This window comes from Streptomyces sp. NPDC088733 (genome assembly GCF_044751185.1).
GTDB lineage: Bacteria > Actinomycetota > Actinomycetes > Streptomycetales > Streptomycetaceae > Actinacidiphila.
Genome location: NZ_JBIVLH010000005.1, coordinates 339391 through 393876 on the forward strand (window position 1 = coordinate 339391; position 54486 = coordinate 393876).

Below are 54486 nucleotides of genomic sequence, written 5' to 3' on the forward strand. Positions count from 1 at the left end.
CAGTCCAGGAGCGACAGGTACGAGCGCCGGGGCGCCGCCGGGTTCTCCGCGAAACGCCGCCACGCCCGCTCGCCGACCGAGACCGCGGACACGCCGGCGGGACCGCCCATCGCCTTCTGCGCGCCGATCACGCACAGGTCCACACCCCACGCGTCGACCTCCAGCGGTTCGGCGGCCACCGAGGCCACCGCGTCCACCATGAACAGCGCGCCGTGCGCCCGGACGGCCTCGCCGATCTCCGCGACGGGGTTGGTGTTGCCGGTCGCCGCCTCCGCGTGCACCAGGGAGACGAAATCGATCTCCGGGTGCTCGGCCAGCGCCCGCGCGACATCCTCGGCGCCGGCCGCGGCGTGGAAGGGCACCTCCAGGTCGACCACCTCGGCGCCCGCGTCGCGCAGCCAGTTGCCGAAGGTCTGCCCGTACGGCCCGGTCACCACGTTGAGCGCGGTCGAGCCGGGGCGGGCGCCGGAGCGGATGCAGCCCTCCAGCGGCAGCAGCGCCTCGCCCTGCGTGATCACCACGTCGTTCCCGGTCCGCAGCAGCGCCGCGACCCGGCGCTCGATGGAGGCGAAGCGCCCGGCGGTCAGCGGGGGCAGGTCGAGGAAGGGGTGGGACACGGCGGCGCTGCTTCCTTTGTCGGTGCTGCTGGGTGCTGGTCGGTCCTGGTGGAGGGGTGTACGGCCCCGAGCGTACTCGCGGCCTCGTAGAGTGCTGGCATGGCTGATCACCAGGCGCCGCCGGCGCTCCGCATCAAGGGCCGGATCCTGACCGGGCCCACGGACGTCCGGGACGAACTGTGGGTGATCGGCGGCCGGGTGACCTACGAGCGCCCCGCCGGGATCCGCGACGTCACCACCGTGGAGGGCTGGGCGCTGCCCGGCCTGGTCGACGCGCACTGCCACGTCGGCCTGGACCAGCACGGCCCCGTGGAGCCGCACACCTCGGAGAAGCAGGCCCTCACCGACCGCGACGCCGGCACGCTGCTGATCCGCGACGCGGGTTCGCCCTCCGACACCCGCTGGATCGACGACCGCGACGACCTGCCGCGGATCATCCGCGCGGGCCGGCACATCGCGCGCACCCGGCGCTACATCCGCAACTTCGCCTGGGAGGTCGAGCCCGAGGACCTGGTCGCCCTCGTCCGCCAGGAGGCGCGGCGCGGCGACGGCTGGGTGAAGCTCGTCGGCGACTGGATCGACCGCGAGACCGGCGACCTGTCCGCCTGCTGGCCGCGCGGCGCCGTCGAGGCCGCCATCGCGGCCGCGCACGAGGAGGGGGCCCGCGTCACCGCCCACTGCTTCGCCGAGGACTCGCTGCGCGACCTGGTCGAGGCGGGCATCGACTGCGTCGAGCACGCCACCGGCCTGACCGAGGAGACCGTCCCGCTCTTCGCCGAGCACGGGGTGGCCATCGTCCCCACCCTGGTGAACATCGCGACGTTCCCGCAGCTCGCGGACGGCGGGCAGGCCAAGTTCCCGCGCTGGGCGGACCACATGCGGCGCCTGCACGCCCGTCGGTACGACACCGTCCGGGCCGCCCATGACGCCGGCATCCGGATCTTCGCCGGCACCGACGCCGGCGGCTCGCTCGCGCACGGCCTCGTCGGCGGCGAGGTCGCCGAACTGGTCGCCGCGGGGATCCCCGTGATCGACGCCCTCTCGGCCGCGACCTGGTCCGCCCGCGAGTGGCTCGGCCGCGACGGCCTCACCGAGGGCGCCTCCGCCGACCTCGTCGTCTACGACACGGACCCCCGCGCGGACGTGCGCGTCCTTGCCGCGCCCCGGCGTGTGGTGCTGCGCGGGCGCGTGGTCGGCTGATCCCGGTCGGGGGTTTACCACACTCCACCCCGTTTTGGGTGATTCTGCCCGGATCGGCGTGCCCGGCCCCCCGCGGCGTGCTGCGATCGGTTCAACCGGCCGAATCCGCACGACGGGACGGGGAGCACCATGACCAGGCAGGGACCGCAGAAATATCCGGGGGCATCGCGCAGGTACTGGTACCAGGACGACTACGGCGGGGACCTGATGGAGGTCAACGCCGTTGTGCTGCACACCACCGAGGGCAGGTCGGTGCCCTCCTACGACGAGGGCTCCAGCGCCCCCAACCTGACCGCCCAGCCGGACTTCGCCAACCAGAAGCTGGTCTGGTACCAGCACTTCGACATCGACATCTCCTCCCGCGCCCTGGTCAACCGGCCCGGCGGCGTGGAGACCAACACCCTCAACGTGTGCCAGGTGGAGCTCGTCGGCACCTGCGACCCCGAGACCCACGACGACTGGGGCAGCACGCCCGCCCATGTGTACTGGCCCAAGGCGCCGCAGTGGGCGCTGCGTGACCTCGCGCGCTTCCTCGCCTGGATGAACACCGAGCACGACGTGCCCCTGAGCGGTCCGAAGATGTGGCTGCCCTACCCCAGGTCCTACGGCAGCGCCGGCGGCCAGCGGATGACGGCACGCCAGTGGAACGCCTTCAACGGGATCTGCGGGCACCAGCACGTGCCGGAGAACTGCGTGCACCCCGACACCCCGGTGCTGCGCGCCGACGGGGGCCTGACGCGCGCGGCGGACCTGCGCGTGGGGGACCAGGTCGCCTCCTTCGACGAGGAGGGCGAGCCCAGGCTGCTGCGGCGCGGGGTGGTCACCCGCAACGTCCCCGCCAGGAAGGAGTGCTGGCGGATCACCACCTCCGCCGGCGCGGTGGTCGCGACCGCCGACCATCCCTGGCTGGTCCGGCAGCCGCACGGCGACACCTGGGCGGCGAGCCGCGAACTCACCCCGGGCAAGCACCGGATCGTCCGTGCCGGGCCGGTCGTGCCGTCCGGCTGGGAGGGCGCCGCCGTGGCCGGGGCGACCGGCGAGGCGGAGGTACTGGGCGCGGAACCGGTGGGCGAGCAGCCGATCGCCTCCCTGTCGACGTCGACCCGCACGTATGTGGCGGCGGGGCTGCTCTGCCACAACACCCACGGCGACCCCGGGGCGTTGGACTTCGCGAAGCTGCTCGAATACGCGAGGGCGCAGGTGTGACACACGGGAACGTACGTGCCTGAAGGTTCGAATACGAGGACGAAAACCACCCTTTGGAGTGAACCGACGTCAGGACGGCGCCGGTTCACTCTCTGTACGTAAATCATTACGGGGTCGAGGTCGCCCGGCGAGCGCGCTGTCCCCTTCAGCGGCGCCGTGGCGACTCCATGACCAGTTGGGGGTTTTCCACCTTGTACAGCTCTCCCTTCAGCATGCCCGCACGCCGCTCGGCTGCCTCGCTGGGGGCCGCCGTCGCGCTGGCGGCGGGCGCCATAGCGCTCGGGCCGGCGTCCCCGGCCGCGGCCACCGGGGGGTCGCACGGCGGACCCGGCAAGGCCGGTGCCGTCGTCCTGCGGACCGGCCTGGACGTGTCCCTGCTCAACAAGACCGTCGACGTACCGCTGAACCTCACGCTCAACGAGGTCCAGGCGCCCGCGAGCGCCGACAAGACCGCGCTCACCGCGACCCTCGACGGCGTCGACCACGGACGCCCGTTCAGCGTCCTGCGGGCCGATGTCGCCACCGCCCGGGCCACCGTCGACCGCCGCAAGGCGGAGGGGTACGCCAATCTCGTCAACGCGCGCGTCCATGTCCCCGGACTGCCGCTCATCGGGCTCGTCAAGGCCGACGCCATCACCTCCCGTGCCACCTGCGAGACCGGCGAACGTCCCGTCGCCGATGTCGAGATGCCGGGCTGGGTCACCGTGCTCGGCAAGCGCGTCCGGGTCTCCGCGGTCGGTCCCACCGACGTGAAGGTGGGCGGCGTCGGCGAGGTCCGGCTCGACCTCGCCGAGAAGACCGTCACCTCGCGCACGGCCGCGGCCACCGCCCTGGAACTCACCGTCTCCATCAACCCGCTCAAGCTGAACGTCGCCGACGTCAAGGGCACGGTCACGCTGGTGCAGGCCACCTGCGAGACGCCGGGCCGGGGCGGCGGCGGCCACGACGGGGAGCACGACGGCGGTCACCACGGCGGCGGTCACGGCGGCGGCAAGCCCGGTGACGATGGCGGCGACGACGGCGACGGCGACGCAAGCGCGACGCCCACGCCGCAGACCAGTGACGCGTCCGGCAAGCCCGGCACGTCGGCGCAGCCGAGCGCGACCGCCGAGCCGGTGAACGCGGCCGTGTCGCCCGGCGCCGCCCCGTCCGCCCAGGCCGCGGCCGGGGACCTCGCCGAGACCGGCAGCAGCAGCACGACGCCCTGGCTCGCGGGTGGTTCGGTGCTGCTCTTCGTCGCCGGATTCGCCGTCATCCGCATGACCCGCCGCAGGACGGCGGCCCAGAACACCCGGGACTGACGGGTCCGGGTGACCCCGGGGGCGGTTCGGGGGTCGAGGGGGGAGAGGTCCGCGGAGGGCGGCGACGGGCGGCTTGTGCCGAGTGCCCGCAGCCGCCCTCCGCGGCCGTTGTCCACAGGGGTGTACGTCCGGCGTCCCACAAAGGGTGTTGCCACTACCCTGATGAGGAGTGTCCGCGCGCCCGCCGCGGACGGGGCCGGGGGGTCTCATGTTCGGGGGACGGTACGAGATCCGGGCGCTGCTCGGGTCCGGAGGGATGGCCCGGGTCCATCTCGCGTACGACACACGCCTGGGCCGCACCGTCGCCCTCAAGACGCTGCTGCCGGAACTGGCGCGCGACCCCGAGGCCCGCCGCCGCTTCGCCCGCGAGGCGAGGGCCGCCGCCGGCCTCAACCACCCCGGCATCGTGACCGTCCACGACCAGGACGAGATCACCACGGAGGACGCGGTCGTCCCCTTCCTCGTCATGGAGCACATCGAGGGCCGGACCCTGTCCGAACTCGTCCGCGCCCAGGCCCCGATGGAGATCGAGCGGGCCGTCCGCATCACCTGCGACATCCTCGACGCCCTCGCGCACGCCCACGACCGCGGCCTGGTGCACCGGGACGTGAAGCCCTCCAACGTGCTGATCACCACCGGGGGAGCGGTCAAGGTCGCCGACTTCGGCATCGCGCGCGTCGTGCACTCCCTCACCGGCCTCACCGGCACCGGCTCCGCGATCGGCACCCCCGGCTACATGGCCCCCGAGCAGTGCGCGGGCGACGCCGTCGACGCCCGCAGCGACCTGTACGCGGTCGGCTGCATGCTCACCGAACTCCTCACCGGCGCCGTGCCGTTCGGGGGCGCCACCCCGCTCGGCGTGATGTACGCCCACGTCCACCGGACACCGCTGCCGCCCTCCGCGCGCAACCCGGCGGTGCCGCCCGCCCTGGACGCGATCGTGCTGTCCGCGCTGTCCAAGAACCCGGCGCTGCGCCCGCAGAGCGCCCGCCAGATGAAGGACCGGCTGAGCGGCTGGCTCGCCTCCCGCACCCCGCCGACCGCACCGCTCGCGCTGCCTCCGCCGCCGCGGCCGGCCCCCGTGCCGCAGCACCCCGCCTACAACCCCCCGTCGTACGGCCCCTGGGCCGCCGCCCCCGCGCCGCGCCCCGCCTGGGACTCCGGGTCGACGACGCCCCTGTCCGCTCCGCGGGTGCGGCGCCGCCGCTTCGGCGTCGTCGCCGCGGCCGGCGCCGCCGTCCTCGCCGTGCTGATCACCGTGGCCGTCGTCGTGAACCCGTTCGGCGACGACAAGAAGAAGGACCCCGACCCACCCGTCGCCCAGGACCTGATCGCCGCCCGGAAGTCCGCCAGCGGCTACAACGGGGCGCTCACCGGCGCCGTCAGCCCCTCGTCGGCCAGGGGCGGCACCCTGCGGCTGGTCTCCGCCTACGCCCCGGACTCCCTCGACCCGGCCCGCACCTACTCGCCGCTGGTGTGGAACCTGGGCCGGCTCTACCTGCGCAAGCTCGTGGACTTCGCCCCGCAGCCCGGCGCCGCGGGCACCGGCCTCGCCCCGGACCTCGCCACCTCCACCGGGCGGATCTCGGACGGCGGCCGCACGTACACGTACACCCTCAAGGAGGGCATCGCCTTCGAGGACGGCACGCCCATCACCTCCGAGGACGTCAAGTACGGCATCGAGCGCACCTTCGCGACCGACCTGTACACCAGCGGCCCCACGCACCTGCGCGACCTGCTCGACCAGGGCCAGGACTACCCGGGCCCGTACAAGGACACCGACCCGGACCGGCTCGGCCTGAAGAGCGTCGACACCCCCGACGACCGCACCATCGTCTTCCACCTCGACGCGCCCTTCGCCGACTTCCCGTACGTGCTCGCCCTGCCCATGTCGTCGCCCGTGCCCAGGGCGAAGGACACCAAGGCGGACTACGAGAAGCGGCCCGTCGCCAGCGGCCCCTACCGGATCGCCTCCTACGACGCCGCCAAGGGGCTCGAACTCGTCCGCAACGACCGGTGGGACGCGTCGACCGACTCCATACGCACCGCGCTGCCCGACACCGTCGAGCTGACGATCGTCCCCGACGCCGCGGCCGTGGACGCCGCCCTGCTCGACGGCACCGCCGACCTCGACGCCGCCCAGACCGGGGTGCAGGAGGCCGCCCGCACGAAGATCCTGGCCGACAACACCCTGAAGTCCCGCGCCGACCTCGTCACGACCGGCGCCGTGCGCTACTTCTCGCTGCAGACCGCCGTCCCGCCCTTCGACGACTACCGCTGCCGCTGGGCCGTGCAGTACGCCACCGACCGGCGCGCCCTGCGCGCCGCCCTCGGCGGCGAGGACTCCGGCGACATCGCGGGCGGCATGCTGCCGCCCACCGTCGGCGGCTACGACCGGCACCTGGACACCTACGGCACCGCGGCCGGCGGCAGCTACCCCGAGCAGGCAAAGCGCTTCCTGGGCGAGTGCGGTCGCGCCAAGGGGTTCAGCACCGTCATCGCCGCCTCCGGCAGCGATCCGCGCGCCCGCAAGGCCGCCGAGTCGCTGCGCGACCAGCTCGCCAAGATCGGCGTCAAGGCCACGGTCGAGACCCCCGACCCCGCCGACTACTACCCCGTGCTCGCCGACCAGAAGCAGCTCAAGGCCAAGGGCTGGGGCATCGCGCTGATCACCTGGCAGTCCGACTGGCCGTCCCCGGCCGGCTTCCTGCGGCCCTTGCTGCTGCCCGGCAGCCCCAGCAACTACGCGGCGCTCGACGACCGCGAGCTCAACAGCCTGATGGACGAGGCCGACGGCACGACCGACCGCAACGCCGCCGACAACCTGTGGCGGACCGTCGACTCCACCGCCCAGGACCGCGGCACCCTGCTGCCCTTCCTCTACGACCGGCGGCTCAACTACCGCTCCGCACGCCTGACCAACGCCTACGTCCACCCGGCGCTGGGCGGCGTCGACCTCCAGGCGCTCGGCGTCAGGAACTGAGCGCGACCGCCATCGCGAGTGCCACCGTGAGGCGGTCGGTGGTCTCGCGGTCGCGCACTGTCAGGCGGGGCCGGTCCCGGTCCGGGCCGGGGAGGGTGGCGCGTGGCGAAGCGCAGTTCGCGCACGCGCGCTCCTGGTGCTCGGCGTGAGTGCGATTCCCTTTCCGCGTGGCGCGCGGCGAAGCCCGGGTCCCGCGGCGGTCCGGGCAGCGGCACCGCAGGTGCTCGGCGTCAGGAATTGAGCGCGACCGCCTTCGCAAGTGCCACCGTGAGGCGGTCGGTGGTCTCGCGGTCGCGCACCGCGAGCCGGAGCCAGTCCCGGCTCAGGCCGGGGAAGGTGTCCGCGCGGCGCACGGCGAAGCCCAGGTCCCGCAGGCGCTCGCGCACCGCGGCCGCCCCCGGCAGCCGCACGAGAACGAAGGGGCCCAGCGCCGGGCCCGCCACCTCGAGGCCCTCGAACTCGGCCAGCCGGGCGAGCAGATGGCCCCGGTCGACGGCGACCGCCCGCGCGGCCCGCTCCGCCTCGGAGAGCGCGGCGGGCGCGCAGCACGCCTCGATCGCCGCCAGGCCGGGCGAGGACACCGGCCACAGCGGCTGGGCCCGCTCCAGGGCCGCGACACGCTCCCGGTCGCCCAGGACGTAGCCCACCCGCAGTCCCGCCAGCCCCCACGTCTTGGTGAGGCTGCGCAGCACCAGCAGCCCCGGCACGTCGCGGCGGCCGGCCAGTGACTCGTACTCGCCGGGCACCGCGTCCATGAACGCCTCGTCCACCACCAGGGTGCGGCCGGGACGCGCCAGGCGCGCGATCTCCTCGGCGGGGTGCAGGACCGAGGTGGGGTTCGTGGGATTGCCGAGCACCACGAGGTCCGCCCGCGCCGGCACGGCGTCCGCGTCCAGCCGGAACCCGTTCCCCTCGGTCAGCAGCACCCGGTGGACGCTGTGCCCGGCGTCCCTCAGCGCCGCCTCCGGCTCGGTGAACTGCGGGTGCACGACGGCAGGATGGCGTGCCCCGAGCGACCGGGCCAGCAGGACGAACGCCTCCGCCGCGCCCGCGGTGAGCAGCACCTCCTCCGGCGGCCTGCCGTGCCGCGCCGCCACGGCCCGGCGCGCGGCCCGCCCGTCGGGGTAGGCGGCCAGGCCGCCCAGTGCGGCGGTCAGGTGTTCGCGCAGCCAGGCGGGCGGCGTGCCGGTACGCACGTTGACGGCCAGGTCGGTGAGCGTGCCGCCGTCGTCGCGCACCTCGGCGTCGCCGTGGTGGCGCAGGTCGTGGCCGTCGTCGGGTTCGGCCGCGGACTCCGCGGGGTGCGCGCCCGCCCAGCGCACGTCGAGCCCGGGGTGCGCCTCCGCCCAGCCGTCCGCCTGCTGGCGCGCGCGCCGGGCCGCGTCCCCGTCGACCGGGACGGCGGGCAGCACGACGACCCGCCGCGCCCCCAGCCGCCGGCACCGGTCCAGTCCGGCCGGCACGTCGGGAACCGCCTCGGACACGAAGGCGGTCTCCACGCCCGCGTAGCCGCGTCCCTCCCACAGCAGGCGGGCCGCCCGTACGGCCTCGGCGTTCTCCACCGGCTCCGGGGACCCGGCGGCGACGAGCAGCACCCAGGTGCCGTCCCGGTCCTGCGGAGCCCGGCGCCCGCCGCCCAGCGCCTGCTCGACGCGCTGCTCCAGTACGTCCTCGGGCGGGATGCTCAAGGTGCTGTCTCCTCGCTGGTGTCTGCCGCGGGGTGACGGCGGCGCGCCACCGCGGCCGTCGCCCGGGCCGTGCCCCCGCCGCCGGGCACGGACTTCGTCTTCGGGACGAGCAGTTCGCCGCCGGGCGCCGCGGCGAGTGCCGCCGCCTCGGCCACGGACGGTGTGCCCACGGCGGCCAGTGCGGCTCCGGAGGGCGTCGGCACATCCACGGCGGCCAGCGTATCGGCGTCGTACACCAGCAGGGGCACGCCCAGCGCCCCGGCGGCCGCCACGATCCCCGGCTCGTGCGCCCGGGTGTCGAGCGTGGCCAGAGCGGCCGGGCGCGCACCCCCGGCGCCCGCCGCGGCCAGCACCCGCGTGACGAGCGCCAGCAGTTCGGCCGCCGGGACACCCCGGGCGGCGCCGACGCCCACGACCAGGGTCACGCGGGCGCGCCGCCCCCGCCGGCGCAGGCCGCGACGAACCGCCGTGCCAGGGACGGCTCGGCGGCCCAGTGCACATGGAGGTACGACGCGTGGACGCCGCCCCGCACGAAGCCCTCGACCTTCCGTTCGGGCCGGGTGAACCCCCAGGCCGGAACGGCGCCCGCGCCGGGTTCGACGACCGTGCGGTGGAACTCGTGCCCCCGCACCCGCGTCCCTGCCGCCGCCAGCACGTTGTCCGCCACCGCAACCGCCTCGCGGTAGCCCAGCGTCAGCCGCTGCGACATCCGGGCCGTAGCGTCCAGGACCCCGCACATGGGACGTCCGTCGAGTTCCCGCGCCAGGTACAGCAACCCCGCGCACTCCGCGGTCAGCGGGCCGGGGAAGGCCGCGACGGCCGCGCGCAGCGGCGCGTTGGCGGACAGCTCCGGCGCGTGCATCTCCGGGAAGCCGCCGCCTATGACCAGCCCCGCCGCGCCGTCCGGCAGCCGCTCGTCGCGCAGCGGGTCGAAGGTGACGACCTCCGCCCCGGCGGCGGTGAGCAGTTCGACGTGCTCGGCGTAGGAGAAGGTGAAGGCGGCCCCGCCGGCGACGGCGACCGTGGGCCGCGGACCCGGTGCCGCGGGTCCGGCCGCCGCTTCGGGGTCCCAGGGCTCGCCGGCGAGCGGCGGCGCGCTGCGGGCCAGCGCCAGCAGCGCGTCCAGGTCGCAGCCCGCGCGCACCCGGGCCGCCAGGGTGCGCACCGCCTCGACGGCGTCCGCGCGCCGTTCGGCGACCGGCACCAGTCCCAGGTGCCGCGAGGGCGTGCCGACCGCGGCGTCCCGGCGCAGCGCGCCCAGCACGGGCACGCCCGCGCCGTCCAGCGCGTCGCGCAGCAGTTCCTCGTGGCGGTCGGAGCCGACCTTGTTGAGGATGACGCCCGCGACCCGGACCTCCGGGTCCCAGGACGCGAAGCCGTGCACCAGCGCGGCCACCGACCGGGACTGCGAGGAGGCGTCCACCACCAGCACCACCGGTGCCCGCAGCAGTTTCGCCACATGCGCGGTGGAGGCCAGCTCGCCCATCCCCGAGGCCCCGTCGAAGAGCCCCATCACGCCCTCCACGACCGCGAGATCGGCCCCGCGCGCGCCGTGCAGGAACAGCGGCGCGATCCGCTCCGGGCCGCACATGTACGCGTCGAGGTTGCGGCCCGGGCGGCCGGTGGCCAGCGCGTGGTAGCCGGGGTCGATGTAGTCCGGGCCCACCTTGTGCGGGGAGACGGCGAGCCCGGCCTCCGCGAAGGCGGCCATCAGCCCGGTGGCGACGGTGGTCTTGCCGCTGCCCGACGCGGGGGCGGCGACGACGAGCCTGGCTACCACTCGATGCCCTTCTGGCCCTTCTGGCCGGCGTCCATCGGGTGCTTGACCTTGCCCATCTCGGTGACCAGGTCCGCGAAGTCCAGCAGCGGCCGCGGAGCGTTGCGGCCGGTGATCACGACGTGCTGGGTGCCGGGACGGTCGCGCAGCACCGACACCACCTCCTCGGTGTCGATCCACCCCCAGTGCAGGGGGTACGCGAACTCGTCCAGCACGTAGAGCCGGTAGGTCTCGGCGGCCAGGTCGCGCTTGATCTGCTCCCAGCCCTCGCGGGCGGCCTCCTCGCTCGCGGTGACGTCGTCGGCGTCCCGCTGCAACCAGCTCCAGCCCTCGCCCATCTTGTGCCAGGCGACGGTGCCGCCCTCGCCGGAGGCGCCGAGCACACGCAGCGCCCGCTCCTCGCCGACCTTCCACTTCGCCGACTTGACGAACTGGAACACTCCCACCGGCCAGCCCTGGTTCCACGCCCGCAGCGCGAGCCCGAAGGCCGCCGTGGACTTCCCCTTGCCGGTGCCGGTGTGCACCATCACCAGCGGCCGGTTGCGGCGCTGGCGCGTGGTCAGCCCGTCCTCCGGCACGACGCTCGGCTGTCCCTGTGGCATTACGCGGCCCTCCGTACGTCCCGCACCAGTGCCGCGACGCTGTCCGCGCGCAGCTCGTCCAACGTCACGGCGGTGCCGTGCAGTTCACGCGCCAGTTCACCCGCCAGGCCCAGCCGCACCGGCCCGGTCTCGCAGTCGACGACGACCGACGCGACGCCGCCGGCGGCCAGCAGGCGGGCGGCCCGCGCGGCCAGGGGCAGCGGCTCGGGGCCGCCGGTGGCCCGGCCGTCGGTGACGACGACCAGCAGCGGGCGGCGCGCGGCGTCCCGCAGCCGTTCCACGCGCAGCACCTCGTGCGCCTTGAGGAGCCCGGCCGCCAGCGGGGTGCGGCCGCCGGTGGGCAGCTTCTCCAGGCGCGCCGCGCCCGCGTCCACCGACGAGGTGGGCGGCAGGGCCAGTTCGGCCCCCGTGCCGCGGAAGGTGATCAGCCCGACCTTGTCGCGCCGCTGGTACGCGTCCAGCAGCAGCGAGAGCACCGCGCCCTTCACCGCGCCCATGCGCCGCCGGGCCGCCATCGAGCCGGACGCGTCCACCACGAACAGCACGAGATTGCCCTCGCGGCCCTCGCGCACCGCCTCGCGCAGGTCGTCCCGGCGGATCACCAGCCCCGGTCCGCCGCGGCCGCGGGCCCGCTGGTGCGGGGCGGCGGCCTGCACGGTCGCGGCCAGGTGCAGCTTGGTCAGCGTGCCCCGCGGCTGCCGGGCGCCGGTGGTCCTGCCGTGCACGCTGCGGGCCCGGGACCGGCGCCCCGCGGCGCCCTCGCCGAGGCCCGGCACGGTGAGCGCGCGGGCCGCGAACGGCTCCGCCGAGGGCACCGCGGCCTGCTCGCCGGGCGCACCGGCGCCGGGCGGGGAACCGGCGGCGCTGTCGGGAGCGGTGTCCGAAGGGGCCTGCGACGGGCCGCCGTTGTCGTCCCGCGGCGGCCGGCCGCCCCCGCCGGGGCCGCCGTTGTCGTCGTTGCCGCCACCGTCGCCGTCCGGATCGGGCTCCGGGTCGGGTTTGGGGTCGTCGTCCCCGCCGCGGTGCTGCTCCAGCGTCTCGTCGAGCTTGTCCTCGTCCATGCCCGGCGCGTCGAAGGGGTTGCGGCGCCTGCGGTGCGGGAGCGCGAGCAGGGCGGCCTGGCGCACGTCCGCGTCGGTCACCTCGGTGCGGCCCGCCCAGGCGGCCAGCGCGGTCGCGGTGCGGGCCATGACGATGTCCGCGCGCATGCCGTCCACTTCGAAGGCGGCGCACGTCGCGGCTATCTGGCGCAGCGAGCCGTCCCCGAGGCGGACCGAGGGCAGCAGTTCCCGTGCCGCGGCGATCCGCGCCCGCAGCGCGCCCTCCTCGGCCTCCCACTTGGCGGCGAACGCCGCCGGGTCCTCGTCGTACGCCAGCCTGCGCCGTACGACCTCCACCCGCTCGTCGGTCTCCCGCGACGCCCGGACCTCCACGGTCAGCCCGAAGCGGTCCAGCAACTGCGGTCGCAGTTCGCCCTCCTCGGGGTTCATCGTGCCCACGAGCAGGAACCGCGCGGCGTGGCGCACCGAGACGCCCTCCCGCTCGACGTAGGACGCGCCCATCGCGGCGGCGTCCAGCAGCAGGTCGACCAGGTGGTCGTGGAGGAGGTTCACCTCGTCCACGTACAGCACCCCGCGGTGCGCGTCGGCCAGCAGACCCGGCTCGAAGGCCTTCACGCCCTCGGCCAGGGCCCGTTCGATGTCCAGCGCCCCGACCAGGCGGTCCTCGGACGCGCCCACCGGCAGCTCCACCATCCGCGCCGGCCGCGACGCAGGCTCCGCCCCCGGCGGGTGCGGTCCGTCGGGGCACGCGGGGTCCGGCGCCGCCGGATCGCAGCTGAAGCGGCAGCCCGCGACCACGTCCACCCGCGGCATGAGCGCCGCCAGCGCCCGCACGGCCGTGGACTTCGCGGTGCCCTTCTCGCCGCGCACCAGCACGCCGCCCACGGCCGGGCTCACCGCGTTCAGCAGCAGCGCCAGCCGCAGGTCCTCCATCCCGACGATCGCGGTGAAGGGGTAGGGGGTGCTCACGCGGCTGCCTCCTCGTTGGCACGGACCGGGTACGGAGCGGGTACGGACGTCACGGCGCACCCGGGGGGACGAAGGGGAGACCGGGCGGGGGCCCGGAGTCGATGAGGCGGAGCAGGGCGTCGGTGTCCGCGTGCTCCTCGATCAGGTCGCCGAGCCGGTCGAGCTGCTCCTCGCGCAGCGCCGCGAACGCCGTGTCCGGCGCCGGGACGAAGCGGCGGCCCGCGGCCTCGGCGACACGGCGCAGGAAGGCGCGGCGGAAGCCGTCGCTCTCCAGGGAGCCGTGCCAGTGGGTGCCCCAGACGGCGCCGGTGCGGCAGCCGTCGAGGAACGGTTCGTCGCCGCCGCGGACGTCGGCGACGCCGTGGTGGATCTCGTACCCCTCGACGGCCTCCCCCCAGGCCGTGCCGGACGGCCGGGCCAGGGTCTTGCCGGGCGCGAAGCGCACCCGTACCGGCAGCAGGCCGAGCCCCGGCACGAGACCGGCCCGCGACTCGACGGGGTCGTCGATCGTCTCGGCCAGCATCTGGAAGCCGCCGCAGATCCCGAGGACCGGGCGGCCCTCCGCCGCGCGCCGCACGACCGCGTCGGCCAGCCCGCGCCGGCGCAGCCACTCCAGCGCCTTGACCGTTCCCCGGGTGCCGGGCAGGACGACCAGGTCGGCGTCCGCGAGTTCCTCGGGCCGGTCGACGAAGCGCACGACGACGCCGGGTTCGGCCGCCAGGGCGTCGACGTCGGTGAAGTTGGACATCAGGGGGACCGCGGCGACGGCGACCCGCAGCACGTCCTCGCCGTGCGGCGGCGCCGAGTCCGACTCCCGCACGGTGCCGCGCAGCGACACCCGCAGTCCGTCCTCCTCGTCGATCCCCAGGCCGTGCCGGTACGGCAGAACACCGTAGAAGCGGCGTCCGGTCAGCCCGCGCAGCATCTCCAGCCCGGGTTCCAGCAGCGAGACGTCGCCGCGGAACTTGTTGACGAGGTAGCCGCAGACCAGCTCCTGGTCCTCGGGGCTCAGCAGCGCGGTCGTGCCGAAGAAGGACGCGAGGACCCCGCCGCGGTCGATGTCGCCGACGACGACCACCGGCAGCCGTGCCGCCCTGGCCAGGCCCATGTTGACGATGTCGCCGTGCCGCAGGTTGATCTCGGCGGGGCTGCCCGCGCCCTCGCAGATGACGGCGTCGTGGCGGGAGCGCAACTCCTCCAGGCAGCCGGTGACGGTCTCCAGCAGTTCGGCGCGGCTGCCGTTGTGGTAGCCGCGCGCGCTCATCTCGCCCACCGGGCGGCCCATCAGCACGACCTGGCTCGTGCGGTCGCCGCCCGGTTTGAGCAGCACGGGGTTCATCAGCGCGGACGGCTCCACCCGCGCGGCCTGCGCCTGCATGGCCTGCGCGCGGCCGATCTCGGCGCCCTCGCGCGTCACGTACGAGTTCAGCGACATGTTCTGCGCCTTGAACGGGGCCACGGACACGCCCCGGCGGGCCAGCCAGCGGCAGATGCCGGCCGTCACGACGCTCTTGCCCGCGTCCGAGGTGGTGCCCGCGACCAGCAGCGCGCCGCCGTTCATGCGTTCCCCCTCCGTCCCCCGCGGGCGAACCGGTGCCAGGCCAGCCGGCCGCCGGCCGTGGCCAGCAGGGCCAGCGCGCCCACCCGCCGCGACAACCGCACCGCCCGCTCGATGTCCGCCACCTCCACCGCCCGGTTGCCGGCGCCGAGCACGGGCCGGTGCTCGACCCGGCCCCCGTACGCCAGCGTCCCCCCGAGCCGTACGCCCAACGCCCCCGCGAACGAGGCCTCCACGGGTCCGGCGTTCGGGCTGGGGTGCCGTCCGCCGTCCGCCTGCCAGACCCGCCACGCGCCGCGCCGGTCGGGGCCCGCCAGGACGGCGAGCGCGGCGGTCAGCCGGGCACCGGGGAAGCCGGCGACGTCGTCGAGGCGGGCCGACGCCCAGCCGAACCGGCGGAACCGCGGCGACCTGTGGCCGACCATGGCGTCGAGGGTGTTGACCGCGCGGAAGCCCACGAGCCCCGGCACGCCGCCCAACGCGCCCCACACCAGGGCGCCCACGACGGCGTCCGAGGTGTTCTCCGCGACCGACTCGACGACGGCCCGGGCCATCTGCCGCTCGTCCAGCGCCTGCGGGTCCCGCCCGCACAGGTGGGGCAGCCGGGCCCGCGCCGCCGCGGTGTCCCCGGCGGCGAGGGCGGCGCCGATCGTCCGTGCCTCACGCCCCAGCGACGTACCGCCGAGCACCGCCCACGTCGCGGCGGCGGTCAGGGCCACGGACGCGGCGGGGGAGCGGCGTACGGCGCGTGCGGTCCCCGCGGCGGCCGCGGCAGCGCCCCCGGCGCACAACACGGTGTAGAGCGCGCCCCGTCCGCGGTGGTCCTGCCACAACGCGCGTTCCAGTGCGCCCGCCACGCGCCCGAAGGCCGCGACGGGATGCCCGCGGCGCGGGTCGGCGAGGGCGAGGTCGGCAAGCCAGCCGAGAGCCGCCCCGGCGGCGAAGACCGACGGCGCGGCAGAGCCGGCGTCGGGTGTACGGCGGCAGCCGTCCATCGCTGGTGTCCTCACTCAGGGTCCGCGCCCTGGCTCGACGTGACCGGCGGTGAGAGTCTCCTGGCTCCCGGATCGGCGGCACCCCCGGCCTTCCAGCCCGTGGTACGGGCCGTGGCCGCTGGTGGAGGCGCGCTCCCCGGTGACAGTGGCGGGACCGCGCCGGATTCGCACCGGACTTCCTCTCCTGCCGCCGTGTGGCGGTTCCGATACCACCACGCGCCGATCCGGCCCGTCAACTCACCCCGTAGCGGCCCGGAAACGCGGAAACCCCAGCTCACGGCCGGAAAGGCCGGGAGCTGAGGCCGAGTTCACACCGCGTGGCGGCGTATCAGGCGACGATCAGGAAGATCCCGTACGCCACGGCCGCCGCGCACAGCGCGAAGCACGCGTACGCGCCCGCGCGCGCCAGGGCGCCCTGACCGCCCCGGACTCCGGCCGGCCGGGACAGGCCGACGATGCCGAGGGTGAAGACGCCGACGAGGCCGACGGTGACGGCGAGGCTGACGCCGAAGACGGAGCCGAGGGCAGCCCAGTCGATGTGCATGCTGCTGTGTCCTTCCGGGACGGGTGGGGGCTGCGGGCCCGCCGTCAGACGGTGGCCTTGGTGTGGCCGGTGCCGGCCGCGGGACCCGCGGGCGGTGGCGCCACGGCGGCGACGGCCGCGGTGACGATGCCCGGCTCCGCGGTGCCGGCGTCGGCGTTGACGTTGGTGTGGTCGACCGGCCTGCGGCGGGCGGCCACCCGGATCGCGGCGCACACGGCGAGCGCCAGCACGGCGACGGCGGTGACGCCCGCGTCGCCCTGGTCGGCCACGAGCGCGGCGCCCGCCGCGACCAGGCCGGCGGCCGGCAGGGTCAGCACCCAGGCGGCGGCCATGCGGCCCGCGGTGCTCCAGCGGACGACACCGCCCTTGCGGCCCACCCCGGCGCCCAGGACGGAACCGGAGCAGACCTGGGTGGTGGACAGGGAGAAGCCGAGGTGCGAGGAGGCCAGGATGACCGCCGCGGCGCCGGTCTGGGCGGCGAAGCCCTGCGGCGGCTGGATGTCGGTGATGCCCTTGCCCATGGTGCGGATGATCCGCCAGCCGCCGATGAACGTGCCGAGCGCGATGGCCAGGCCCGCCGAGCCGATGACCCACAGCGGCGGGTCGGAGTCGGGGGCGACGACGTTGCCGGTGACGAGGGCGAGCGTGATGACGCCCATGGTCTTCTGGGCGTCGTTCGTGCCGTGCGCGAGGGAGACCAGGCCCGCCGAGGCGATCTGGCCCGCCCGGTAGCCCCTGGCGGTCGCGGCCGGGTCGCTGCCGCGGCTGATGCGGTAGGTCAGGCGGGTCGCCAGCAGCGCGGCGACCCCGGCGACGACCGGCGCGCAGACGGCCGGGACGAGCACCTTCATCACGACCGCGTCGCCGTTGACAGCCCCGAACCCGGCGGAGGCGACCGAGGCGCCGATCAGACCGCCGAACAGGGCGTGCGACGAACTGGAGGGGAGCCCCGCCAGCCAGGTCAGCAGATTCCAGACGATCGCGCCGACCAGCCCGGCGAAGATGACCTCGGGCCGGATCCCCGCGGTCTCGTCGAGGATCCCGCCGGAGATCGTCCTGGCGACCTCCACCGACAGGAACGCCCCGACCAGGTTCAGCACCGCGGACATCGCCACCGCTGTCCGGGGGCCCAGTGCGCCAGTGGAGATGGTGGTGGCCATCGCGTTGGCGGTGTCGTGGAAACCGTTCGTGAAGTCGAACGCGAGTGCGGTGATAATCACGATTCCGATCAGGAGCGTGATGTGTTCCATGTACCCAGACATTCGTTTGATCCGTCAGTGGCGGTGGCGACCGTACGGAGTCTGGGTGAACGGAAAGTTAACGATGGGAATCCTGGGGGTGCTGCTCTTCGGGGGGCGGGCCGTTAGTGGCGCCCGGAGATCCGGTCGGCCGCCCGGGCCAGTGCGTCCGTCCCGGCGCTGCGGCCGGACTGCTCGCGGCGGTCGGCGGCGCGGTACGCCGCGTACAGGCCGTGCACGCCGATCCAGCGCAGCGGTTCGGGTTCCCAGCGGCGGACGCGGTGGTGCACCCACGGCAGGCCCGTCAGCTCGGTGCCGTGCCCCTGCCCGGAGTCGAGCTGCACCAGGTCCCGCAGGGTGCGCGCCGCCAGGTTCGCCGTGGCCACGCCGCTGCCGACGTAGCCGCCCGCCCAGCCGAGCCCCGTCGAACGGTCCAGTTCCACCGTCGCGCACCAGTCGCGCGGCACGCCCAGCACGCCCGACCACGCGTGGTCGATCGCGGCGCGACCCGCGGCCGGGAAGAAGCGCACCAGGATCTCGCGCAGCGCCTCGACCGTCTCCGGCCGGGTGCGCCCGTCGTTGTCGGTGCGCGAGCCGAAGCGGTACGGCACGCCCCGTCCGCCGAGGGCGATCCGGTCGTCCGCCGTGCGCTGCGCGTACATGTAGGCGTGCGCCATGTCGCCCAGCGTCTCGCGGCCCTCCCAGCCGATGGTGTCCCACACCTCGGCGGGCAGCGGCTCGGTCACGACCATCGAGGAGTTCATCGGCAGCCAGGACCGCTTGTGGCCCTTGATCGCCGCCGTGAAACCCTCCGTGCAGCGCAGCACATAGGGGGCGCGCACGCTCCCGTACGGTGTCAGCGCGTGCTTGGGCCTGATCTCCGTCACCGGCGTCGACTCGTGGATCACCACGCCGAGCGCCTCCACCGCCCGCGCCAGGCCCTGCACCAGCTTCGCCGGATGGACGCGGGCGCCGTGCGGCGTCCATGTGCCGCCCGCCGTGCCCGCGACCCGCACCCGCCGGGCGGACTCGGCGGCGCCCAGCAGCAGCCGGTCCTTCTCCCCGAAGGCCACCTCCGCCTCGTGGAAGGCGTGCAGGCGGGCGAGTTGGGCGGGGGAGTGGGCGACCTCCAGGACGCCGCCCTTGTGGATGTCGGCGTCGATGCCCTCCTCCGCCGCGACCCGGATCACCTCGTCCACGGTCTCGTTCATCGCCCGCTGCAGCGCGATCGCGGAGTCCCGTCCGTGCAGGGCGGCGTAGCGGTCGCGGCCGGCGATGCCGTTGTAGAGCCAGCCGCCGTTGCGGCCGGAGGCGCCGTAGCCGCAGAAGCGCTGCTCCAGGACGACGATCCGCAGGAAGGGCACGGCCTTCTTCAGGTAGTACGCGGTCCACAGGCCGGTGTAGCCGCCGCCGACGACGCACACGTCGGCGGTCGTGTCGCCCGGCAGCGGCTCGCGCGGCAAGGGGAGGCCGGACTTCGCGTACCAGAAGGAGATGCCGCCGTTGACGGTGGTCATGGTGCCCCTGCAATTCGTAAGGGTGATCGGACCGAGGTGTGCCGGGACGCTACTGTGCCCCGGGAACGTGCGGCAACGCCCAACCTGTCAGGATCAGCGCCCGGAGGTGGCACGGATGTCGGTGCAGGACGCGGTGGGCAAGGCCTGGTCGGAGCTCGTGGACACGGCACTGCGCTCGGTCGCCGACGGGCTGGTGGTCGGTACGTCCGGCAATGTGTCGGTCCGGGTGGCCCCCGACCTCGTCCTCGTCACCCCCAGCGGGGTGCCGTACCACCGGCTCGGCCCCGACGACACCGTCGGCGTCGACCTCGCCGGCCGGCAGGTGCTCGGCACGCTGCGGCCGACCAGCGAACTCTCCATGCATCTGGCGATCTACCGGAACACCGACGCCGGCGCCGTCGTCCACACCCATGCCGTGCACGCCACCGCCGTCTCCACCCTGCTGTACGAACTGCCCGCCATCCACTACATGGCCGCCGCGCTCGGCGGGCGCATCCGCGTCGCCGACTACGCCACCTACGGCAGCGAGGAACTGGCCGCCCACGTGCTGCGCGCGCTGCGCGACCGCACCGGCTGCCTGCTGCGCAACCACGGCACCATCGTCTACGGCGACGACCTGGAACAGGCCTACGACCGCACCGCGCAACTGGAGTGGATGTGCCAGGTCTGGCTCGCCGCCCGCTCCGTCGCCGGCTTCTCGCCCTCCCTGCTGTCGAAGAGGGAACTCGCCCGGGTCGCCGAGAAGCTGCGCCAGTACGGGCAGCCCGGCGCCGACGACGAGCCGTCCGGTACCGGGGACGGCCCGGAGTAGCTCCCCGGACGGCGCCCAGCACTGGCCGCCCCGCGCGCCCGCCCCGACACTGGAACGGATGCGCCTCACGACCGCCGCGGCCCTGGCCGCCACGACAGCGTTCGGTGCCGGTGCGGCCGCGGTGGCGGCCGGACGGCATGTGTCGGAGCTTGCCCTGAAGCCGCGCACCGACGGCCCCGACCCGGAGTCGCTGACCGTGCACTCGGCGACCGACCGCGAGGTCACCCTCACCAGGACCCTCGGCGCCACCCGGCCCGGCATCCACGGGATCACCGGCCGCGACGTGCACGCCGCCGTCGGCGACGTGCTGTCCACCGCCCCCGGCTCGGTGACCCGGCGCCTGCTGCGCGTCGGGCAGGGCGCCCTGACCGCGGGGCAGCGGGTCCGGCTCACCCCGCAGGTGTACGACGGCGATCCCGCCTCGGCGCTCGACCTGGCCTACCGCGACGTCGAGATCCCCGGTGAACTCGGCCCGCTGCCCGCGTGGTTCGTCGACGGCGCCCGCGACACCTGGGTCGTCCTGGTGCACGGTCTCGGCACCACCCGCGAGCACGCCATGGTCGTGCTGCCCACGCTGCACGCGCTGCGGCTGCCCTCGCTGGTCCTGGCCTACCGCAACGACCGGGGGGCGCCGCGCTCCCCCGACGGCATCGGGCACCTCGGCGACTCCGAATGGCGCGACCTGGACGCAGCCATGCGGTACGCGGTCCGGCACGGCGCGCGCCGCCTGGTGCTCTACGGCTGGTCCGCCGGCGCCACGATGGCGCTCCGGGCGGCCTGCGACTCCCCGCTGCGGGCCCTGGTGGCCGGGATGGTGCTGGACTCCCCGGTGCTGGACTGGCAGCGCACGGTGCGCGCCGCCGCGGCCGCCCGGGGCACGCCGCGCGTCCTGCTGCCGCTGGGCGTGCGCGCCGCCGAGGGCCGTACGGGACTGCACGCGGAACGTATCGCCGAGGCCGCCGCGCCCGGCCGGCTGAGCGTGCCGACGCTCATCTTCCACGGCCCCGGCGACACCCTCGCGCCCTGGGGCCCGTCCCGCGAACTGGCGCGTCTCCGGCCGGATCTGGTCATGTTGCACCCGGTCGGCGACGCCTCGCACGCGGCGATGTGGAACGCAAACCCGCAACCCTACGAGGAAGCCGTCCGCCGCTTCCTCACACCCCTCCTCTAGCCTCCTCTTTTTCTCGTCTGCGAGACTGAATAAATGCAGATATACCCCAGCAATTCGCACGCCCCCGGGTGGTGGAGGGGGACGCTCGTTTGGGTTTCCGGGCGCTCACCCGCAAGACTGCTCCCGTGACGTCCCGTATCCCGCGAGACACTCCGCTGCGTCTCGTTCCGCGCAGGCCCCTGGCCGCCGCGCACCGTGTCGCCGCGACGCGCAGAAACCGGCCGCCGCGGCCGCCGGAGGGCATCCCGGCACTGCCGGAGCTGGCGAGGAGGGCGCGTGCCGAACTCGCCGACGCGGTCCGTCTGGCCCACTGGGCCGACCCCGCCGTCGGTGCCGCCCCCGGCACGGCCGGGATACTGCGGGACGCCGATGTCCTGCGGGCCGTCGCCACACTGGACCTGACGACCCATCAGGTCCGCGCGGCCTGGGACCGGGCCCGGCTCGCGGGTCTCATCGAACTCCACAAGGGCGGTGCCGCCCGCCCCGGTTGGCGGCTGCGCGCCTGGGACCGCGACGACACCGCCGTGCTGCGCGGCTGGGTCGCGCTCTTCGACGCCTGGTCGCTGGCGCACCCCGCGGCACTCGATCCGGCGTGCGCCGGCGCGGACCCCGCGCTGGTCGCCGAAGTCGTCGAGGCCGCTCCCCAGTTGCTCTCGCTCCTGCATCTCTCCTCCGGGCCGGTCGCCGTGGCGGTCCTGCTCGACCTGCTGCGCCAGCGCGTCGACGAACTGCGCGCGGAGCGCCACGAGCCCCCGGCGGGCGGCGGCCGTGACGACCTGCCCCCGCTCCTGGACTGGATGCTCGACGCGCTGGCCCGCGTCGGCGCCCTGGAGCCCCGCGACCCGGCCCGCCCCGGCGAGGTGACCATCACCCCGCTCGGCAGCTGGGCGGTGTGGGTCAAGCTGGAGCAGATCTGCGTCGCCGCCCAGGGCCCGGCCGGGCACTTCGAGCACTCCGCGGAGGAGATGCTCAAGGCGTGCATCGGCATGCCCCCGGGCGCGGCCCGTGACGAGTACAAGGCGTGGCTCGCCCCCCGCCCGGTCGCCCAGGCGGTCGCCGAGTTCCTGGACGTCGCGCGCGGCGACGACGCCCTGCTGCGCGGGCTCGCCTTCGAGGCGCTGCGCGTCGTCGGCGGCCCGGCCGAGCCCGCCGTGCGGCACGTCGTGGACGAGCCGGGGCTGCGCCCCTACGCCCTCATGTGGCTCGCCGAGCACGAGGGCGCCGACCCCGAGGACGTCGCGGCCCTGCTCACCCGCGAGGAGGCCACCTGGCTGTGGGTGGACACCGCGGCGGCCGTCGCCGACCACGGCGAGAGCCATCTGCTGGTGGGCCACCTCGACGCCGCCCTCCAGGGCTCGGTGTCCCGCCTGCTCGACGAACTCCGCGTCGCCGGGCACCCGCGCACCGTCCAGGTGCTCGTCGCCCTCGCCGCCGCCCACCCGGACCCCGCGCTCGCCAAGGCGATGCGCCGGGCCGCCTTCCAGGTGCACACCGGCGGGGAGTGAGACCCGGGCGCGGGCGCCGGTCCGGTCATCCCCGGGCCGGTATCCGCGGCGCGTAGGTGCCGAAGGACCAGAGATTGCCCTCGGGGTCGCGGGCGGTGTAGTCGCGCGACCCGTAGTCCTGGTCGGTGAGCGGCAGCACGATCTGCGCGCCCGCGGCGACCGCCCGCGCGTGATGGGCGTCGGCGTCGGCGACCACCACGTACACCGACACCGGGCCGAGGTGCCCGGCGACCCGGCTGAACGCGCTGCCCGACTGCGTGCTCCCCAGCATCACCAGGCCGTTGCCGTAGGCGAGTTCGGCGTGCTGCACGGTGCCGTCCCCGCCCTCGTGCACCGCCACCTGCGTGAAGCCGAAGGCGTCCTGGAGGAAGGCGAGGGCAGCCCTCGCGTCCTTGTAGCGCAGCGTCGGGCAGATCGCGGGCGCGGCTCCGTCGCCAGCCATGACGATCACCTTCCCCTTCCGGAACATGTCCCACCGGTGTGACGTGGATCTCAGTGTGGCAGGGGGGTACGACAACGGCCCTCGCGCGGGCGCCGCCCCCGGGCCCGCCACGCGGCGGGCCGGTTCAGCGGAAGGTGTCGCAGTCCTTCAGGTCCCCCGAGCGCAGCCCCGCGCCGAACCACTGCTGCCGCTGCGCCGAGGAGCCGTGCGTCCACGAGTCCGGGTCGACCCGGCCCTGCACCCGGGACTGGATCGCGTCGTCCCCGACCGCCGCGGCCGCGTCCAGGCCCTGCCGGATGTCGGTGTCGGTCAGCCCCGTGATCAGCGCGCTGCCGGTGGTCGCGTCGCGCGTGGTCGTGGCGTGGTGCGCCCACACCCCCGCGTAGCAGTCCGCCTGGAGCTCCACCCGCACCGAGCTGCTGTTCGCGCCCGTGCGGCGGTCCTGCGCCGAAGCGAGCGTGCCCGCCAGGTCCTGCACGTGGTGCCCGTACTCGTGGGCGACGACGTAGCTCTCGGCGAAGGGGCCGCCCTCGGCCCCGAAGCGGCGGCTGAGCGTGGCGAAGAAGTCCAGGTCCAGGTAGACCTTGCGGTCCTCCGGGCAGTAGAACGGGCCCGACGACGGGTCGGCGACACCGCAGCCCGTGCGGACCGGCTGGTCGAAGAAGACCGTCGGCGCGGGCCGGTACACCGCGCCCCGGCGCCGGAACTCCGCCGTCCAGTAGTCCTGCACATTGTTGATCACGGCGACCATGCGGCAGTCCTGCCGGGTGTTGGCGTCCGCCCCCGTCCGGCAGCCCGCGGCCAGGTCCGGCCCCGAGGTGGCTCCCGGTGTGCGGGCCGGCGGGTCGTCGGAGAGCCCCAGCTGGTCCGGGCTGATGCCGAAGATCAGCCCCACGACGACCACGATCAGCCCCGCGATGCCGCCGCCCACCATCCGGCCCCGCCCGCCGCCGGACGAGCCGCCACCTCGCCGGTCCTCGACCTCGGAGGGGTCGAGCGGTGCGTCGTCGTCGAACTGCATGGCCCTCATTGTCCGCCGCGGCCTCGCGCCGCGCAGGGGTGCCGTCCGGCCCCGGGGGCCGGAAACCGTTTGCCGGGACACCGCGGTGCCCCCGGTAGACTGGACGCATGGCAGTACTCCACGCGCATTAGACGGCCGTCGCCGACCGCGACCCTCCGCCCGCACGTCGCCCGCCATCCACCACCCACGACGCGCTGGCGCGGCACTCAGACAGCCGTCCGCCACGCCCAGGAGCCCTTCCCGTGATCACTGCCTCAGGCATCGAGCTGCGCGCCGGAGCCCGCGTCCTCATCGAGTCCGCCTCCTTCCGCATCGCCCGCGGCGACCGTGTCGGCCTGGTCGGCCGCAACGGCGCCGGGAAGACCACCCTCACCAAGGTGCTCGCCGGCGAGGGCATGCCCGCCGCCGGCACGGTCACCCGCGCCGGTGAGGTCGGCTACCTGCCGCAGGACCCGCGCACGGGAGACCTGGACGTCCTCGCCCGCGACCGCATCCTGTCCGCCCGCGGACTGGACACCGTCCTGCGCAAGATGCGCGAGAACGAGGAGCGGATGGCGAGCGGCAAGGGCGCCACCCGTGACAACGCGATGAAGAAGTACGCGCGCCTGGAGACGGAGTTCCTCACCAAGGGCGGTTACGCCGCCGAGGCCGAGGCCGCCACCATCGCCGCCGCCCTGAGCCTGCCCGACCGGGTGCTCGCCCAGCCGCTGCACACCCTCTCCGGCGGCCAGCGGCGCCGCGTGGAGCTGGCCCGCATCCTCTTCTCGGACGCCGACACCCTGCTGCTGGACGAGCCGACCAACCACCTGGACGCCGACTCGATCCTGTGGCTGCGGGACTTCCTGAAGACCTACCGGGGCGGCTTCGTCGTCATCTCCCACGACATCAACCTGGTCGAGACGGTCGTCAACAAGGTCTTCTACCTGGACGCCAACCGCTCCCAGATCGACGTCTACAACATGGGCTGGAAGCAGTACCTCACCCAGCGCGAGGCCGACGAGAAGCGCCGCAAGCGCGAGCGCGCCAACGCCGAGAAGAAGGCCGCGACCCTCAACGCCCAGGCCGACAAGATGCGCGCCAAGGCGACCAAGACGGTCGCGGCCCAGAACATGGCGCGCCGCGCCGACAAGCTGCTGTCCGGCCTGGAGGCGGTACGGCAGTCCGACAAGGTCGCCAAGCTGCGCTTCCCGGACCCCGCGCCCTGCGGCAAGACCCCGCTCACGGCCAGCGGCCTGTCGAAGTCGTACGGCTCCCTGGAGATCTTCACCGACGTCGACCTGGCCATCGACCGGGGCTCGCGGGTCGTCATCCTCGGCCTCAACGGCGCCGGCAAGACCACCTTGCTGCGGCTGCTGGCGGGCGCCGAGCAGCCGGACACGGGCGAGGTGATCCCCGGCCACGGCCTGAAGCTCGGCTACTACGCCCAGGAGCACGAGACCCTCGACCCGGACCGGACCGTGCTGGAGAACATGCGCTCGGCGGCGCCCGACATGGACCTGGTCGCCGTCCGCAAGATCCTCGGCTCGTTCCTCTTCTCCGGCGACGACGCCGACAAGCCCGCGGGCGTCCTGTCCGGCGGCGAGAAGACCCGTCTCGCGCTCGCCACCCTCGTCGTCTCCAGCGCCAATGTGCTGCTGCTCGACGAGCCCACCAACAACCTCGACCCGGCCAGCCGCGAGGAGATCCTCGGCGCGCTGCGCACCTTCACCGGCGCCGTCGTCCTCGTCACCCACGACGAGGGCGCGGTGGAGGCGCTCCAGCCGGAGCGGATCATCCTGCTGCCTGACGGCGTCGAGGACCTGTGGGGCAAGGACTACGTGGACCTCGTGTCCCTCGCCTGACCCGCCGGCGGTGGCTCCCGGAGGCCGCCGGGGGCGCCGTCCGGGGGACCGCCGGCCCTCGGCCGATCATCCGTGTGGATCAATCCGCTGGATCATTCGGCCGACGGGTGATCCTTCATCTGTGTGAGACCGGCTCGTACTCCGGCGCGCCCACGTGCGATCCGTCGAACGGCGGCGCCGATCAGCCGCGTCACATGGGCGAACTCCTTACCGACCTTGGTGACCTGCCCTTTCTCGGGCGGGTTAGGGAGGGCCGCGCGGACCGCGCGGCGGAATGCCCGATTTCGCCTCTCACGGCGCCCGGCTCCCACGTCAACAAGGCTCCCAATGTTGTTGCACGGACCTTGCCGAATGGGTGGCCAGGAAGCCTCCTAGGGGTGATCATGAGAGTCACAGAGCGCACTTCCCTAGAGGAGGCACGGGTGGCCGAGACTCTGAAGAAGGGCAGCCGGGTGACCGGCGCCGCGCGCGAGAAGCTCGCGGCAGACCTCAAGAAGAAGTACGACGGCGGGGCAAGCATCCGGGCGCTGGCCGAGGAAACCGGCCGCTCCTATGGCTTCGTCCACCGCATGCTCAGTGAGTCCGGCGTGACCCTGCGTGGTCGCGGCGGAGCCACACGGGGCAAGAAGGTTTCCACGGCCTGACGGGAGTCGGCGCCTGGCACGGCGATATGCAGTGGTCCCGGAGACATGACAGGGCCACCCGGTCGCGGAAGTGACCGACCGGGTGGTTACTCTTCGGTAATCAAATCTGCCGATCGCTCGGAGGTGCCCGATGTCCGACCCCGCAGTGCTGCTTGAGCGTGACGGTGTACGGCTCACGGCGGACGACAGTGTCGCCACCGTGACCTTGTGCAATCCGGCCAAGCGGAACGCCCAGTCGCCCGCATTGTGGCGGGCGCTGGAGGAAGCGGGCCGGCTTCTGCCCGGCAATGTGCGGGTGGTCGTGCTCCGCGCGGAGGGTGTGTCCTTCTCCGCCGGACTCGACCGGCAGGCCTTCACGCCCGAGGGATTCGACGGTGAGCCGTCGTTCATCGATCTCGCCCGTGCGTCCGGGGGCGAACTCGATGCCACGATCGCCGAGTACCAGTCGGCGTTCACCTGGTGGCGGCGCAATGACATCGTCACGATCGCCGTCGTCCAGGGACATGCGATCGGTGCCGGCTTCCAGTTGGCTCTCGCGTGCGATCTGCGCGTCGTCGCCGACGACGTGCAGTTCGCCATGCGTGAGACCGCGCTGGGGCTGGTCCCCGACCTGGCCGGCACCAAGCCGCTGACCGAACTCGTCGGCTACGCACGGGCCCTGGAGATCTGCGCCACCGGTCGCTTCGTCGGCGCCGACGAAGCCGTGCGCACCGGCCTGGCCAACATCGCCGTCGCGGCCGACGCGCTCGACGCCACCGTCCAGGACCTCGCCGCCGCCCTGCTGGCATCGCCCCGCGACGCCGTGATCGAGACCAAGGCGCTGCTCCGCGAGGCCTCCGGCCGTACGTACGAGGAGCAGCGCACCGCCGAACGCGCCGCGCAGGGACGCCGGCTGCGCGACCTCGCGGGCGTCGGGGAGTAGCGGACCGACCCGGTCAGCGACGCGCCCCCGGCACTCCGGCGCCGGGGGCGATGTCGGTGACGACGACGGTGGTGACGTCCCCCGTCACGGCCGTCACCGCCGCGGCGACCGCACGCGCGACATCGCGTGCGCGGTGCCCCGCGCCGACCGCGATCTGCACCCTGGCGGGGTGGGCGTGCCCGCCCAGTCGTGCGGTGAGCCGGGCGACCCCCGGCACCGCGGCGGCGGCCGCCCGCGTGGTGACGTCCCCCGGGGCCGCGTCGTCGGCCGTCGTGCCGTCGGGCCCGGCAGGGAGAACGGCTCCCGACGCCGGGTCCTGCCCGGCCGGTTGGGGCTCCTCGGTGTCCAGCAGTCCCGTGACGGTCAGGTCGACCGCCGCGGGTTCCAGCCCGACGCCGTGCTCCGCGGCCTCCCACAGCGCGTCGCGCAACCGCCGCGCCGAGTAGGGCAGGGGCACGTCCGGCGTGGCCTCGAAGGCGGCCTCGATCCGCAGCGGCAGCCGGGCCAGCGCGCCCGGGGGCGCCGACTCCGGTGCGGGCGCGGCCGCTTGCTCCGGTCCGGCGGCACCGATGCGCAGCCGTCCGAGCCGCACCCCCGGCACCCGCGCGGCGGCTGAGCGCAGCACCGCCGTCGCCGCGCTCTCGGTGACCCACAGCGTGTCCCCGGCGTCCCCCAGCGGCAGGACCCGGCCGAGCCCGAGTTGCCGGCGCACCGCCCGCGCCAGCCGGTCCGCGGTCATCGGCCCTCGCCTCCCTCCACCCCGGGACGTGCGCCCGTGCGCGCCGTCCTCGCCCGGTCGCCGCATCCTCACGGCGCGACGGGGCATGCCCACATAGTGTGGTGCACGGAGCAGCCCGAACCGCTCCCGCCATCGGAAGGTCGAAGGGACGAGGTGGGATGACCGAGACCGTGCAACAGGGCGAGGGCAGGGGCCGGACCCTGGAGAAGGGCACCAGCCCGGGCGCTTCGGCGACCGGCCGCAGGGCGCCCCTCGGCGACCCCGCGACCCGCGGCCGGACCACGATCGCCGACGGGGTGGTGGAGAAGATCGCCGGGCTCGCGGCCCGCGACGTGGAGGGTGTGCACGCCCTCGGTGCCGGGATCCCGCGCGGCTTCGGCGCGGTGCGCGACCGGGTGCCCGTCGGCAAGTCCGGCACCCGCGGCGTGCGTGCGGAGGTCGGCGAGGTGCAGGCCGCGCTCGACCTCGACATCGTCGTCGACTACGGCGTGTCCATTGTGTCGGTCGCCCACGCGGTGCGGGAGAACGTGATCGTCGCCGTCGAGCGGATGACCGGCCTGGAGGTCGTCGAGGTCAACATCGCCGTGGGGGACGTCAAACTGCCCGACGACACGGACGACGACGACCAGGAGCAGCGGGTCCAGTGACATCGGCGCCGGACAACGGCCGCAGGACAGGGAGCGGACCATGAGCATGGCCCTGATCGGACTGATCGTCGGGATGGCGCTCGGCTTCGCCGGGTACTTCGGCGGGTTCGCCGCCTTCCTGCTGGTGGCGGCGCTCGGCGCCGTCGGGTTCCTGGTCGGCCGGTACTTCGACGGCGACCTGGAGCCCGGCGAGTTCTTCCGTACCCGCGACCGGCGGCGGTGAGGCGGCCCGATGAGCACCGCGGAGCCGGGGCGGACGTCCGCCGTTCCGCTCCTCGCCCCCGCCGAACGCGGCTCGTTGCGGATCGCCGACCGCGTCCCGGCGAAGATCGCCGCGCAGGCCGCCCGTGAGACGCTCAAGGGCGCGCCCGGCCAGGAGCACGTGCCGCGCGGCGCGTTCCCGCGGGCGAGCGTCACCGTCCACCGCGACCGGATGCATGTGCGGGTGTCCGTCGAACTCGGCTACCCCGTCGACATCGCCGCGGTGAGCCGTGCGGTGCGGCGGCATGTCGCAGAACGCGTCGAGGAGTTGACCGGGATCGTGGTGCAAGGAGTGGTCGTGGAGGTGGAACGCCTGCACTCGCAGGCCTCGCACGCGGCCGAGGAGGGGAGGGTGCGATGAGCGGCACCGCGCGGACGCGGGAACCCGAGGCCGTCGTGACGGCCTCCCCCCGCGCACGGCGCTTCTGGTCCCCGCGCCGCGTGCCCGCCGCCGTCACCGCGTTCCTGGTGCTGGCGCCGGCCGGTGTGCTGCTCTACGACGTCGCCGCGGTGCGCGCCGGACGCTCCGCCATGGCCTGGCGCACATGGCTCGCGGACGACCTCGCCGCCCGGCCCGTGGGTGACCCGTGGATCCTCGCCGCCGGCTCCGCCGCCGTCCTGCTGGGGCTGTGGCTGATCGTGCTCGCCGCGACGCCCGGGATGCGCGACGTGCTGCCGATGCGCCCGGGAACGCCCGGCGTCCGGGCGGGACTCGACCGGCACGCGGCCGAACTCGCCCTGAGGGACCGCGCGGTGGAGGTGCCGGGGGTGCGCTTCGCGCAGGTCTCCGTGACCCGCAGGGCGGCCGCCGTCCGGGCCGAAGTGGCCTTCCGGGAGACCGCGGAGGTGCGGGCCGACCTGGAGGCGGCCCTCGCCGCGGCCCTCGACGGACTGGGGCTGTACCGCCCGCTCGCGCTGTCGCTGGACGTACGCCGCATGGAAACGGGGTGAGCGCGGTGCGCTCCACGGTCAACCGCGTCCTGCTCGCCCTCGTCGGCCTGGTGCTGCTCCTCGGCGGAGCCTTCGTGCTGTGCGCCGGGACCGGCCTGCTGGACCGGCCCTGGACGGGCCCCCACGACGTCCTGCTCGCCACGGGCGACCGCACCCGGTACACCGGCGCCTCCTGGTGGTGGCCGGCCGTCCTGACCGCCCTGGCGCTGATCGTGCTCGGCGCCCTGTGGTGGCTGCTGGCGCAGCCGCGCGAGCGACGGCTGCGCCGGTTCACCGTGGACGCCGACGACGGGGGCGGGGCGGTCCTGCGCGGCCGCGCCCTGGAGGAGGTCATCGCCGCCGACGCCGCCGAACTGCCGGGCGTCGACCACGCCGCCGCCACCCTCGCCGGGACCCCCACCGCCCCCACGGCCCGGCTCCTGCTCGCCCTCGCCCCGCACGCCGTCCCCGGCAGCGTGCTGGCCGAACTCGACGGTGCGGTCCTGCGCCGGGCGTGCACCTCGGCCGGACTGCCCGCGCTGCCCGCCGAGGCGCGGCTGCGCGCCGTCAGCCACCGCGCGACCCGGGTCACCTGACGGGCCGGGGGCAGCGCTCAGTACTCGCCGCGCGCGCCCCCGTCGACCGGCAGCATCAGCCCGGTCAGGTACGAGGCGGCGGGCGACATCAGGAACGCGGCCGTGCGGCCGAACTCCTCGGGGGTGCCGTAGCGGCGCAGGGCGATGCGTTCGCTGAGGCGGGCGCGGGCGGCCTCGGCGTCGCCGGTGAGGGCGTCGAGTTCGCGGACCCGGTCGGTGTCGACACGGGCGGGGAGCAGCCCGATGACGCGGATGCCGCGCGGTCCCAACTGGTTGGCGAGGTCCTTGGCGTGGCCCGCGAGGCCCGGCCGCAGGCCGTTGGAGATCGCCAGGCCCGGGATCGGCTCGTACACGGACCCGGAGAGCACGAAGCCGATCACCCCGCCCTCGCCCAGTTCCTCCGCCGCCGCGCGCGCCAGCCGCACCGCGCCCAGGTAGACCGACTCGAACGCCGCGCGCCACTGGTCGTCGCCGATGACGTCCGCGGTGCCCGCGGGCGGCCCGCCGACGCTGATCAGCATCCCGTCCAGCCGCCCGAAGTCCCGTCGCGCGGCCATGATCAGCAGCTCCGGCGCCCGGGGGTCGGCGTTGTCGGCGACGACCCCGACGGCGCTGGCGGAACCGCCCAGTTCCGCGACGGCGCCGGCCACCGCCTTCTCGCCGCGCCCGCTGACGACCACCTTCGCGCCGTCGGCGACCAGTTCGCGAGCGGCCGCGAGGCCCAGCCCGCGGCTGGCACCGGTGACGATGTACACCCGATCCCTCAGCCCGAGGTCCATGACGGTTGCCGTGCCCCTTCCGTACCGGACAGCGTGAGTGCCGTGTTGACGAGCCCGATGTGGCTGAACGCCTGGGGGAAGTTACCCAGTTGGCGCCGTTCCACCGGGTCCCACTCCTCCGCGAGCAGGCCCACGTCGTTGCGCAGGCCCAGCAGCCGCTCGAAGAGCTCGCGGGCCTCGTCGCGGCGGCCGGTGCGGTGCAGGGCGTCCGCGAGCCAGAACGAGCAGGCCAGGAAGGCGCCCTCACCGCCCGGCAGACCGTCCACGCTGCTGTCCTCCAGGGTGTAGCGGCGGACGAAGCCGCCGTGGTCCAGCTCCGTGCGCACCGCCTCGACGGTGCCGACCACCCGGTGGTCGGTCACCGGGAGGAAACCGACCTGGGGGATGAGGAGGGTCGCCGCGTCCAGCTCCCGGGAGCCGTAGTACTGCGTGAAGGTGTTGCGCTCCTTGTCGAAGCCCTTGCGGCACACCTCGCGGTGCACCTCGTCGCGCATCGCCCGCCAGGCCGCCGCGTCCCCGGAGAGGTGCGGCCGGGCCTCCAGCGTGCGGACCGCACGGTCGGCGGCCACCCACGCCATCACCTTGGAGTGCACGAAGTGCTGCCGCTCGCCCCGCACCTCCCACAGGCCCTCGTCGGGCCGGCGCCAGGCCGACTCCAGGAAGTTCATCAGCGAGTGCTGCACCGCCCAGGCGTGCGGCTCGTCCTGCATGCCGCGGGTGCGGGCGAGGAAGAGCGAGTCCAGGACCTCGCCGTAGACGTCCAGTTGCAACTGCGTCGCGGCGGCGTTGCCGACGCGCACCGGCAGCGACGCCTCGTAGCCGTCCAGCCACCCCAGCTCCTGCTCGGGCAGCCGCCGCTCGCCCGCGATCCCGTACATGATCTGCAGGTCGGCCGGGTCGCCGGCGACCGCCCGCAGCAGCCAGTCCCGCCAGCGGTACGCCTCCTTGAGGTAGCCGGTGGCGACCAGCACATTGAGGGTCAGTGTCGCGTCGCGCAGCCAGCAGAAGCGGTAGTCCCAGTTGCGCACGCCCCGGATCTCCTCGGGCAGCGAGGTCGTGGCCGCCGCGACGATGCCGCCGCTGGGCGCGTACGTCAGCGCCTTGAGCGTGATCAGCGAGCGCAGTACGGCGTCCCGCCAGGGGCCGTCGTAACGGCACTGGGCCGACCAGGTCTCCCAGTCCCGCACGCTCTGCCGCAGCGCCTCGTGGGGATCGATCGCCCGCGGCCGCCGCTCGTGCGAGGGGTGCCAGGTGAGGGTGAAGGCGACCCGCTCGCCCTTGGAGACGGAGAAGTCCGCGTGGGTCGTGAAGTCCTTGCCGTACATGCGGACCAGCGGCTCGCTGCGCAGCCACACCGAGTCGGGACCGGCGATGGCGATCCGGTGCCCCTCACTGCGGCGCATCCAGGGCACGACGTGCCCGTAGTCGAAGCGCAGCCGCAGCTCACTGCTCATGGGGACGCTGCCGGACACGCCCTCGACGATGCGGATCACATCGGGCGCGCGGTCCCGCTGCGGCATGAAGTCGATCACCTTGACGGTGCCGGAAGGGGTCTCCCAGACGCTTTCCAGCACCAGGGTGTCGCCCCGGTAGGCGCGGCGTGTGCAGGGCTCGTCGCTGGACGCGGACGCGGGTGCGATGCGCCAGTTGCCGTTGTCGTGGCCGCCCAGGAGCGCGGCGAAGCACGCGCCGGAGTCGAAGCGGGGCAGGCAGAGCCAGTCGACTGAGCCGTTCCTGCCGATCAGGGCGACCGTCTGCAGGTCGCCGATGACCGCGTAGTTCTCGATGGGTCCCGCCACGGTGCCGCCTCCGCGCTCGGCCCCCCTTAGAGGGTGCCCCGCGGCCTACGGGGCCGCGACCGCAGCGACGGCCTGGCCGGGCGTCTCCCCGTCCGCGGAGCCGCCGGCGGAGTCGCCGTCCGGGCCCTCCCCGGGGCCTGCCGCCGCCGCTTGGGCGGCCTGCGCCGCCGCGAGCCGCTCCTTGCGCTCGCGGCGCACCAGGATGACCCAGCCGACCGGCACCATGGCGGTGAACAGCCACCACTGGATGGCGTAGCCCATGTGCATGCCGATGCTGCTGTGGTCCGGTTCGGGGATCAGCTCCGGCTGGTGACCGGTGGGCTTCGGCGAAGTGGCGGACAGCTCCATGTAGCCGCCGACCGGCTTCTCGCCGGCCGGCAGGTCCTTGGCGACCAGTCCGCTGTTGATCAACATGATCATGCGGTCGGGGAGGCCGCCCTTGTTCCTGATCCCGGTCTCGCCGGTGGTCTCGTCGGGGCGCAGCCGTCCGGTGACGGTGACCTCGCCGGAGGGCGCGGCCGGGACCTTCGGGAACTTCGTGAGGTTGCCGCCGGCCGCGATCCAGCCCCGGTTGACCAGCACCGCGCGGCCGTCGGCCATGACCAGGGGGGTGATGACGTGGTACCCGATGCTGTCCCCGTCGGCGGCCGTGCGCTGCCGGGCGACGACCTCGTGGGCGGTGTCGTAGCGGCCGGTCGCGGTGACCGTCCGGTAGATGTCCTTCTTCGGGACGACCGCCCCCGGGCCGGTCAGCGACTCCACGGGGAGGGGGGCCGCCTTGAGGTTGTCCGAGATCAGGTGGTTGTTCGCCACCCGGCGCTCGTGCCGGTGCAACTGCCAGAAGCCCAGCCGCACCATGGTGGGCATCATCAGCAGTCCGACGAGGGTGAGGATCACCCACTGGCGGGACAACAGGAAGCGGTACACCCCATGACCGTACAACTCGGTCGCGGGGCGCTTTCGGCAGGGGTCGGACGCCGTGGCGTCACCGCCCGGCGGCGGCCCGCCCCGCGCCGTTCACCTCCCGGACGCCGCGGACCCGACGCGGTCGACGATGCCGGTACGGCCCTCGGCCTTGGCGCAGTGCCCGCCGCAGTACCAGTGGCCGTCCACCTCGACGCCGTGGCCGACGATACGGACCCGGCAGTGCTCGCAGATGGGGGCCATCCGGTGGATGGCGCACTCGAAGCTGTCGAAGACGTGCACGGCCCCCTGGGCATGCACCTCGAAGCTCATGACGTAGTCGTTGCCGCAGACTTCACATCGGGCCATGAGGCCCAGCGTGCGGGTGGGGCGGGGGCGCGGCAAACCGGGGGCGGGTGCGTCGGCCCGGCACCACCCGAACGGCTGCCGCGGGCCGTCTCAGCCGTGCACGTCGGGTGCCGGCGCCACGTCCTTGAGGAGTTCGGCGAAGCGCCGCTCGTCGATGACGGGGGTGCCCAGCTGGCGGGCCCGCACCGTCTTGCCGGTGAGGGAGCCCGGGTCGTTGGTGACCAGCAGGCTGGTGAGCCGGCTGACGCCGGACGCCACGTGCAGCCCGGCCTCGGTCGCCCGGTCCTCCAGCAGTTCGCGGTCGACGTTCGTGTCCCCCGAAAAGGCGACCCGCATCCCCTGGACCAGCGGGCCGCCCTGCTCCAACCGTCCGGGATTGGGGTAGGGGCAGGCGGGCCGCTTCCGGCTGGTCCGCCAGCTCATGGGCCGGTACGTCGAGCGGTAACCGGCGGCCACCGACCGCGGTTCGGTGGCGGTGTCGATCCACTCCGTGAGCGGGCGGCAGGCGTGCAGGGGCAGCCGCAGGCCCCCGGCCGCGGCCTGGTGGAGGCTGGGGCGGAAGACCTCGGCCAGGACGCGGGCGTCGTCCAGGGCGTGGTGGGCGCGCTGCTGCACGACGCCGTAGTGCGCGGCCAGCGACCCCAGTTTGTGGTTGGGCAGCGGCAGGCCCAGCTCCTTGGACAGCACAATGGTGCACAGCCGGTGCTCCACCGGCGCGACCGTCCGGGCGCGGGCGAACTCCCGGGACAGCATCGACCAGTCGAAGACCGCGTTGTGGGCGACGAGGACGCGCCCCGCCAGCCGGGCCGCCAGTTCCTCCGCGATCTCGCCGAACAGGGGCGCGTCGGCGAGCATGTCGGAGGTGAGGCCGTGGATCCACACCGGGCCCGGGTCCCGCTGCGGGTTGACCGGGGAGTACCAGTGGTCCTGCACCTCGCCGCGCGCGTCCAGCCGGTAGACGGCGGCGGAGACTATCCGGTCGTCGCGGCCGAGCCCGGTGGTCTCGACGTCCACGACGGCGTACCCGTCGGGGTAGGCCTCGGGCCACGGTGGCTGCGGGAGCTGGGACACGTGCATGGTGGAACACAATACGGGCGGCCACCGACACCCCGGACCGGCCCCGTCCGGCTCCGCCCCGGTCAATGCCGCCTGGACGGGCCGGACACGGGTCGCCGGGGCCGGTGCGGGTAACGGCTCCACCTGTGGCTGACGGGCCGTCAGGTCGGTGTCCCGGGGGCGCGTCTGCCGCCCCTGCCCAACAGGACCGGGCCCGTCCGATCCCGCTGCCCGACAAGCCTGTTGGGCCCGGCGGGCGGCAGCCGCGTCGAGGTGCGGCCCGGAGCGCGGCCCGCCCCGGGAAAATACTGATGGGTAACGACATCTGTTCGCCGGGCGCCGGGCGGCCCTATGGTTCCGCCATGCCGCAACTGCCCGATGCCGTGATGTGGTCGATACCCGCATTCGTGCTGCTCACCGTCCTGGAGGTGATCAGCTACCGGATCCACCCGGACGAGGACGCCGCCGGGTACGGCGCCAAGGACACCGCGACCAGTCTGTCGATGGGACTCGGCAGTCTCCTCTTCGACTTCCTGTGGAAGTTCCCGATCGTCGCGATCTACACCGGGGTGTACGCCCTGACCCCGCTCCGCGTGCCCGTCGTCTGGTGGACGATTCCGCTGATGCTCCTGGTGCAGGACTTCTTCTACTACTGGCAGCACCGCGGGCACCACGTGATCCGCGTCCTGTGGGCGTGCCACGTCATCCACCACTCCAGCAGGAAGTTCAACCTCTCCACCGCGCTGCGCCAGCCGTGGACGAGTCTGACGTCCTGGCCGTTCTACCTCCCGCTGATCGCCTGCGGTGTGCATCCTGCGGCCCTCGCCTTCTGCTCCTCCCTCAACCTCGTCTACCAGTTCGGCATCCACACCGAGCGCGTCGGGAAGCTGCCGGGCCCCGTCGAGTTCGTCTTCAACACCCCCTCCCACCACCGGGTCCACCACGCCTCGCAGGGCGGCTACCTCGACCGCAACTTCGGCGGCATCCTGATCCTCTGGGACCGGCTCTTCGGGTCCTTCGCCGCCGAGGCCGAACGGCCGGTGTACGGCCTGACGAAGAACATCGCCACCTTCAACCCGCTGCGCGTGGCCACCCACGAGTACGCCGCCATTGCCCGCGATGTCGCCTCCGCGCGCACCTGGCGCGACCGGGCCGGCCACCTGCTGCGCGGCCCCGGCTGGTCGCCCCGGCCCGAGGGCCCGGCGGCGTGAGCGCGCACCAGGGAGCCGTGCAAGCTGGGGACTCCTCCCGTCGTGCACCTCGTGCCGCCCGCGCGGCCCTCGTGGTGTTCGCCGCCGTCTGCGCCGTCCACCTGGTGGCGACGGCGTTGCCGTCACAGGGGGCGGGCGTCGTGGAGGACGTCACCAAGGCGCTGCTGATGCCCGCGCTGGCGGCCTGGGCGGCGCTGCGGGGCGGCCCCCGCGTACTGGTCGCCGCGCTGCTGCTGGGCTGGGCCGGCGACATGCTCCTGCAGTTCGGCGGGGACACGGCGTTCCTCGCGGGCATGGGCTGCTTCGCGGCCGGCCACGTCTGCTATCTCACACTTCTCGCGCGGCGCGGGGCGTTCTCCGTCCCCGCCCGGACCCGCTGGGCGGCGGCCGGGTACACCTTGGTGTGGCTTGCCGCGATCACCGTGCTGTGGTCCGGGCTGCCGCCCGCCCTGCGGGTCCCGGTCGCCGTCTACAGCCTGCTGCTGACGGCGGTCGCGGCCGGCGGTGCGGCACTCGGCACCCCGGCCGCGGCGGCCGGCGGCGCGCTGTTCCTGCTCTCGGACACCCTCATCGCGACCCGGCTGGCCGGGCTCCCGCAGCCGCCCGCCGCCGGATTCTGGATCATGCTCACGTACCTCGCGGCGCAGTTCCTCCTCGCGGCCGGACTGTACGGTGGTACGTCCCCACTCCTCCGCACAGCCAGGACGGCTTCCGTATGCGCGCCACCGTGATCCACGCCCCCCACGACATCCGCGTGGAGGAGGTGCCCGACCCGGTCGTCCGGCAGCCCACGGACGCCGTCGTGCGCGTGGTGCTGGCCTGCATCTGCGGCAGCGACCTGTGGGCCTACCGCGGCGTCGCGTCGCGGCAGCCGGGGCAGCGCATCGGGCACGAGTTCCTCGGCGTGGTGGAGGAGACCGGTTCCGACGTGTCGGGGCTGAAGCGCGGCGACCTGGTGGTGTCCCCGTTCGTCTGGTCCGACGGCGTCTGCGCGTACTGCGCCGACGGCCTCACCACCTCGTGCACCGAGGGCGGCTTCTGGGGCGAGGTCGGCTCCGACGGCGGCCAGGGCGAGGCCGTGCGCGTGCCGTTCGCGGACGCCACCTTGGTGCGGCTGCCCGCCGAGGCGCTGTCCGACGAGCGGCTGCTGACCGCCCTGCTGACCCTCTCCGACGTGCTGGGCACCGGTCACCACGCGGCGGTCGGCGCGGGGGTCCGGCCCGGCTCCACTGTCGCGGTCGTCGGCGACGGCGCGGTGGGCCTGTGCGGCGTGCTGGCCGCGCGGCGGCTCGGCGCCGAGCGCATCATCGCCCTCGGCCGGCACGAGGCGCGCACCGCCATCGCCCGCTCCTTCGGGGCCACCGACGTGGTGGCCGAGCGCGGCGAGGCGGCGGTCGCCGCGGTCCGCGAACTGACCGGCGGCCAGGGCGCCCACGCGGTGATCGAGGCCGTCGGCACCGAGCAGTCCATGCGCACCGCGGTCGCCGTCACGCGCGACGGCGGTGCCATCGGCTATGTCGGCGTCCCCCACGGCAGCGGCACCGGCCTGGACCTGAGCGACATGTTCGACCGCAACATCGCCCTGCACGGCGGCGTCGCCCCTGTGCGCACCTACATCCCCGAGCTGCTGCCGGACGTGCTGGACGGCACTGTGGACCCGTCCGCCGTCTTCGACCTGACGGTCGGTCTGGACGGTGTCCCCGGCGGCTACAAGGCGATGGACGAGCGCACCGCCCTCAAGACCCTGGTGAGGGTCTGAGAGCGGTGCGCCGGCGCCTTGTGCGTCCCCGTCGCCTAGGTCACTCGGTGACGGCGTCCAGGGCGTCCACGATGCCGTGGCCGTAGAAGCTGTTGACGTTCGGCCCGCCGGTGCAGGTGGCGTCCTGCACGCCGTTGCCGTCGGGGTCGTACAGTCCCGTCGGGCAACCCGGGTTGTCGGCCTGCGCCTTGAGCATCTCCTGCAGCTCCTCCGGTGAGGCGTGCCGGTGGGTGCTCTTCAGGAGCGCGGCGACTCCCGCCACGTGCGGCGAGGCCATCGACGTGCCCTGGAGCCAGCCGTAGGTGTTGCCGGGCAGCGTCGACAAGATGCGGCCGTTTCCGGACGGGGTGCCCGGGACCTGGAAGCGGTCACCGCCGGGGGCGGCGACGTCGACCACCCCGAGGCCGTAACTGGAGTAGTACGACTTCAGGTTCCGCACGCCGGTCGCGGAGACGGTGACGACGCCCGGCAGCTGGGTCGGGATGTCCCAGCAGACGTGCGGGTCGACGGTCCGGGTGACCGGGGTGGAGTCGTCGGGGCTGGTGGTGTCGACGATCGCGGTGGAGTCGAGGTCGTGGTTGGAGTTGCCCGCCGAGGCGATGTTCAGCACGCCCTTGTCCTCGGAGTACCGCGCGGCGCGGTCGACGGCGTCGACGATGGCGCGCTGGTCGGGGTCGTCGAGGCAGTTGTAGAGCCACGGGTCGACGTAGTAGCTGTTGTTGGTGATCTCGATGCTGTTCTCGGCGGCGAAGACGAAGGCGCAGACGACGCTCTCCGGGTAGAAGAGCTGCGTGACGGGGTCGGCCACCTTGATGGAGGCGACGCGCACGCCCGGGGCCACACCGGCGACGCCGATGCCGTTGCGCGCGGCCGCGATCTCACCCGCCACATGGGTGCCGTGGTAGGCGTCGGCGCTGTACGGGCGCCAGGCGCCGGGGCTGGTGTCGGCCACGCCGCCCACGCAGTTGGCGGACTGCTTGGCCGAGAAGTTGGCCGCCAGGTCGGGGTGGGTGTCGTCGACGCCGGTGTCGATGACGGCGACGGTGACATGCCGGTCGCCGGGGTCGATCCGCGCCGCCTTGTCGGCGCCGATGGCCGCCAGGTCCCACTGGTCCGCCTCCAGCGGCTCCTGTGCGGGGCCCGCCTTGGACCTGGCCGCGGCGGCCTCGGCCGCCGTGATCCGCTCCGGGGCGCCCAGTTCGGTCGTGGAGGCGGTCGACAGCGCCGCGGTGCGGGTGGCGCCCGCCGACTCCACGCCGCGCACCGTGCGCATGGCGGTGGCGAAGGAGGGGTTCGCCGAGTGGACGACGATCACGCCGATCTTCTTGTACGTCGCGACGATGTCACCGCCGTTGCGGTCCACCGCCTGCTGGACGTCCTTGATGGTCCCGCTGTTGGTCCGGGTGGTGTTGACCACGTACGACAGCACCGGGCCGTCGGCGGCGGCGGTGCCGTCGCCCGGGGCCGTGCCGGCGGCGGCCGCCGAGGCGGCGTTCGGCAGGAACGCGAGAGCACCTGCCAGCACCATGCCGATGGGTATCGCGAGGGCGCGGCGCCGTCCTGGCAGGGGAGCCATGGGATCTCCAATCGTCCGACTGGCCGTCACCGCGGCGGGGTTGCCGCCGGACGGGTACATGACGAGGGAACCTAGCGCCGCCCCGAGCACCCCTTCAATGCGTATGCGAGGAAAGCTCGGATTCCGGTTGGTAAGGACCTGACAATTTTCAACCACCGCCCCCTGTCGAACCCCATGGTCACGCCTTTACCATGCGCGGGTCCGATCTTTGCGTGACGTAGCTCACGTCCGGCTCGCGTCGCGTGCTCGTGCCTGCCCAGCTCCGTCCCCCCAGGAGGCATCGTGGATTCCGCACGACAGTCGGCTACCTCCGGTCCGCCGTCAGCGGCCTCGTACGCCGAGGTGCAGGCGAGCGCGGAGTTCGCCCAACTGCGCCGCTCCCACCGCTCGTTCGCGTTCCCGCTCACCATCGCGTTCATCACCTGGTACCTGCTGTACGTCCTGCTGTCGAACTACGCGGGCGGCTTCATGGACACCAAGGTGGTGGGCCACATCAATGTCGCCCTCGTCTTCGGGCTCGCCCAGTTCGCCACCACCTTCGGCATCGCCCTGTGGTACTCCCGCCACGCGAACGCCAAGCTCGACCCGCACTCCGACGCCATCAAGGCGCGCATGGAGAGCGCTCAGGACACCGGTGAGACCGAGAGCACGGAGGCCTCCGCATGACCGCGCCGCACACCATGGCAGCCCAGGTCCTCGCGGCCGGGGCCGGCGACCACCGGACGCTGATCATCAGCCTCTTCTCGGTGTTCGTCGTGGCGACCCTCGGCATCACCGTCTGGGCCGGACGCCAGACCAAGGACGCCACCGACTTCTACGCCGGCGGCCGCTCCTTCAGCGGTTTCCAGAACGGTCTCGCCATCTCCGGCGACTACATGTCGGCCGCCTCGTTCCTCGGCATCGCCGGCTCCATAGCCCTCGTCGGCTACGACGGCTTCCTGTACTCGATCGGCTTCCTCGTCGCCTGGCTGGTGGCGCTGCTGCTGGTCGCCGAACCGCTGCGCAACTCCGGCCGGTTCACCATGGCCGACGCCCTGGCCTTCCGGCTCCGCCAGCGCCCCGTGCGCACCGCCGCGGGCATCTCGACCATCGTTGTCAGCATCTTCTACCTGCTGGCGCAGATGGTCGGCGCCGGCGCCCTGGTGGCCCTGCTGCTCGGCATCACCGGTGAGGGCCCGCGGCGGCTGATCGTCGTCCTCGTCGGCGTCGTCATGGTGCTGTACGTGACGATCGGCGGCATGAAGGGCACCACCTGGGTGCAGATGGTCAAGGCGGTGCTGCTCATCGGCGGCACCCTGCTGATCACCATCCTGGTCTTCACCAAGTTCCACTGGAACCTGTCCACGCTGCTGGGCGCGGCGGCGGAGAAGAGCGGAAAGGGCTCGGCCTTCCTGGAGCCCGGCCTGAAGTACGGCGTCACCGCGACCTCGAAGATCGACTTCATCTCGCTGGGACTGGCCCTCGTGCTCGGCACCGCGGGACTGCCGCACATCCTGATCCGCTTCTACACCGTCCCCACGGCCCGGGCCGCCCGTACGTCGGTCAACTGGGCGATCGGCATCATCGGCTGCTTCTACCTGATGACCATCGCGCTGGGCTTCGGTGCCGCCGCTCTGCTCACCCCGGAGACCATCACCACCTCCAACGCGGCGGGCAACACCGCGGCCCCCCTGCTGGCCCAGGAGATCGGCGGCGGCGCCGGCTCCACAGGCGGCGCCATCCTCCTCGCGGTGATCTCGGCGGTCGCCTTCGCCACCATCCTGGCCGTGGTCGCGGGGCTCACCCTCGCCTCGTCGTCCTCCTTCGCGCACGACCTGTACGCCAATGTCATCCGCAAGGGGACGGCGAGCGAGAAGGAGGAGATCGCCGCGGCCAAGATCGCGGCGGTCGCCATCGGGGCCGTCGCCATCCTGCTCGGCATCTTCGCGGGGAAGCTCAACATCGCCTTCCTGGTCGCCCTGGCCTTCGCCGTGGCGGCCTCGGCGAACCTGCCGACCCTGCTCTACAGCCTGTTCTGGAAGCGCTTCAACACCAGCGGCGCGCTGTGGAGCATCTACGGCGGCCTGATCACCTCCGTGGTCCTGGTGGTCTTCTCGCCGGTCGTGTCCGGCAAGGCGACCGCGATGTTCCCCGGCGAGGACTTCCACTGGTTCCCGCTGGAGAACCCGGGCATCGTCTCCATCCCCGTCGGTTTCCTGTTCGGCATCCTGGGCACGCTCCTGTCCAAGCCCGAACCCGACGCCGACAGCAAGTACGCGGAGCTCGAGGTCCGCTCCCTCACCGGAGCCGGAGCGCACTGAAACAGACTGTTGAACGTCAGTGCCGTCCCGTAGGCTGCGAAGTAACGGGACGGCACTGCCGTACCACCGACCCCACCGCAGGAGGGAGCCACGCCGTGCTGCTGGACACCTACGGCCGGATCGCCACCGATCTGCGGGTCTCCCTGACCGACCGGTGCAATCTGCGCTGCACGTACTGCATGCCGGAAGAAGGGCTCCAGTGGCTCGGGAAGCCCGAGCTGCTCACCGACGACGAGATCGTCCGCCTGGTGCGCATCGCCGTCACGCTGCTCGGGGTCGAGGACGTCCGCTTCACCGGCGGCGAGCCCCTGCTGCGCCCCGGGCTCGTCGGCATCGTGGAGCGCTGCGCCGCCCTCGAACCCCGCCCCAGGCTCTCCCTCACCACCAACGGCGTCGGCCTGGAGCGCACCGCCGCCGCCCTGCGGGCTGCCGGACTGAACCGGGTCAACGTCTCCCTCGACACCCTGCGCCCCGAGGTCTTCCAGGAGCTGACCCGCCGCAAGCGCCACCATGACGTCCTGCGCGGCCTGGAGGCCGCCCGGGAGGCCGGGCTGACCCCCGTCAAGGTCAACAGCGTGCTGATGCGCGGGGTCAACGACGACGAGGCCCCCGACCTGCTCGCCTGGGCCCTCGCGCAGGGCTACGAGCTGCGCTTCATCGAGCAGATGCCGCTCGACGCCCAGCACGGCTGGCAGCGGTCCGACATGGTCACCGCCGAGGAGATCCTCGCGAGCCTGGCCACGAAGTTCGCCCTCACCCCCGAACCCGGTGAGGCACGCGGTCACGCCCCCGCCGAACGCTGGCTGGTCGACGGCGGCCCCGCACGGGTCGGGGTCATCGCCTCCGTCACCCGCCCGTTCTGCCGCGCCTGCGACCGCACCCGCCTGACCGCCGACGGCCAGATACGCAACTGCCTGTTCGCCCGCGAGGAGTCGGACCTGCGCGGCGCGCTGCGCTCCGGTGCGTCCGACGAGGAGATCGCCACGTTGTGGAAGGCCGCGATGTGGGGCAAGAAGGCCGGCTCCGGGCTCGACGACCCCGCGTTCCTGCAGCCCGACCGCCCGATGTCAGCGATCGGCGGCTGAGTCCCGTCCGGCCGCCGCTTCCTCCCACTCCTCGAAGCGTACGACGTCCTTGAGGAACCCGCGCACGCCCAGGAACGAGGCCAGGTGCTCGCGGTGCTCCTCGCACGCCAGCCACGTCTTGCGGCGTTCCGGAGTGTGGAGCTTGGGGTTGTTCCAGGCGAGCACCCACACGGCGGGGACCCGGCACCCCTTGGCGGAGCAGATCGGCGATTCGTTGGTCACGAACCCCATCCAAACATGGCGACGCCGGGCAGCCACGGGGGGAGCCGCCCGGCGTCGGTCCGTCGCTCCGACGGGGGATGCGGAGCGCGTACGCAGTATGCCACGCGCAAAGGCCCCCAGTGGAGTGGATCCCCATGATTGATCTGAGCTTTTCCTGAGCTTCCAAGGGCGGAGAAGGCTCAGCCGCGACCGGAGGAAGAGCGTCCGTCCGCTTCCGTCCCGGCCTCCGCGGGACGCCGCTCCCGCCCCGGTCCCAGCGCCGGGGGGACGACCGGCGGCAGGTGCGAGGAGGGCAGGTTGCGGGCGTTCTCCCGGCCCGCGTTGGCGAGCACCACGGCGATGTACGGGAGCACCAGCCCGGCGGCGAGCGCCACCCACGCCAGCGGCGTCCACACGTGCCACAGGACGACGGCCAGGATGAAGGAAACGGTGCGCACGGACATCGAGATGATGTAGCGGCGCTGCCGGGCCCGGACGTCCTCGGTGAGCCCCGCCGCCGTCCCCGTGATCCGGAAGACCCCGGGATCAGTGTGCTTCCGCATCACGTTCCACCGCCCGCTCGAAGTGCCGGAAGCTCCCATTTCCGTACACCTCCACGTTACGCCCCGTGTCCGCCGCATTCGAGAGCGGGGGGCGGCCTGCGGGTGACACCCCGCAACCGCCGTACGGCGTATGGCGGTATCCCGCATGCGACGTACCGGCGGCGCGCAGAGACTGACGGCATGAACTGGGTCTGGGCGATCATCGTCGGCATCGTGCTCGGCTTCCTCGCGAAGCTCCTCCTGCCGGGCAGGCAGGACATCCCCTGGTGGCTCACCGTCATCTGCGGCATCCTCGGCGCGTTCCTCGGGAACGCGGTCTCCGGCTGGCTCGGCGTCAAGCACACCGCGGGCATCGACTGGATCCGGCATGTCCTGCAGATCCTGGGCGCCATCCTCATCGTGGCCGTGGTGACGCCGCTGTGGGGCTCGCTCCGCGGCAGACGGCAACGCACCGCCGTCTGACCCCCCGCCGCCTCAGGCGTGGCGCTGCCGCAGAAACGCGGCCGGCACCCGGTCGGTGAGCCACACGCCGTTGGCGCTCACCCGGAAGACGTGGCCGGTGGCGGCCAGTCCCGCGGCATCCACCTCGAGCACCACGGGACGGCCGTGCCGCGACCCCACGCGCACGGCCGTCTCCACGTCCGCCGACAGGTGCACGTCCTGACGCGTCATCGGGCGCAGCCCCTCGGCCAGCACGATCGGCAGGGTCGTGCTCGCGGTGCCGTGGTAGAGGACGGCCGGCGGCTCGGTGGCGGCCAGACCGAGGTCGACCTCCACCGAGTGGCCCTGGCTGGCCCTGATCCGCCGGCCGTCCTCCGAATACGCGTACCGCTTCTTGTTGTTGTTCGCCACGACGTGGTCCAGGTCGGCACGCGAGAAGCGCCGGCCCGCCTGGGCGGACGCGGCCATCAGCACGTCCACGTCCACCCAGCCCCCCTCGTCGAGGGCGATCCCGATCGAACCCGGATCGTGCCGCAGCACGCGGGCCAGGAACTTCGAGACCTTGACCGTCTGCTTCTCGTCCATCGCCCACCCCTTGTCGCCGGTCAGACCCCCTGGCTGACCGAACTCATGTTGAAGTCCGGGATCCGCATCGCGGGGAACGCGGCCCGGGTGAACCAGTCGCCCCACTCGCGCGGCAGCGTCCGCTCGGTGCGGCCCACCTCGGTGACCCGGCCCAGCAGGTCCACCGGCGACTCGTTGAACCGGAAGTTGTTGACCACGCCGGTCACCTCGCCGCCCTCCACCAGGTAGACCCCGTCGCGGGTCAGCCCGGTCAGCAGCAGGGTGGCCGGGTCCACCTCGCGGATGTACCACAGGCACGTCAGCAGCAGCCCGCGCCCGGTGTCCGCGACCATCTCCTCCAGCGAGCGCTTGCCGCCGCCGTCGAGGATCAGGTTGCCCCCGACCGGCGTCGTCGGAAGGCCGGTCAGCCCCGCGCTGTGCCGGGTCGTGAACAGCCGCCGCAGCACACCCTCGCGGAGCCAGTCGGTCGGCTCGACCGGCAGCCCGTTGTCGAAGACCGACGAGTCGTCACCCGAGGCGTGCGCGATGACGAACGGCGCCGACTCCAGGCCGGGTTCGCGGGGGTCGCTGCGCAGCGTCAGCGGCAGGTCCGACAGCCGCTCGCCGATCCGGGTGCCCCCGCCGGGCTTGCTGAAGACCGTGCGGCCCTCCGCCGCGTCCCGGGCCGCCGCGCTCCACTGCTGGTAGATCACCAGGTCCGCCACCGCCGAGGGCGGCAGCAGCGTCTCGTACCGCCCGGCGGGCAGGTCGATCCGGCGCTCTGCCCAGGCAAGCCGCTGCGCCAGGTCGGCGTCGAGTGCCGCCGGGTCGACGTCGGTGAAGTCGCGGGTGGCCGCGCCGGCCCACGCCGAGCGGGACATGTCCTCGGACTTGGCGTTGATCTCGAGCGTGCCGCTGGGCTGGTCGTGGCGCAGCCGCAGGCCCGTCGAGGTGCCCAGGTAGGTGGAGGTGACGCTGTGCTGGGCGAAGCCGTACAGCCGCCGGCCGCCGGCCCGGGCGACCGCGAAGGACTCGCCGAGCGCCGGGGCGAAGGCCGCGAAGACCTCCGAGCCGGTCTCCGCGGGCGGCTCGGTGAACGAGGCGCTCGCGGGCACTCCCTCGACCAGCGGCTGGGCGTCCTCGGCCGGCCCCGCGTCGCGCGCCGCCGCCTCGGCGGCCCGCACCAGCGGCTCCAGGTCGTCGGCGGTGACCGCGGCCCGCGACACCACGCCCGAGGCGGTGCCCTGCGCGCCGTTCACGGTCGCGATCACCGTGAGGGTGCGGCCGCGGGTCACGCCGTTGGTGGTCAGGGCGTTGCCCGCCCAGCGCAGGTTGGCCGAGGAGTCCTCGTCGGCGATGACCACGCAGCCGTCCGTACGGGACAGCTCCAGGGCCCGCTCGACGATCTCGTGGGGCTTGGAGAGGGTGCTCATCGACCGGCCTCCTGCGTGGTGTTGAGGATGTTCACGCCGCGGAAGAGCGCGGACGGGCAGCCGTGCGAGACGGCGGCGACCTGGCCCGGCTGGGCCTTGCCGCAGTTGAAGGCGCCACCGAGGACGTAGGTCTGCGGACCGCCGACGGCCTCCATGGAGCCCCAGAAGTCGGTGGTCGTCGCCTGGTAGGCGACATCGCGCAGCTGGCCGGCCAGTTCGCCGTTCTCGATCCTGAAGAAGCGCTGCCCGGTGAACTGGAAGTTGTAGCGCTGCATGTCGATGGACCACGAGCGGTCGCCGACGATGTAGATCCCGCGCTCCACGCCGCCGATCAGCTCCCGCGTCGACGGGCCGTCCGGAGCGGGCTGCAGCGACACGTTCGCCATCCGCTGCACCGGCACATGGCCGGGGGAGTCGGCGTAGGCGCAGCCGTTGGAGCGCTCGAAACCGGTCAGCCGGGCGATGCGGCGGTCCAGCTGGTAGCCGACCAGGACGCCGTCCTTGATCAGGTCCCAGGACTGGCCGGCGACGCCCTCGTCGTCGTAGCCGACGGTCGCCAGGCCGTGCTCGGCGGTGCGGTCGCCGGTGACGTTCATGAGCGCGGAGCCGTACTGCAGCTTGCCGAGCTGGTCGAAGGTGGCGAAGGAGGTGCCGGCGTAGGCGGCCTCGTAGCCCAGCGCGCGGTCCAGCTCGGTGGCGTGGCCGATCGACTCGTGGATGGTCAGCCAGAGGTTGGACGGGTCGACCACCACGTCGTACGCGCCCGCCTCCACCGAGGGGGCCGCCATCTTCTCGGCGAGCAGCTCCGGGATCTCCGCGAGCTCCGCGTCCCAGTCCCAGCCCGTGCCGGTCAGGTACTCCCAGCCGCGGCCGGCCGGCGGGGCCAGGGTGCGCATGGAGTCGAACTCGCCGGAGTCCGGGTCCACCGCGACGGCGGTCAGCTGGGGGTGCACCCGCACCCGCTGCTGGGTCGTGGTCGTGCCCCACGTGTCGGCGTAGAACTTGTTCTCGTGGACGGTCATGAGGGAGGCGTCGACGTGCGACACGCCCGGGGCCGCCAGCAGTCTGCCGCTCCACTCGGCCAGCAGAGCGGTCTTGTCGGCATCGGGCACATCGAACGGGTCGACCTCGTACGCCGAGACCCAGAGCTTGTCCGCGTGCACCGGCTCCGGCGCGAGCTGCACACGCTCGTCCGAGCCCGCCGCGGCGATCACCTTCGCGGACAGCTTCGCCATGGCGACCGCCTGGCCGGCCACCCGCGCCGCGGCGTCCATCGTCAGGTCCACCCCGGAGGCGAAACCCCAGGCCCCGCCGTGCACCACGCGCACCGCGTAGCCCATGTCCGTCGTGTCCGAGGATCCGGACGGTCTGCCGTCGCGCAGCCGCCAGGCCGCGCCGCGCACCCGCTCGAAGCGGAAGTCCGCGTGCTCCGCGCCCAGCGCGCGGGCGCGTGCCAGCGCGGCGTCGGCCAGCGCCCTCAGCGGCAGCGCCAGAAATGACTGATCGACCTCATGGGGCACGACGGCCTCCCCTTCTGCCCGATGCCTCAACGTCGGTGTGCGTCATGTGCTCCGCAGTGAATCATGCCCCTCCGACACCGCCCCCGCCTGCCCTTTTCTGTAGGGACTCGACAGCGACGCGCACAGGCCCCTGTCGGGGGTCGATTCTCCGTACCGCCGCGTAGGCAGATAGTTTTTCGGTGTACAAGACCACTATGGAAAGGGTGATCCGTTGAGCCGCTCGGTTCTCGTCACCGGAGGAAACCGGGGCATCGGCCTCGCCATCGCCCGGGCCTTCGCCGACGCCGGTGACCAGGTCGCCATCACCTACCGCTCGGGCGAGCCGCCGGCCGGCTTCCTCGCCGTCCGGTGCGACATCACGGATCCCGAGCAGGTCGAGCAGGCCTACAAGGAGATCGAGGAGAAGCACGGTCCCGTCCAGGTGCTGGTGGCCAACGCCGGCGTCACCCGTGACCAGCTGCTGCTGCGCATGTCGGAGGAGGACTTCACCTCCGTCATCGACACCAACCTCACCGGCACCTTCCGCATGGTCAAGCGTGCCTCGAAGGCGATGCTGCGCGCCCGCAAGGGCCGCGTCGTGCTGATCTCCTCGGTGGTGGGCCTGACGGGTCAGGCGGGGCAGGCGAACTACGCCGCCTCCAAGGCCGGCCTGGTGGGCTTCGCCCGCTCCCTCGCCCGCGAGCTCGGCTCGCGCAACATCACCGTCAACGTCGTCGCCCCCGGCTTCGTCGACACCGACATGACCCGCGTGCTCACCGAGGAGCAGCGCAAGGGCATCGTCGGCCAGGTCCCGCTGGGCCGGTACGCGGAGCCCGAGGAGATCGCCGCCTCGGTCCGCTTCCTCGCCTCCGACGAGGCCGCATACATCACTGGAGCCGTCATTCCCGTGGACGGCGGATTGGGCATGGGTCACTGAGCATGAGCGGAATCCTCGCCGGCAAGCGCGTCCTCATCACGGGCGTGCTGATGGAGTCCTCCATCGCCTTCCACACCGCCCGGCTCGCCCAGGAGCAGGGTGCCGAGATCATCCTCACGGCGTTCCCGCGGCCCACGCTCACCGAGCGCATCGCCAAGAAGCTGCCCAGGCCCGTCAAGGTCATCGAGCTCGACGTCACCAACCAGGAGCACCTGGGGTCCCTGGCGGACGTGGTGCGCGAGGAGCTCGGCGGCCTGGACGGCGTGGTCCACTCCATCGGCTTCGCGCCGCAGGACGCGCTCGGCGGCAACTTCCTCAACACCCCGTTCGAGTCCGTCGCCACCGCCATGCACGTCTCCGCGTACTCGCTGAAGGCGCTCACCATGGCGTGCCTGCCGCTGATGCAGGAGGGCGGCTCGGTCGTCGGCCTCACCTTCGACGCGCAGTACGCCTGGCCGCAGTACGACTGGATGGGCCCGGCCAAGGCCGCGCTGGAGGCGACCTCGCGCTACATCGCGCGCGACCTCGGCAAGCAGAACATCCGCTGCAACCTGATCTCGGCGGGCCCCATCGGCTCCATGGCCGCGAAGTCCATCCCGGGCTTCGGCGAGCTTGCCGACGTCTGGAACCACCGTTCCCCCCTGGAGTGGGACGTGGCCGACCCGGAGCCGGCCGGCCGCGGTGTCGTGGCGCTGCTCAGCGACTGGTTCCCCAAGACCACGGGCGAGATCGTGCACGTCGACGGCGGCCTGCACGCGATCGGCGCCTGACGCCGCTCTCCCGTCGCCCGCGTTCTTCGTACGGCCCCGGTACCGCCTTCGGGCGGGCCGGGGCCGTACGCGCGTTCGGGACCGGTGTCCCCCGTCCGGCCCAGCCGGCCGGGTGCGGCCCGCTGCGCGCCGCCACCATGGGGTTCGGGGCGAGCGGAGGGAGGGCGGATCGTGCGTGTGCGCTTCTACGCGGTGGCGGCCGCGGCGGCGGCCTCGGTGGTCGCGGGCCCGGCGGCCGCGGCCAGGGCGGCTTCCCAGCCGCCCGCGGACACCGAGTGCCGCACCTCGGTGCAGGGCAGCGAGGGGGTGGCGGTCTGCTTCAACCCCGATCCCGACCTGGACCACGTGCAGCTGCACATCGAGTGCGTCCAGTGGTGGGACCCGGACGTGGACGGCCCCCAGGTCCCGATCGGCCCCGCGGAGACGGTGACGCTGAGCGACCGGTGCTGGGAGGAGATACGCAGCGTCTGGGTCACCCGTCTGCCGGACGGAAACGGCAGCTGAAGGCGTGGCCCGCGGCCTCCTCCGAGGCCGTCATCGCGTCGCCCTGCCGGATCGCCTCCACCAGGCGGGAGTGGTCCACGTACGTCTCGGCGCTCAGGTCCTCGCCGATGTCGGCGCGGAGGAACTCACGCAGCACCTCGCCCAGGTCGGCGTACAGCTCGGCGATGACCTCGTTGTGCGAGGCCGCCACGACCGACAGGTGCAGGGCCGCGTCGGCGTCCACGAACACGTCGGCGCGACCGGCGGACCAGGCGCGCTCGCGCCGTGCGAGGGCCGCGTCCAGCTGCCTGAGGTCGCGGTCGGTGCGCCGTGAGGCCGCCAGCGACGCGGCGGACGCCTCCAGGGCGCTGCGCAGCTCGGCGACATGCCGCGGGTCGGCGTCGGCGAAGCGGCGGTGCATGACGCCGGCCATCTCGCTCGTCGCCAGCACATAGGTGCCCGATCCCTGGCGGATGTCGAGCAGACCGTTGTGGGCCAGGGCCCGGACGGCCTCGCGGACCGTGTTTCGCGCCACACCGAGCTGCTCGACGAGCTGCGTCTCGGTGGGGATGCGCGAGCCCACCGGCCACTCGCCAGAGGTGATCTGGGCGCGCAGTTGCGTGATCACCTGGTCGGCGAGCACGGACCGCCGGGGCGAGGTCAAGGGCATGGACCCTCCTCAATATTCATCCCATCATTCTATGATGGCCCGCATGCGTGACGACGAAGCCACAACGATCGACCCTGCCACGGCAGGACCGACCCTGCCCGCACAGACGTCTGCCGCTCCGCAGAGCATGACGCACACGCGCGCCCGTACCCGCGTTTTCGTCGCCGTTGCGCTGGTCCTTGCCGCGCTCAACCTGCGGCCGGCCATCACGAGCCTCGGCGCGCTCCTGGAGGAGGTCCGCGACGGGCTCGGCATGAGCGGGACCGTCGCCGGACTGCTCACCTCCGTGCCCGCCCTGTGCTTCGCCCTCTTCGGCGTCGCGGCGCCGCGCCTGGCCCGCCGCCGCGGCCCCGGCGCCGTGGTCTGCGGGGGACTGGCCGCCATCGCCCTCGGGCTCGCCCTGCGCCCGTTCGCCGGAGGCACGGCCGTATTCCTCGCCACCAGCGCCCTGGCGCTGGCCGGCATAGCCGTCGGCAACGTCCTGATGCCCGTGGTCGTCAAGCGCTACTTCCCGGACCGCGTGGGCACCATGACCGGCCTGTACTCGATGGCGCTCTCCCTGGGCACCGCCCTGGCCGCCGCGGCCACCGTCCCGGTGACCCGCGCCCTGGGCGGCAGCTGGCGCGCCGGCCTCGGTGTCTGGGCGGTCGTCGCGGTCGTGGCCGTCGTGCCCTGGCTCGCCCTGGTGCGCGACCGCAGTGGCGCGGGCACCGGTGCCGCGCCCGTGCCGGTCGCCGAGGCGCCGGTCCCCGCAGGGCCGCTCCCCGAGGCGCCCGCCCCTGCCGCGGCCGGCCGCATCACCCGCAGCCGTACCGCCTGGGCACTGGCGGTGTACTTCGGGCTCCAGGCCACCGGCGCGTACATCACCATGGGCTGGCTGCCGCAGATCTTCCGCGACGCGGGGATCTCGGCGTCCACGGCCGGGGTGCTGCTCGCCGTCACCATGGTGATGGGTGTGCCGTTGTCCTTCGTGCTGCCCGCGGTCGCGGGGCGGATGCGGCACCAGGGCGGACTGGCCGTGGGCCTCGGCCTGTTCGGGTTCGCCGGGTACGGCGGACTGTGGCTCGCGCCCGCCGCCGCGCCCTGGGTGTGGGCGGTGCTGCTCGGGATCTCCAACTGCTCGTTCCCGCTCGCCCTCACCATGATCGGGATGCGTTCGCGCACCGGAGCTGGCGTGGTGCGGCTGTCGGCCTTCACACAGTGCACCGGTTACCTGATCTCCATCCCGGGCCCGATCCTGGTCGGCGTCCTCTACCAGCACAGCGGCGGCTGGGACCTGCCCGTGGCCTTCATGCTCGCCCTCCTGCTGCCGCAGATCGCCGCGGGCCTGATGGCCGGCCGCGACCGGTCCGTGGAGGACGAACTCTGACGGATCCGGCGTCCCGGGCGACCCGGATGCGGGCCCGCCGCGGGCCGGTGCGAGACTGGGCCCATGCCCGTGCTCGAGCCCAACCCCCCGCAGCCGCAGAAGAAGCTCCTGATCATCTTCGGCCTCATGCTCGCCGTCCCCGCCCTCGTCGCGGTGATCGCCACCATCGGCGCCAAGTTCGGCTGACCCCGGCTCCCGGCTTTCGGTTCGGTGCCGGGGGTAGGGACAACCCCACCTCCCCTAGGGGGCCAGGGTCAGGGTCAAGTGGGTGGGCCACCCGATGGGCCGGCGGTCCGCGGTTCCGTAGCGTCGTGGTGCAAGGTCAACCAGCACCCCGCACCTCGGAGGCGGTCCCGTGTCCACGCAGGCTGTTCCCTCGCGCACCCCGCGCCCCCGCACCGCTCGTGCCGCGGCGCCCGGCGCCGCGCAGACGCGCCTGCCCTGGTGGGCGGTCGCGCTGCCCGCCCTCGCCTTCGCCGCGCTGCTCGCCTTCGCCGCCGGTCCCGGTGCCGCGGACGCCTCGGCCGCGGAACCCGCAGCGCGCCTGTTCACCCGGCTCGCCGAGGTGCTCCCGGCATTGCTGCAACACCTGCTGTAACCTCCGCACGCCGTCCGGGATCCGGGCCGCTCCCGCGCCTGCCGGGCGGTTTTCTGGAAAGCTGAGGGTCATGAGCGCAGCTGCATCGCCCCGCCGGATCGTCCTGCTCCGGCACGCCAAGGCCGATTGGCCCGCCGTTCCCGATCACGAGCGGCCGCTGGCCGACCGTGGGCGCAAGGAGGCGCCGGTCGCCGGCCGCAGGCTCATGGAGCTGGACATCCCGTTCGACCTGACCCTCTGCTCCTCGGCCGTCCGCACCCGCGAGACGTGGAAGCTCGTCGCCCACGAACTTCCGCACCGCCCCCGGACCGTCTACGAGGAGCGGCTGTACGACGCCACCCTCGGAGACCTGCTCGCACTGCTCAACGAGACCCCCGAGGACGTCGACGACCTGCTGCTGGTGGGCCACAACCCGGGTGTCCACGCCCTCGCCGACGCCCTCGCCGGCACCTGCGAGGGGGACGCCCTCGCGCGGATCCACCGCACCGGCTTCCCCACCGCGGCGATCGCCGTGATCACCTTCACCGGTCCCTGGAAGACGGTGGAGCACGGCGTGGGGCGCCTGGCCGAGTTCTGGTCCCCGCACGACTGAGCGCTCTCCGCGGACACCGGCGACGGGCCCCGGGCGGTACGCACACCCGCCGGGCCCGCCGCGGCGGGCCCGCAGGGCAGGCGGCTAGGCGTCCACCGCGCCGTCGAGCGCGTCGGCCGCCTCGACCTCTTCGCGCGTGATGCCCAGCAGATAGAGCACGGTGTCCAGGAACGGCACATTGACCGCGGCGTCGGCCGCCTCCCGCACCACCGGCTTGGCGTTGAACGCCACACCGAGCCCCGCGGCGTTGAGCATGTCGAGGTCGTTCGCCCCGTCGCCGATCGCCACGGTCTGGTCCAGGGGCACCCCGGCCTCCGCCGCGAAGCGCCGCAGCAGCCGCGCCTTGCCCGCACGGTCCACGATCTCCCCGACCACGCGCCCGGTGAGCCGGCCGTCGACGATCTCCAAGGTGTTGGCGGCCGCGAAGTCCAGCCCCAGCCGCTCCTTGAGGTCGTCCGTCACCTGAGTGAAGCCGCCCGAGACGACGCCGACCTGGTAGCCCAGGCGCTTGAGCGTGCGGATCAGGGTGCGGGCGCCGGCCGTCAGCCGGACCTCCTGGCGCACCTTGTCCACCACGGACGCGTCCAGCCCCGCCAGCAGCGCCACCCGCGCGTGCAGTGACTGCTCGAAGTCCAGCTCGCCCCGCATCGCCCGTGCCGTCACCTCGGCGACCTCCTCCTCGCAGTCGGCGTGCGCCGCGAAGAGCTCGATCACCTCGTCCTGGATGACGGTGGAGTCCACGT

At 73.7% G+C, this 54486-nt stretch carries 56 protein-coding genes, 1 pseudogene and 1 riboswitch (2 of these 58 cut by a window edge); of the genes and pseudogenes, 29 read left to right on the plus strand and 28 right to left on the minus strand.

What is annotated here, in order from left to right; all coding sequences use genetic code 11:
* On the minus strand, nucleotides 1–617 hold the 5' portion of the coding sequence (locus ACIP64_RS12340) for a pyridoxal-phosphate-dependent aminotransferase family protein (protein WP_401584555.1). It extends 475 nt beyond the left edge of the window; 617 of the gene's 1092 nt are visible here — the first part of the coding sequence; it begins with the start codon at nucleotides 615–617; the stop codon falls past the left edge of the window.
* A gap of 99 nt (nucleotides 618–716) precedes the next feature.
* Here ACIP64_RS12340 and ACIP64_RS12345 point away from each other — a divergent pair, with 99 nt between their 5' ends.
* The 4 genes from ACIP64_RS12345 (at nucleotide 717) to ACIP64_RS12360 (ending at nucleotide 7307) form a co-directional block, all read left to right on the plus strand.
* Complete coding sequence (locus tag ACIP64_RS12345; RefSeq protein ID WP_401584558.1) at nucleotides 717–1817, plus strand: amidohydrolase family protein; 1101 nt, start codon at nucleotides 717–719, stop codon at nucleotides 1815–1817.
* 129 nt (nucleotides 1818–1946) lie between these two features.
* Entirely contained in the window at nucleotides 1947–3023 is a 1077-nt protein-coding gene (locus tag ACIP64_RS12350; protein WP_401584561.1) for a Hint domain-containing protein, read from the plus strand.
* Between the two features lie 212 nt (nucleotides 3024–3235).
* Complete coding sequence (locus ACIP64_RS12355; protein WP_401584564.1) at nucleotides 3236–4324, plus strand: SCO1860 family LAETG-anchored protein; 1089 nt, start codon at nucleotides 3236–3238, stop codon at nucleotides 4322–4324.
* Nucleotides 4325–4532: 208 nt separating this feature from the next.
* A complete protein-coding gene (locus ACIP64_RS12360; RefSeq protein ID WP_401584567.1) occupies nucleotides 4533–7307 on the plus strand; it encodes an ABC transporter substrate-binding protein in 2775 nt (924 codons plus the stop codon).
* Nucleotides 7308–7537: 230 nt separating this feature from the next.
* Here the strand turns inward: ACIP64_RS12360 and cobC are convergent, their stop codons facing one another.
* The 11 genes and pseudogenes from cobC to ACIP64_RS12415 all read right to left on the minus strand — a co-directional run bounded on the left by cobC (nucleotide 7538) and on the right by ACIP64_RS12415 (nucleotide 19256).
* Nucleotides 7538–8629 carry an Rv2231c family pyridoxal phosphate-dependent protein CobC gene (gene cobC, locus ACIP64_RS12365; protein ID WP_401584770.1) on the minus strand — a complete coding sequence of 364 codons (1092 nt, stop codon included), beginning with the start codon at nucleotides 8627–8629 and terminating at the stop codon, nucleotides 7538–7540.
* A 54-nt stretch (nucleotides 8630–8683) separates the two neighbouring features.
* Nucleotides 8684–8902, minus strand: a pseudogene (locus tag ACIP64_RS12370) (CbiX/SirB N-terminal domain-containing protein); the annotation flags it as partial.
* Between the two features lie 89 nt (nucleotides 8903–8991).
* Nucleotides 8992–9420, minus strand: coding sequence for a cobalamin biosynthesis protein (locus ACIP64_RS12375; protein WP_401584569.1), 429 nt, complete (start codon nucleotides 9418–9420; stop codon nucleotides 8992–8994).
* Entirely contained in the window at nucleotides 9417–10775 is a 1359-nt protein-coding gene (locus tag ACIP64_RS12380) for a cobyrinate a,c-diamide synthase (RefSeq protein WP_401584572.1), read from the minus strand. Before ACIP64_RS12380 ends, ACIP64_RS12375 begins: the two co-directional genes overlap by 4 nt.
* Nucleotides 10769–11374 (minus strand): cob(I)yrinic acid a,c-diamide adenosyltransferase, encoded by a 606-nt coding sequence (gene cobO / locus ACIP64_RS12385; protein WP_401584575.1) that lies wholly within the window; start codon nucleotides 11372–11374, stop codon nucleotides 10769–10771. The genes ACIP64_RS12380 and cobO overlap by 7 nt, the downstream gene beginning before the upstream one ends.
* Nucleotides 11374–13404: a putative cobaltochelatase gene (locus ACIP64_RS12390; RefSeq protein ID WP_401584577.1), complete on the minus strand. Its 2031-nt coding sequence runs from the start codon at nucleotides 13402–13404 to the stop codon at nucleotides 11374–11376. Before ACIP64_RS12390 ends, cobO begins: the two co-directional genes overlap by 1 nt.
* Before the next feature lie 49 nt (nucleotides 13405–13453).
* On the minus strand, nucleotides 13454–14965 hold the full coding sequence (locus ACIP64_RS12395) for a cobyric acid synthase (RefSeq protein ID WP_401584580.1): 1512 nt from the start codon (nucleotides 14963–14965) through the stop codon (nucleotides 13454–13456).
* Complete coding sequence (locus ACIP64_RS12400; RefSeq protein ID WP_401584583.1) at nucleotides 14962–15957, minus strand: cobalamin biosynthesis protein; 996 nt, start codon at nucleotides 15955–15957, stop codon at nucleotides 14962–14964. Before ACIP64_RS12400 ends, ACIP64_RS12395 begins: the two co-directional genes overlap by 4 nt.
* Before the next feature lie 53 nt (nucleotides 15958–16010).
* Nucleotides 16011–16140: riboswitch (cobalamin riboswitch) on the minus strand.
* 145 nt (nucleotides 16141–16285) lie between these two features.
* A complete protein-coding gene (locus ACIP64_RS12405) occupies nucleotides 16286–16501 on the minus strand; it encodes a hypothetical protein (RefSeq protein WP_401584585.1) in 216 nt (71 codons plus the stop codon).
* Between the two features lie 44 nt (nucleotides 16502–16545).
* Entirely contained in the window at nucleotides 16546–17751 is a 1206-nt protein-coding gene (locus ACIP64_RS12410; RefSeq protein ID WP_401584587.1) for an anion permease, read from the minus strand.
* Nucleotides 17752–17864: 113 nt separating this feature from the next.
* The gene (locus tag ACIP64_RS12415) at nucleotides 17865–19256 is read right to left on the minus strand and encodes an NAD(P)/FAD-dependent oxidoreductase (protein ID WP_401584590.1); all 1392 of its coding nucleotides are present in this window, start codon (nucleotides 19254–19256) and stop codon (nucleotides 17865–17867) included.
* 115 nt (nucleotides 19257–19371) lie between these two features.
* Here ACIP64_RS12415 and ACIP64_RS12420 point away from each other — a divergent pair, with 115 nt between their 5' ends.
* From ACIP64_RS12420 to ACIP64_RS12430, 3 genes are all read left to right on the plus strand, one after another.
* Nucleotides 19372–20067 carry a class II aldolase/adducin family protein gene (locus ACIP64_RS12420; RefSeq protein WP_401584592.1) on the plus strand — a complete coding sequence of 232 codons (696 nt, stop codon included), beginning with the start codon at nucleotides 19372–19374 and terminating at the stop codon, nucleotides 20065–20067.
* A gap of 58 nt (nucleotides 20068–20125) precedes the next feature.
* Nucleotides 20126–21238: an alpha/beta hydrolase family protein gene (locus ACIP64_RS12425; RefSeq protein ID WP_401584594.1), complete on the plus strand. Its 1113-nt coding sequence runs from the start codon at nucleotides 20126–20128 to the stop codon at nucleotides 21236–21238.
* A gap of 125 nt (nucleotides 21239–21363) precedes the next feature.
* Nucleotides 21364–22743: a hypothetical protein gene (locus tag ACIP64_RS12430; protein WP_401584597.1), complete on the plus strand. Its 1380-nt coding sequence runs from the start codon at nucleotides 21364–21366 to the stop codon at nucleotides 22741–22743.
* 25 nt (nucleotides 22744–22768) lie between these two features.
* Here ACIP64_RS12430 and ACIP64_RS12435 read toward each other — a convergent pair whose 3' ends face one another.
* Entirely contained in the window at nucleotides 22769–23185 is a 417-nt protein-coding gene (locus ACIP64_RS12435; RefSeq protein ID WP_401584600.1) for a VOC family protein, read from the minus strand.
* Between the two features lie 124 nt (nucleotides 23186–23309).
* Nucleotides 23310–24206: a neutral zinc metallopeptidase gene (locus ACIP64_RS12440; protein ID WP_401584603.1), complete on the minus strand. Its 897-nt coding sequence runs from the start codon at nucleotides 24204–24206 to the stop codon at nucleotides 23310–23312.
* Nucleotides 24207–24448: 242 nt separating this feature from the next.
* Between ACIP64_RS12440 and ACIP64_RS12445 the strand changes: the two genes are divergently transcribed.
* The 3 genes from ACIP64_RS12445 (at nucleotide 24449) to ACIP64_RS12455 (ending at nucleotide 27613) form a co-directional block, all read left to right on the plus strand.
* The gene (locus tag ACIP64_RS12445; protein ID WP_401584606.1) at nucleotides 24449–26047 is read left to right on the plus strand and encodes an ABC-F family ATP-binding cassette domain-containing protein; all 1599 of its coding nucleotides are present in this window, start codon (nucleotides 24449–24451) and stop codon (nucleotides 26045–26047) included.
* Between the two features lie 422 nt (nucleotides 26048–26469).
* Nucleotides 26470–26691 carry a helix-turn-helix domain-containing protein gene (locus tag ACIP64_RS12450; protein WP_018560612.1) on the plus strand — a complete coding sequence of 74 codons (222 nt, stop codon included), beginning with the start codon at nucleotides 26470–26472 and terminating at the stop codon, nucleotides 26689–26691.
* A 130-nt stretch (nucleotides 26692–26821) separates the two neighbouring features.
* Nucleotides 26822–27613: an enoyl-CoA hydratase/isomerase family protein gene (locus ACIP64_RS12455; protein ID WP_401584609.1), complete on the plus strand. Its 792-nt coding sequence runs from the start codon at nucleotides 26822–26824 to the stop codon at nucleotides 27611–27613.
* A 13-nt stretch (nucleotides 27614–27626) separates the two neighbouring features.
* On the opposite strand, the gene ACIP64_RS12460 is transcribed toward ACIP64_RS12455, so the two are convergent.
* Nucleotides 27627–28352, minus strand: coding sequence for a nucleopolyhedrovirus P10 family protein (locus ACIP64_RS12460; protein ID WP_401584612.1), 726 nt, complete (start codon nucleotides 28350–28352; stop codon nucleotides 27627–27629).
* A 158-nt stretch (nucleotides 28353–28510) separates the two neighbouring features.
* Here ACIP64_RS12460 and ACIP64_RS12465 point away from each other — a divergent pair, with 158 nt between their 5' ends.
* Genes ACIP64_RS12465 through ACIP64_RS12485 form a run of 5 tightly spaced genes read left to right on the plus strand, consistent with a single transcriptional unit; the run spans nucleotide 28511 to nucleotide 30786 of the window.
* Nucleotides 28511–28999 carry an Asp23/Gls24 family envelope stress response protein gene (locus tag ACIP64_RS12465; protein ID WP_360912352.1) on the plus strand — a complete coding sequence of 163 codons (489 nt, stop codon included), beginning with the start codon at nucleotides 28511–28513 and terminating at the stop codon, nucleotides 28997–28999.
* 40 nt (nucleotides 29000–29039) lie between these two features.
* Nucleotides 29040–29222 carry a hypothetical protein gene (locus ACIP64_RS12470; RefSeq protein ID WP_319661257.1) on the plus strand — a complete coding sequence of 61 codons (183 nt, stop codon included), beginning with the start codon at nucleotides 29040–29042 and terminating at the stop codon, nucleotides 29220–29222.
* A 9-nt stretch (nucleotides 29223–29231) separates the two neighbouring features.
* Entirely contained in the window at nucleotides 29232–29621 is a 390-nt protein-coding gene (locus ACIP64_RS12475; RefSeq protein ID WP_401584615.1) for an Asp23/Gls24 family envelope stress response protein, read from the plus strand.
* Nucleotides 29618–30211 (plus strand): DUF6286 domain-containing protein, encoded by a 594-nt coding sequence (locus tag ACIP64_RS12480; RefSeq protein ID WP_401584618.1) that lies wholly within the window; start codon nucleotides 29618–29620, stop codon nucleotides 30209–30211. Before ACIP64_RS12475 ends, ACIP64_RS12480 begins: the two co-directional genes overlap by 4 nt.
* A complete protein-coding gene (locus ACIP64_RS12485; protein WP_401584621.1) occupies nucleotides 30208–30786 on the plus strand; it encodes an alkaline shock response membrane anchor protein AmaP in 579 nt (192 codons plus the stop codon). Before ACIP64_RS12480 ends, ACIP64_RS12485 begins: the two co-directional genes overlap by 4 nt.
* A 17-nt stretch (nucleotides 30787–30803) precedes the next feature.
* Here ACIP64_RS12485 and ACIP64_RS12490 read toward each other — a convergent pair whose 3' ends face one another.
* From ACIP64_RS12490 to ACIP64_RS12510, 5 genes are all read right to left on the minus strand, one after another.
* Complete coding sequence (locus ACIP64_RS12490) at nucleotides 30804–31565, minus strand: SDR family oxidoreductase (protein WP_401584623.1); 762 nt, start codon at nucleotides 31563–31565, stop codon at nucleotides 30804–30806.
* Nucleotides 31550–33364 carry a glycoside hydrolase family 15 protein gene (locus tag ACIP64_RS12495; protein ID WP_401584626.1) on the minus strand — a complete coding sequence of 605 codons (1815 nt, stop codon included), beginning with the start codon at nucleotides 33362–33364 and terminating at the stop codon, nucleotides 31550–31552. The genes ACIP64_RS12490 and ACIP64_RS12495 overlap by 16 nt, the downstream gene beginning before the upstream one ends.
* A gap of 45 nt (nucleotides 33365–33409) precedes the next feature.
* Nucleotides 33410–34291 (minus strand): SURF1 family protein, encoded by an 882-nt coding sequence (locus ACIP64_RS12500; protein ID WP_401584629.1) that lies wholly within the window; start codon nucleotides 34289–34291, stop codon nucleotides 33410–33412.
* 90 nt (nucleotides 34292–34381) lie between these two features.
* Nucleotides 34382–34636, minus strand: a complete 255-nt coding sequence (locus ACIP64_RS12505) for a hypothetical protein (RefSeq protein WP_401584631.1) — start codon at nucleotides 34634–34636, stop codon at nucleotides 34382–34384.
* Nucleotides 34637–34726: 90 nt separating this feature from the next.
* Nucleotides 34727–35713, minus strand: coding sequence for a DEDDh family exonuclease (locus ACIP64_RS12510; RefSeq protein ID WP_401584634.1), 987 nt, complete (start codon nucleotides 35711–35713; stop codon nucleotides 34727–34729).
* 341 nt (nucleotides 35714–36054) lie between these two features.
* Here ACIP64_RS12510 and ACIP64_RS12515 point away from each other — a divergent pair, with 341 nt between their 5' ends.
* The 3 genes from ACIP64_RS12515 to ACIP64_RS12525 are packed head-to-tail and all read left to right on the plus strand — an operon-like array spanning nucleotide 36055 to nucleotide 38662.
* Complete coding sequence (locus ACIP64_RS12515) at nucleotides 36055–36903, plus strand: sterol desaturase family protein (RefSeq protein WP_401584637.1); 849 nt, start codon at nucleotides 36055–36057, stop codon at nucleotides 36901–36903.
* Between the two features lie 17 nt (nucleotides 36904–36920).
* The gene (locus tag ACIP64_RS12520) at nucleotides 36921–37634 is read left to right on the plus strand and encodes a lysoplasmalogenase family protein (RefSeq protein ID WP_401584639.1); all 714 of its coding nucleotides are present in this window, start codon (nucleotides 36921–36923) and stop codon (nucleotides 37632–37634) included.
* The gene (locus ACIP64_RS12525) at nucleotides 37619–38662 is read left to right on the plus strand and encodes a zinc-dependent alcohol dehydrogenase family protein (protein WP_401584642.1); all 1044 of its coding nucleotides are present in this window, start codon (nucleotides 37619–37621) and stop codon (nucleotides 38660–38662) included. The genes ACIP64_RS12520 and ACIP64_RS12525 overlap by 16 nt, the downstream gene beginning before the upstream one ends.
* A 40-nt stretch (nucleotides 38663–38702) precedes the next feature.
* On the opposite strand, the gene ACIP64_RS12530 is transcribed toward ACIP64_RS12525, so the two are convergent.
* Nucleotides 38703–40238: a S8 family serine peptidase gene (locus ACIP64_RS12530; RefSeq protein WP_401584645.1), complete on the minus strand. Its 1536-nt coding sequence runs from the start codon at nucleotides 40236–40238 to the stop codon at nucleotides 38703–38705.
* 282 nt (nucleotides 40239–40520) lie between these two features.
* Between ACIP64_RS12530 and ACIP64_RS12535 the strand changes: the two genes are divergently transcribed.
* From ACIP64_RS12535 to moaA, 3 genes are all read left to right on the plus strand, one after another.
* Nucleotides 40521–40904 carry a DUF485 domain-containing protein gene (locus tag ACIP64_RS12535; protein ID WP_401584648.1) on the plus strand — a complete coding sequence of 128 codons (384 nt, stop codon included), beginning with the start codon at nucleotides 40521–40523 and terminating at the stop codon, nucleotides 40902–40904.
* A complete protein-coding gene (locus tag ACIP64_RS12540; protein ID WP_401584650.1) occupies nucleotides 40901–42538 on the plus strand; it encodes a cation acetate symporter in 1638 nt (545 codons plus the stop codon). The genes ACIP64_RS12535 and ACIP64_RS12540 overlap by 4 nt, the downstream gene beginning before the upstream one ends.
* A gap of 95 nt (nucleotides 42539–42633) precedes the next feature.
* Complete coding sequence (gene moaA / locus ACIP64_RS12545) at nucleotides 42634–43623, plus strand: GTP 3',8-cyclase MoaA (protein ID WP_401584653.1); 990 nt, start codon at nucleotides 42634–42636, stop codon at nucleotides 43621–43623.
* On the opposite strand, the gene ACIP64_RS12550 is transcribed toward moaA, so the two are convergent.
* Both ACIP64_RS12550 and ACIP64_RS12555 read right to left on the minus strand, forming a co-directional pair.
* Nucleotides 43606–43854, minus strand: coding sequence for a hypothetical protein (locus tag ACIP64_RS12550; protein ID WP_360912384.1), 249 nt, complete (start codon nucleotides 43852–43854; stop codon nucleotides 43606–43608). The two genes, moaA and ACIP64_RS12550, sit on opposite strands and share 18 nt — an antisense overlap.
* A 170-nt stretch (nucleotides 43855–44024) precedes the next feature.
* On the minus strand, nucleotides 44025–44387 hold the full coding sequence (locus tag ACIP64_RS12555; RefSeq protein WP_401584656.1) for a DUF3099 domain-containing protein: 363 nt from the start codon (nucleotides 44385–44387) through the stop codon (nucleotides 44025–44027).
* 180 nt (nucleotides 44388–44567) lie between these two features.
* On the opposite strand from ACIP64_RS12555, the gene ACIP64_RS12560 reads away from it, so the two are divergent.
* Nucleotides 44568–44849 (plus strand): GlsB/YeaQ/YmgE family stress response membrane protein, encoded by a 282-nt coding sequence (locus tag ACIP64_RS12560; RefSeq protein WP_401584658.1) that lies wholly within the window; start codon nucleotides 44568–44570, stop codon nucleotides 44847–44849.
* Nucleotides 44850–44861: 12 nt separating this feature from the next.
* Here ACIP64_RS12560 and ACIP64_RS12565 read toward each other — a convergent pair whose 3' ends face one another.
* The 3 genes from ACIP64_RS12565 to ACIP64_RS12575 are packed head-to-tail and all read right to left on the minus strand — an operon-like array spanning nucleotide 44862 to nucleotide 48345.
* Complete coding sequence (locus ACIP64_RS12565; RefSeq protein ID WP_401584661.1) at nucleotides 44862–45413, minus strand: RNA 2'-phosphotransferase; 552 nt, start codon at nucleotides 45411–45413, stop codon at nucleotides 44862–44864.
* Nucleotides 45414–45433: 20 nt separating this feature from the next.
* The gene (locus tag ACIP64_RS12570; RefSeq protein ID WP_401584664.1) at nucleotides 45434–46825 is read right to left on the minus strand and encodes a metallopeptidase TldD-related protein; all 1392 of its coding nucleotides are present in this window, start codon (nucleotides 46823–46825) and stop codon (nucleotides 45434–45436) included.
* Nucleotides 46822–48345 carry a TldD/PmbA family protein gene (locus ACIP64_RS12575; protein ID WP_401584667.1) on the minus strand — a complete coding sequence of 508 codons (1524 nt, stop codon included), beginning with the start codon at nucleotides 48343–48345 and terminating at the stop codon, nucleotides 46822–46824. The genes ACIP64_RS12570 and ACIP64_RS12575 overlap by 4 nt, the downstream gene beginning before the upstream one ends.
* Nucleotides 48346–48556: 211 nt before the next feature.
* On the opposite strand from ACIP64_RS12575, the gene fabG reads away from it, so the two are divergent.
* From fabG to ACIP64_RS12590, 3 genes are all read left to right on the plus strand, one after another.
* Complete coding sequence (gene fabG, locus ACIP64_RS12580; RefSeq protein WP_401584669.1) at nucleotides 48557–49261, plus strand: 3-oxoacyl-[acyl-carrier-protein] reductase; 705 nt, start codon at nucleotides 48557–48559, stop codon at nucleotides 49259–49261.
* Between the two features lie 2 nt (nucleotides 49262–49263).
* Nucleotides 49264–50031 carry an enoyl-ACP reductase FabI gene (gene fabI, locus ACIP64_RS12585; RefSeq protein ID WP_401584671.1) on the plus strand — a complete coding sequence of 256 codons (768 nt, stop codon included), beginning with the start codon at nucleotides 49264–49266 and terminating at the stop codon, nucleotides 50029–50031.
* 171 nt (nucleotides 50032–50202) lie between these two features.
* Nucleotides 50203–50535 carry a hypothetical protein gene (locus tag ACIP64_RS12590; protein WP_401584674.1) on the plus strand — a complete coding sequence of 111 codons (333 nt, stop codon included), beginning with the start codon at nucleotides 50203–50205 and terminating at the stop codon, nucleotides 50533–50535.
* Here ACIP64_RS12590 and ACIP64_RS12595 read toward each other — a convergent pair.
* Nucleotides 50504–51184 carry a FadR/GntR family transcriptional regulator gene (locus ACIP64_RS12595; RefSeq protein WP_401584677.1) on the minus strand — a complete coding sequence of 227 codons (681 nt, stop codon included), beginning with the start codon at nucleotides 51182–51184 and terminating at the stop codon, nucleotides 50504–50506. The genes ACIP64_RS12590 and ACIP64_RS12595 overlap by 32 nt on opposite strands.
* A gap of 43 nt (nucleotides 51185–51227) precedes the next feature.
* Here ACIP64_RS12595 and ACIP64_RS12600 point away from each other — a divergent pair, with 43 nt between their 5' ends.
* The 4 genes from ACIP64_RS12600 (at nucleotide 51228) to ACIP64_RS12615 (ending at nucleotide 53743) form a co-directional block, all read left to right on the plus strand.
* Entirely contained in the window at nucleotides 51228–52553 is a 1326-nt protein-coding gene (locus tag ACIP64_RS12600; protein WP_401584680.1) for a CynX/NimT family MFS transporter, read from the plus strand.
* 63 nt (nucleotides 52554–52616) lie between these two features.
* Entirely contained in the window at nucleotides 52617–52739 is a 123-nt protein-coding gene (locus ACIP64_RS12605) for an SGM_5486 family transporter-associated protein (protein ID WP_319661286.1), read from the plus strand.
* A gap of 169 nt (nucleotides 52740–52908) precedes the next feature.
* A complete protein-coding gene (locus ACIP64_RS12610; protein ID WP_401584683.1) occupies nucleotides 52909–53151 on the plus strand; it encodes a hypothetical protein in 243 nt (80 codons plus the stop codon).
* A gap of 70 nt (nucleotides 53152–53221) precedes the next feature.
* On the plus strand, nucleotides 53222–53743 hold the full coding sequence (locus ACIP64_RS12615; protein ID WP_401584686.1) for a SixA phosphatase family protein: 522 nt from the start codon (nucleotides 53222–53224) through the stop codon (nucleotides 53741–53743).
* Between the two features lie 84 nt (nucleotides 53744–53827).
* Here ACIP64_RS12615 and serB read toward each other — a convergent pair whose 3' ends face one another.
* Nucleotides 53828–54486, minus strand: the 3' portion of a protein-coding gene (gene serB, locus ACIP64_RS12620; RefSeq protein WP_401584689.1) for a phosphoserine phosphatase SerB. The gene runs 580 nt beyond the window's last position; the window shows 659 of its 1239 coding nt (coding positions 581–1239); its start codon lies beyond the right edge, outside the window — the gene reads right to left on this strand; its stop codon occupies nucleotides 53828–53830.

What these genes read in the sequence shown, in the direction of transcription:
- ACIP64_RS12345 (WP_401584558.1), top strand. Translation starts at nt 717, where the DNA reads ATGGCTGATCACCAGGCGCCGCCGGCGCTCCGCATCAAGGGCCGGATC.
- ACIP64_RS12350 (WP_401584561.1), top strand. Translation starts at nt 1,947, where the DNA reads ATGACCAGGCAGGGACCGCAGAAATATCCGGGGGCATCGCGCAGGTAC.
- ACIP64_RS12355 (WP_401584564.1), top strand. Translation starts at nt 3,236, where the DNA reads ATGCCCGCACGCCGCTCGGCTGCCTCGCTGGGGGCCGCCGTCGCGCTG.
- ACIP64_RS12360 (WP_401584567.1), top strand. Translation starts at nt 4,533, where the DNA reads ATGTTCGGGGGACGGTACGAGATCCGGGCGCTGCTCGGGTCCGGAGGG.
- cobO (WP_401584575.1), bottom strand. Translation starts at nt 11,374, where the DNA reads ATGCCACAGGGACAGCCGAGCGTCGTGCCGGAGGACGGGCTGACCACG.
- ACIP64_RS12395 (WP_401584580.1), bottom strand. Translation starts at nt 14,965, where the DNA reads ATGAACGGCGGCGCGCTGCTGGTCGCGGGCACCACCTCGGACGCGGGC.
- ACIP64_RS12400 (WP_401584583.1), bottom strand. Translation starts at nt 15,957, where the DNA reads ATGGACGGCTGCCGCCGTACACCCGACGCCGGCTCTGCCGCGCCGTCG.
- ACIP64_RS12405 (WP_401584585.1), bottom strand. Translation starts at nt 16,501, where the DNA reads ATGCACATCGACTGGGCTGCCCTCGGCTCCGTCTTCGGCGTCAGCCTC.
- ACIP64_RS12410 (WP_401584587.1), bottom strand. Translation starts at nt 17,751, where the DNA reads ATGGAACACATCACGCTCCTGATCGGAATCGTGATTATCACCGCACTC.
- ACIP64_RS12415 (WP_401584590.1), bottom strand. Translation starts at nt 19,256, where the DNA reads ATGACCACCGTCAACGGCGGCATCTCCTTCTGGTACGCGAAGTCCGGC.
- ACIP64_RS12420 (WP_401584592.1), top strand. Translation starts at nt 19,372, where the DNA reads ATGTCGGTGCAGGACGCGGTGGGCAAGGCCTGGTCGGAGCTCGTGGAC.
- ACIP64_RS12425 (WP_401584594.1), top strand. Translation starts at nt 20,126, where the DNA reads ATGCGCCTCACGACCGCCGCGGCCCTGGCCGCCACGACAGCGTTCGGT.
- ACIP64_RS12435 (WP_401584600.1), bottom strand. Translation starts at nt 23,185, where the DNA reads ATGGCTGGCGACGGAGCCGCGCCCGCGATCTGCCCGACGCTGCGCTAC.
- ACIP64_RS12440 (WP_401584603.1), bottom strand. Translation starts at nt 24,206, where the DNA reads ATGCAGTTCGACGACGACGCACCGCTCGACCCCTCCGAGGTCGAGGAC.
- ACIP64_RS12455 (WP_401584609.1), top strand. Translation starts at nt 26,822, where the DNA reads ATGTCCGACCCCGCAGTGCTGCTTGAGCGTGACGGTGTACGGCTCACG.
- ACIP64_RS12460 (WP_401584612.1), bottom strand. Translation starts at nt 28,352, where the DNA reads ATGACCGCGGACCGGCTGGCGCGGGCGGTGCGCCGGCAACTCGGGCTC.
- ACIP64_RS12465 (WP_360912352.1), top strand. Translation starts at nt 28,511, where the DNA reads ATGACCGAGACCGTGCAACAGGGCGAGGGCAGGGGCCGGACCCTGGAG.
- ACIP64_RS12470 (WP_319661257.1), top strand. Translation starts at nt 29,040, where the DNA reads ATGAGCATGGCCCTGATCGGACTGATCGTCGGGATGGCGCTCGGCTTC.
- ACIP64_RS12475 (WP_401584615.1), top strand. Translation starts at nt 29,232, where the DNA reads ATGAGCACCGCGGAGCCGGGGCGGACGTCCGCCGTTCCGCTCCTCGCC.
- ACIP64_RS12480 (WP_401584618.1), top strand. Translation starts at nt 29,618, where the DNA reads ATGAGCGGCACCGCGCGGACGCGGGAACCCGAGGCCGTCGTGACGGCC.
- ACIP64_RS12490 (WP_401584623.1), bottom strand. Translation starts at nt 31,565, where the DNA reads ATGGACCTCGGGCTGAGGGATCGGGTGTACATCGTCACCGGTGCCAGC.
- ACIP64_RS12505 (WP_401584631.1), bottom strand. Translation starts at nt 34,636, where the DNA reads ATGGCCCGATGTGAAGTCTGCGGCAACGACTACGTCATGAGCTTCGAG.
- ACIP64_RS12510 (WP_401584634.1), bottom strand. Translation starts at nt 35,713, where the DNA reads ATGCACGTGTCCCAGCTCCCGCAGCCACCGTGGCCCGAGGCCTACCCC.
- ACIP64_RS12515 (WP_401584637.1), top strand. Translation starts at nt 36,055, where the DNA reads ATGCCGCAACTGCCCGATGCCGTGATGTGGTCGATACCCGCATTCGTG.
- ACIP64_RS12525 (WP_401584642.1), top strand. Translation starts at nt 37,619, where the DNA reads ATGCGCGCCACCGTGATCCACGCCCCCCACGACATCCGCGTGGAGGAG.
- ACIP64_RS12530 (WP_401584645.1), bottom strand. Translation starts at nt 40,238, where the DNA reads ATGGCTCCCCTGCCAGGACGGCGCCGCGCCCTCGCGATACCCATCGGC.
- ACIP64_RS12540 (WP_401584650.1), top strand. Translation starts at nt 40,901, where the DNA reads ATGACCGCGCCGCACACCATGGCAGCCCAGGTCCTCGCGGCCGGGGCC.
- ACIP64_RS12550 (WP_360912384.1), bottom strand. Translation starts at nt 43,854, where the DNA reads ATGGGGTTCGTGACCAACGAATCGCCGATCTGCTCCGCCAAGGGGTGC.
- ACIP64_RS12555 (WP_401584656.1), bottom strand. Translation starts at nt 44,387, where the DNA reads ATGCGGAAGCACACTGATCCCGGGGTCTTCCGGATCACGGGGACGGCG.
- ACIP64_RS12560 (WP_401584658.1), top strand. Translation starts at nt 44,568, where the DNA reads ATGAACTGGGTCTGGGCGATCATCGTCGGCATCGTGCTCGGCTTCCTC.
- ACIP64_RS12565 (WP_401584661.1), bottom strand. Translation starts at nt 45,413, where the DNA reads ATGGACGAGAAGCAGACGGTCAAGGTCTCGAAGTTCCTGGCCCGCGTG.
- ACIP64_RS12570 (WP_401584664.1), bottom strand. Translation starts at nt 46,825, where the DNA reads ATGAGCACCCTCTCCAAGCCCCACGAGATCGTCGAGCGGGCCCTGGAG.
- fabI (WP_401584671.1), top strand. Translation starts at nt 49,264, where the DNA reads ATGAGCGGAATCCTCGCCGGCAAGCGCGTCCTCATCACGGGCGTGCTG.
- ACIP64_RS12595 (WP_401584677.1), bottom strand. Translation starts at nt 51,184, where the DNA reads ATGCCCTTGACCTCGCCCCGGCGGTCCGTGCTCGCCGACCAGGTGATC.
- ACIP64_RS12600 (WP_401584680.1), top strand. Translation starts at nt 51,228, where the DNA reads ATGCGTGACGACGAAGCCACAACGATCGACCCTGCCACGGCAGGACCG.
- ACIP64_RS12605 (WP_319661286.1), top strand. Translation starts at nt 52,617, where the DNA reads ATGCCCGTGCTCGAGCCCAACCCCCCGCAGCCGCAGAAGAAGCTCCTG.
- ACIP64_RS12615 (WP_401584686.1), top strand. Translation starts at nt 53,222, where the DNA reads ATGAGCGCAGCTGCATCGCCCCGCCGGATCGTCCTGCTCCGGCACGCC.